Origin of the sequence: Duganella sp. OV510, assembly GCF_900100205.1 — a bacterium.
Classification (GTDB): domain Bacteria; phylum Pseudomonadota; class Gammaproteobacteria; order Burkholderiales; family Burkholderiaceae_D; genus Rugamonas.
The window spans coordinates 115344-173014 of record NZ_FNEQ01000005.1; the positions used below are offsets into that span (position 1 = coordinate 115344).

General features: G+C 62.8%; 51 protein-coding genes and 1 pseudogene (2 of these 52 cut by a window edge). 25 read left to right on the plus strand and 27 right to left on the minus strand.

The genetic code is table 11. The features are described 5' to 3' along the window. The 6 genes from BLS51_RS14960 to cphA form a co-directional block, all read left to right on the plus strand. On the plus strand, window positions 1-2615 hold the 3' portion of the coding sequence (locus BLS51_RS14960; RefSeq protein WP_090184390.1) for an NAD(P)-binding protein. 1168 nt of this gene lie to the left of the window's left edge; the window shows 2615 of its 3783 coding nt (coding positions 1169-3783); the start codon falls outside the window, past its left edge; its stop codon occupies window positions 2613-2615. A 19-nt stretch (window positions 2616-2634) separates the two neighbouring features. After that, window positions 2635-3705, plus strand: coding sequence for a UDP-glucose 4-epimerase GalE (gene galE / locus BLS51_RS14965; protein WP_090184388.1), 1071 nt, complete (start codon window positions 2635-2637; stop codon window positions 3703-3705). 149 nt (window positions 3706-3854) lie between these two features. Further along, window positions 3855-4754, plus strand: a complete 900-nt coding sequence (locus BLS51_RS14970) for a manganese catalase family protein (protein ID WP_090184385.1) — start codon at window positions 3855-3857, stop codon at window positions 4752-4754. Between the two features lie 116 nt (window positions 4755-4870). Next, window positions 4871-6274, plus strand: coding sequence for an iron-containing redox enzyme family protein (locus BLS51_RS14975; RefSeq protein WP_090184382.1), 1404 nt, complete (start codon window positions 4871-4873; stop codon window positions 6272-6274). A 25-nt stretch (window positions 6275-6299) separates the two neighbouring features. Then, window positions 6300-7124, plus strand: a complete 825-nt coding sequence (locus BLS51_RS14980) for a cyanophycinase (protein ID WP_090184379.1) — start codon at window positions 6300-6302, stop codon at window positions 7122-7124. After that, entirely contained in the window at window positions 7111-9762 is a 2652-nt protein-coding gene (cphA, locus tag BLS51_RS14985; protein WP_090184376.1) for a cyanophycin synthetase, read from the plus strand. Before BLS51_RS14980 ends, cphA begins: the two co-directional genes overlap by 14 nt. 147 nt (window positions 9763-9909) lie before the next feature. On the opposite strand, the gene BLS51_RS14990 is transcribed toward cphA, so the two are convergent. From BLS51_RS14990 to BLS51_RS15010, 5 genes are all read right to left on the minus strand, one after another. Next, entirely contained in the window at window positions 9910-11976 is a 2067-nt protein-coding gene (locus tag BLS51_RS14990) for a Mur ligase family protein (protein ID WP_090184373.1), read from the minus strand. After that, window positions 11973-12935 (minus strand): N5-glutamine methyltransferase family protein, encoded by a 963-nt coding sequence (locus BLS51_RS14995; protein WP_229207591.1) that lies wholly within the window; start codon window positions 12933-12935, stop codon window positions 11973-11975. The genes BLS51_RS14990 and BLS51_RS14995 overlap by 4 nt, the downstream gene beginning before the upstream one ends. 113 nt (window positions 12936-13048) lie before the next feature. Next, the gene (locus BLS51_RS15000) at window positions 13049-14563 is read right to left on the minus strand and encodes a PAS domain-containing sensor histidine kinase (protein ID WP_090184368.1); all 1515 of its coding nucleotides are present in this window, start codon (window positions 14561-14563) and stop codon (window positions 13049-13051) included. A 117-nt stretch (window positions 14564-14680) separates the two neighbouring features. After that, window positions 14681-16999, minus strand: a complete 2319-nt coding sequence (locus BLS51_RS15005) for a glycoside hydrolase family 31 protein (protein WP_090184365.1) — start codon at window positions 16997-16999, stop codon at window positions 14681-14683. Between the two features lie 86 nt (window positions 17000-17085). Next, a complete protein-coding gene (locus BLS51_RS15010) occupies window positions 17086-17694 on the minus strand; it encodes a cation efflux transmembrane domain-containing protein (protein ID WP_090184362.1) in 609 nt (202 codons plus the stop codon). 59 nt (window positions 17695-17753) lie between these two features. Here BLS51_RS15010 and cadR point away from each other — a divergent pair, with 59 nt between their 5' ends. Continuing rightward, on the plus strand, window positions 17754-18161 hold the full coding sequence (gene cadR, locus BLS51_RS15015) for a Cd(II)/Pb(II)-responsive transcriptional regulator (RefSeq protein ID WP_090184360.1): 408 nt from the start codon (window positions 17754-17756) through the stop codon (window positions 18159-18161). Window positions 18162-18250: 89 nt separating this feature from the next. Continuing rightward, entirely contained in the window at window positions 18251-19366 is a 1116-nt protein-coding gene (locus BLS51_RS15020) for a mechanosensitive ion channel family protein (RefSeq protein WP_229207590.1), read from the plus strand. On the opposite strand, the gene BLS51_RS15025 is transcribed toward BLS51_RS15020, so the two are convergent. Both BLS51_RS15025 and BLS51_RS15030 read right to left on the minus strand, forming a co-directional pair. After that, window positions 19363-19869: a hypothetical protein gene (locus BLS51_RS15025; protein ID WP_090184358.1), complete on the minus strand. Its 507-nt coding sequence runs from the start codon at window positions 19867-19869 to the stop codon at window positions 19363-19365. The two genes, BLS51_RS15020 and BLS51_RS15025, sit on opposite strands and share 4 nt — an antisense overlap. A gap of 143 nt (window positions 19870-20012) precedes the next feature. After that, complete coding sequence (locus BLS51_RS15030; protein WP_090184355.1) at window positions 20013-21197, minus strand: NnrS family protein; 1185 nt, start codon at window positions 21195-21197, stop codon at window positions 20013-20015. A 170-nt stretch (window positions 21198-21367) separates the two neighbouring features. Between BLS51_RS15030 and BLS51_RS15035 the strand changes: the two genes are divergently transcribed. After that, window positions 21368-21631: a heavy-metal-associated domain-containing protein gene (locus BLS51_RS15035; protein WP_090184352.1), complete on the plus strand. Its 264-nt coding sequence runs from the start codon at window positions 21368-21370 to the stop codon at window positions 21629-21631. Between the two features lie 18 nt (window positions 21632-21649). Here the strand turns inward: BLS51_RS15035 and narL are convergent, their stop codons facing one another. From narL to BLS51_RS15080, 9 genes are all read right to left on the minus strand, one after another. After that, window positions 21650-22306 carry a two-component system response regulator NarL gene (narL, locus tag BLS51_RS15040; protein WP_090184349.1) on the minus strand — a complete coding sequence of 219 codons (657 nt, stop codon included), beginning with the start codon at window positions 22304-22306 and terminating at the stop codon, window positions 21650-21652. A 12-nt stretch (window positions 22307-22318) separates the two neighbouring features. Further along, on the minus strand, window positions 22319-24265 hold the full coding sequence (locus BLS51_RS15045) for a type IV pili methyl-accepting chemotaxis transducer N-terminal domain-containing protein (RefSeq protein ID WP_090184346.1): 1947 nt from the start codon (window positions 24263-24265) through the stop codon (window positions 22319-22321). A 42-nt stretch (window positions 24266-24307) separates the two neighbouring features. After that, window positions 24308-25282 carry a GTP 3',8-cyclase MoaA gene (gene moaA, locus BLS51_RS15050; protein ID WP_090184343.1) on the minus strand — a complete coding sequence of 325 codons (975 nt, stop codon included), beginning with the start codon at window positions 25280-25282 and terminating at the stop codon, window positions 24308-24310. After that, window positions 25282-26028 carry a peptidylprolyl isomerase gene (locus BLS51_RS15055; RefSeq protein WP_090184342.1) on the minus strand — a complete coding sequence of 249 codons (747 nt, stop codon included), beginning with the start codon at window positions 26026-26028 and terminating at the stop codon, window positions 25282-25284. The genes moaA and BLS51_RS15055 overlap by 1 nt, the downstream gene beginning before the upstream one ends. Before the next feature lie 10 nt (window positions 26029-26038). Next, the gene (gene narI / locus BLS51_RS15060; protein ID WP_090184339.1) at window positions 26039-26722 is read right to left on the minus strand and encodes a respiratory nitrate reductase subunit gamma; all 684 of its coding nucleotides are present in this window, start codon (window positions 26720-26722) and stop codon (window positions 26039-26041) included. Between the two features lie 10 nt (window positions 26723-26732). Next, window positions 26733-27398, minus strand: coding sequence for a nitrate reductase molybdenum cofactor assembly chaperone (gene narJ, locus BLS51_RS15065; protein WP_090184336.1), 666 nt, complete (start codon window positions 27396-27398; stop codon window positions 26733-26735). After that, complete coding sequence (narH, locus tag BLS51_RS15070) at window positions 27391-28959, minus strand: nitrate reductase subunit beta (protein ID WP_090184333.1); 1569 nt, start codon at window positions 28957-28959, stop codon at window positions 27391-27393. The genes narJ and narH overlap by 8 nt, the downstream gene beginning before the upstream one ends. Beyond that, window positions 28956-32654: a nitrate reductase subunit alpha gene (locus tag BLS51_RS15075; protein WP_090184330.1), complete on the minus strand. Its 3699-nt coding sequence runs from the start codon at window positions 32652-32654 to the stop codon at window positions 28956-28958. Before BLS51_RS15075 ends, narH begins: the two co-directional genes overlap by 4 nt. 113 nt (window positions 32655-32767) lie before the next feature. Beyond that, on the minus strand, window positions 32768-33118 hold the full coding sequence (locus tag BLS51_RS15080) for a hypothetical protein (RefSeq protein WP_175472587.1): 351 nt from the start codon (window positions 33116-33118) through the stop codon (window positions 32768-32770). A gap of 198 nt (window positions 33119-33316) precedes the next feature. On the opposite strand from BLS51_RS15080, the gene BLS51_RS15085 reads away from it, so the two are divergent. Together BLS51_RS15085 and BLS51_RS15090 are read left to right on the plus strand one after the other, a co-directional pair. Then, window positions 33317-33703 (plus strand): hypothetical protein, encoded by a 387-nt coding sequence (locus BLS51_RS15085; protein WP_090184327.1) that lies wholly within the window; start codon window positions 33317-33319, stop codon window positions 33701-33703. 4 nt (window positions 33704-33707) lie between these two features. Further along, window positions 33708-33974, plus strand: a complete 267-nt coding sequence (locus tag BLS51_RS15090; protein ID WP_090184325.1) for a DUF3079 domain-containing protein — start codon at window positions 33708-33710, stop codon at window positions 33972-33974. Here BLS51_RS15090 and BLS51_RS15095 read toward each other — a convergent pair. The 6 genes from BLS51_RS15095 to BLS51_RS15120 are packed head-to-tail and all read right to left on the minus strand — an operon-like array spanning window position 33865 to window position 39733. Then, complete coding sequence (locus BLS51_RS15095; RefSeq protein ID WP_090184321.1) at window positions 33865-34521, minus strand: carbonic anhydrase; 657 nt, start codon at window positions 34519-34521, stop codon at window positions 33865-33867. The two genes, BLS51_RS15090 and BLS51_RS15095, sit on opposite strands and share 110 nt — an antisense overlap. Further along, a complete protein-coding gene (locus BLS51_RS15100; RefSeq protein ID WP_090184317.1) occupies window positions 34508-35191 on the minus strand; it encodes a Crp/Fnr family transcriptional regulator in 684 nt (227 codons plus the stop codon). The genes BLS51_RS15095 and BLS51_RS15100 overlap by 14 nt, the downstream gene beginning before the upstream one ends. 7 nt (window positions 35192-35198) lie before the next feature. After that, window positions 35199-36611, minus strand: a complete 1413-nt coding sequence (gene hemN, locus BLS51_RS15105; RefSeq protein ID WP_090184314.1) for an oxygen-independent coproporphyrinogen III oxidase — start codon at window positions 36609-36611, stop codon at window positions 35199-35201. A gap of 13 nt (window positions 36612-36624) precedes the next feature. Then, window positions 36625-38013 carry a NarK family nitrate/nitrite MFS transporter gene (locus BLS51_RS15110; protein WP_090184311.1) on the minus strand — a complete coding sequence of 463 codons (1389 nt, stop codon included), beginning with the start codon at window positions 38011-38013 and terminating at the stop codon, window positions 36625-36627. Between the two features lie 10 nt (window positions 38014-38023). Continuing rightward, complete coding sequence (locus BLS51_RS15115) at window positions 38024-39277, minus strand: MFS transporter (protein ID WP_090184308.1); 1254 nt, start codon at window positions 39275-39277, stop codon at window positions 38024-38026. A 51-nt stretch (window positions 39278-39328) separates the two neighbouring features. Beyond that, window positions 39329-39733 carry an Rrf2 family transcriptional regulator gene (locus BLS51_RS15120; RefSeq protein ID WP_090184697.1) on the minus strand — a complete coding sequence of 135 codons (405 nt, stop codon included), beginning with the start codon at window positions 39731-39733 and terminating at the stop codon, window positions 39329-39331. A gap of 141 nt (window positions 39734-39874) precedes the next feature. On the opposite strand from BLS51_RS15120, the gene BLS51_RS15125 reads away from it, so the two are divergent. The 8 genes from BLS51_RS15125 (at window position 39875) to BLS51_RS15155 (ending at window position 48513) form a co-directional block, all read left to right on the plus strand. Then, window positions 39875-42142, plus strand: a complete 2268-nt coding sequence (locus tag BLS51_RS15125; protein WP_090184304.1) for a nitric-oxide reductase large subunit — start codon at window positions 39875-39877, stop codon at window positions 42140-42142. Between the two features lie 49 nt (window positions 42143-42191). After that, the gene (locus BLS51_RS15130) at window positions 42192-42470 is read left to right on the plus strand and encodes a DUF2249 domain-containing protein (RefSeq protein WP_090184301.1); all 279 of its coding nucleotides are present in this window, start codon (window positions 42192-42194) and stop codon (window positions 42468-42470) included. A 30-nt stretch (window positions 42471-42500) separates the two neighbouring features. Next, a complete protein-coding gene (gene nirK, locus BLS51_RS15135; RefSeq protein ID WP_090184298.1) occupies window positions 42501-43898 on the plus strand; it encodes a copper-containing nitrite reductase in 1398 nt (465 codons plus the stop codon). Window positions 43899-43900: 2 nt separating this feature from the next. Further along, the gene (locus BLS51_RS15140; RefSeq protein ID WP_090184295.1) at window positions 43901-44821 is read left to right on the plus strand and encodes a formylglycine-generating enzyme family protein; all 921 of its coding nucleotides are present in this window, start codon (window positions 43901-43903) and stop codon (window positions 44819-44821) included. Continuing rightward, window positions 44818-45495 carry an SCO family protein gene (locus BLS51_RS15145; protein WP_090184292.1) on the plus strand — a complete coding sequence of 226 codons (678 nt, stop codon included), beginning with the start codon at window positions 44818-44820 and terminating at the stop codon, window positions 45493-45495. Before BLS51_RS15140 ends, BLS51_RS15145 begins: the two co-directional genes overlap by 4 nt. 93 nt (window positions 45496-45588) lie before the next feature. After that, on the plus strand, window positions 45589-47628 hold the full coding sequence (locus tag BLS51_RS15150; protein WP_090184288.1) for a ribonucleoside triphosphate reductase: 2040 nt from the start codon (window positions 45589-45591) through the stop codon (window positions 47626-47628). Then, on the plus strand, window positions 47616-47792 hold the full coding sequence (gene nrdD / locus BLS51_RS30440; RefSeq protein WP_139168708.1) for an anaerobic ribonucleoside-triphosphate reductase: 177 nt from the start codon (window positions 47616-47618) through the stop codon (window positions 47790-47792). The genes BLS51_RS15150 and nrdD overlap by 13 nt, the downstream gene beginning before the upstream one ends. Then, window positions 47773-48513 carry an anaerobic ribonucleoside-triphosphate reductase activating protein gene (locus BLS51_RS15155; protein WP_090184286.1) on the plus strand — a complete coding sequence of 247 codons (741 nt, stop codon included), beginning with the start codon at window positions 47773-47775 and terminating at the stop codon, window positions 48511-48513. The genes nrdD and BLS51_RS15155 overlap by 20 nt, the downstream gene beginning before the upstream one ends. On the opposite strand, the gene BLS51_RS15160 is transcribed toward BLS51_RS15155, so the two are convergent. Genes BLS51_RS15160 through BLS51_RS15170 form a run of 3 tightly spaced genes read right to left on the minus strand, consistent with a single transcriptional unit; the run spans window position 48479 to window position 50905 of the window. After that, window positions 48479-48973, minus strand: coding sequence for a ubiquinone anaerobic biosynthesis accessory factor UbiT (locus tag BLS51_RS15160; RefSeq protein WP_090184283.1), 495 nt, complete (start codon window positions 48971-48973; stop codon window positions 48479-48481). The genes BLS51_RS15155 and BLS51_RS15160 overlap by 35 nt on opposite strands. Continuing rightward, on the minus strand, window positions 48970-49872 hold the full coding sequence (locus BLS51_RS15165) for a ubiquinone anaerobic biosynthesis protein UbiV (protein ID WP_090184280.1): 903 nt from the start codon (window positions 49870-49872) through the stop codon (window positions 48970-48972). The genes BLS51_RS15160 and BLS51_RS15165 overlap by 4 nt, the downstream gene beginning before the upstream one ends. Before the next feature lie 13 nt (window positions 49873-49885). After that, on the minus strand, window positions 49886-50905 hold the full coding sequence (locus BLS51_RS15170) for a ubiquinone anaerobic biosynthesis protein UbiU (RefSeq protein ID WP_090184277.1): 1020 nt from the start codon (window positions 50903-50905) through the stop codon (window positions 49886-49888). A gap of 131 nt (window positions 50906-51036) precedes the next feature. Between BLS51_RS15170 and BLS51_RS15175 the strand changes: the two genes are divergently transcribed. The 5 genes from BLS51_RS15175 to BLS51_RS15195 are packed head-to-tail and all read left to right on the plus strand — an operon-like array spanning window position 51037 to window position 54207. After that, a complete protein-coding gene (locus BLS51_RS15175) occupies window positions 51037-51495 on the plus strand; it encodes a hemerythrin domain-containing protein (RefSeq protein ID WP_090184274.1) in 459 nt (152 codons plus the stop codon). Next, window positions 51492-51743 carry a DUF2249 domain-containing protein gene (locus BLS51_RS15180; protein WP_090184272.1) on the plus strand — a complete coding sequence of 84 codons (252 nt, stop codon included), beginning with the start codon at window positions 51492-51494 and terminating at the stop codon, window positions 51741-51743. Before BLS51_RS15175 ends, BLS51_RS15180 begins: the two co-directional genes overlap by 4 nt. Then, the gene (locus BLS51_RS15185; RefSeq protein ID WP_090184269.1) at window positions 51740-53044 is read left to right on the plus strand and encodes a permease; all 1305 of its coding nucleotides are present in this window, start codon (window positions 51740-51742) and stop codon (window positions 53042-53044) included. The genes BLS51_RS15180 and BLS51_RS15185 overlap by 4 nt, the downstream gene beginning before the upstream one ends. Beyond that, entirely contained in the window at window positions 53041-53964 is a 924-nt protein-coding gene (locus tag BLS51_RS15190; protein ID WP_090184265.1) for a PaaX family transcriptional regulator C-terminal domain-containing protein, read from the plus strand. Before BLS51_RS15185 ends, BLS51_RS15190 begins: the two co-directional genes overlap by 4 nt. Before the next feature lie 18 nt (window positions 53965-53982). Then, the gene (locus BLS51_RS15195) at window positions 53983-54207 is read left to right on the plus strand and encodes a hypothetical protein (protein ID WP_090184261.1); all 225 of its coding nucleotides are present in this window, start codon (window positions 53983-53985) and stop codon (window positions 54205-54207) included. Here BLS51_RS15195 and BLS51_RS15200 read toward each other — a convergent pair. After that, on the minus strand, window positions 54188-55279 hold the full coding sequence (locus BLS51_RS15200) for a methyl-accepting chemotaxis protein (protein ID WP_229207608.1): 1092 nt from the start codon (window positions 55277-55279) through the stop codon (window positions 54188-54190). The genes BLS51_RS15195 and BLS51_RS15200 overlap by 20 nt on opposite strands. 171 nt (window positions 55280-55450) lie before the next feature. Beyond that, window positions 55451-55780: pseudogene (locus tag BLS51_RS30255) on the minus strand (PAS domain-containing protein); the annotation flags it as partial. Between the two features lie 221 nt (window positions 55781-56001). Between BLS51_RS30255 and BLS51_RS15205 the strand changes: the two are divergent. Further along, window positions 56002-57671, plus strand: the 5' portion of a protein-coding gene (locus tag BLS51_RS15205) for a TonB-dependent receptor domain-containing protein (RefSeq protein WP_090184254.1). 1120 nt of this gene lie beyond the right edge of the window; the window shows 1670 of its 2790 coding nt (coding positions 1-1670); it begins with the start codon at window positions 56002-56004; its stop codon lies off the right edge, out of view.

The window sequence follows — 57671 nt, forward strand, 5'->3', positions numbered from 1 at the left end:
CAACAAGGGAGAGCGCTATGCAAACCATGATCGTCTTTTGTCACCTGCGGTGGGATTTCGTGTATCAACGCCCGCAGCACCTGCTGTCGCGCCTGGCCCAATATTACCGCGTCGTCGTGGTCGAAGAACCTGTGTACGCCGAAGGTGCGGCCTCCTGGGAAACCTTCAATCCGGCGCCCAATCTGTCGGTGTACCGCCCGCACACGCCGGTGCAGGCGCCCGGCTTCCACGACGACCAGATACCGGTATTGAAATCGCTGCTGGCCGAGCTGCCCGGCATCGACCAGCAACCGCTGGTGTGGTTCTACACGCCAATGGCGCTGCCGCTGCTGCCGCCAGGCGCAGGCCTGGTGGTCTACGATTGCATGGACGAGCTGTCGGCCTTCCGCAACGCACCCAAGCAGCTGCTGCAACGCGAGGCCGCGCTGCTGAAGCTTGCCGACCTGGTGTTCACCGGCGGCCCCAGCCTGTATGAAGCCAAGCGCCAGCGCCACGACAACGCCCACTGCTTCGCCAGCAGTGTCGACGCGGTGCACTTCCACCAGGCGCTGGACCGCAGCAACGGCCATCCGCTGCATGCCGATATTCCCCATCCGCGCCTCGGCTACTACGGCGTCATCGACGAGCGTTTCGATACCGAGCTGATCGCCGCCATCGCCGATGCGCATCCGGAATGGCAACTGGTGCTGGTCGGCCCGGTAGTGAAGATCGATCCGGCGGCGCTGCCGCAGCGCCAGAACATCCACTACTTCGGCCAGCAATCCTACCAGGTGCTGCCGCAATTCCTGGCCGGCTGGGATGTCTGCCTGCTGCCGTTCGCGCTGAACGACTCGACCAAATTCATCAGCCCGACCAAGGTGCTGGAATACATGGCGGCCGAGCTGCCGTCGGTCAGCACCGCCATCACCGACGTTGAACAACCGTACGGCGACATCGTCGCCATCGGTCACGACCACGCCGAGTTCATCGCCCATTGCGAGGCGGCGCTGGCACTGAGCGAAGCGCAACGCGCCGCGCTGGCGCAACGCATGCGTGATGTGGTGGCCGGCACGTCGTGGGAAAACACGGCCGAGCGCATGCGCGCGCTGATCGAGCAGACGCCGCCAGGAGGCCGTGCCGCCGCCGGCCTGACGCCAGCGCCGGAAGCTGCCAGCGCCGCCGTCGGTGCGGCCAATGTCAATCCGATGCGCGGCCCTGGCGCCACCAGCTGCATCATCATCGGCGGTGGGCCGACCGGACTGTCGGCCGCCTACCATCTGGGCGCCGACACCATGCTGCTGGAGCGTAACGCCAGCGTCGGCGGCTGGTGCCGCTCGATCAAGGACAACGGCTTCACCTTCGATTATGCCGGCCACATCATGTTCTCCAACGACCCGTACGTGCTGAAGCTGTACGACATCCTGTTGGGCGACAACCAGCACTGGCAGATGCGCGAGGCCTGGGTCTACAGCAAGCAGGTGTACACCCGCTACCCGTTCCAGGGCGCCTTGTACGGCCTGCCGCCGCAGGTGATCAAGGAGTGCATCGTCGGCGCCATCGAATCGCGCTACGGCCTGACCGAGACGGCGCCGAAGTGCGCGCCCGGCGAGGTGGAAGACTGCTGCGCCGACGGCACCGCCGATGTGGCCAACAGCGGGGCTGGCGCCGCTGCCGCCAAAACCGAGAACTTCGAGGACTTCATCTACCGCGTCTGGGGCAAGGGCATCGCCAGGCACTTCGCCATCCCCTACAACAAGAAGATCTGGACCGTGCCGCTGAAGGACATGGAAACCTCGTGGCTGGGAGGACGCGTACCGCTGCCGGACCTGGAGCAGATCATCGAAGGCGCGCTGGAACCGGTGGCCAAGCCGATGGGACCGAACGCCCGCTTCGGCTATCCGAAACGCGGCGGCTTCCAGGCGCTGATGAATGGCTTACTGCCGCACATCCGTGGCAAGGTGGAACTGAACGCCAATGTGGTGAAAGTGCTGCCGCAAGAGCACACGGTGGTACTGGCCGACGGCCGCCGCCTGCCGTATGCGCAACTGATCAGCACCATGCCGCTGCCGGAACTGGTGCGCCTGTGCGGCCAGGCGGCGCCGGCCGAGGTGCGTGCTGCTGCCGAAGGGCTGAACCATGTGTCGATCCGCTGCGTCAACATCGGCGTCAACCGCACTGATGTCACCGACAAGCACTGGATCTACTACCCTGAAGACAGCATCTTCCACCGCATCTTCGTGCAGGGCAACGCCAGCCCGGAATGCAACGCGCCCGGCGGCTTCGGCTTCACCTGCGAGATTTCCTATTCGCCGTGGAAACCGCTGCCGGTGGACGGCGAGGCGCTGATCCAGCGCTGCATCGCTGACTGCATCAAGGTCGGCTTCATCAGCGCAGAGGACACTATCGTCGCCGCCAACCAGGTCGACATGCCTTACGCTTACGTGGTGTACGACCACGCGCGCGCCGACAACGTCGCCACCGTGCGTGCCTGGATGGAGCAGCACGACATCATCCTGTCCGGCCGCTACAGCGAATGGGAATACTACAATTCGGATCACGCCTTCCTGGCCGGTAAAAAAGCCGCCGAACGCGTGCGCGCCAGCGGCGGCGTTGCCGCCCGCAGCGCCGAGTCCTGAACCGGCACAAGGAGACATCATGCAAAAAACTATCTTGGTGGTGGGAGGCGCCGGCTACGTCGGTTCCCACATGGTCAAGCGGTTGCGCCAGCATGGCTACCTGCCGGTGGTGCTGGACAACCTGTCGCAGGGACGGCGCGAAGCAGTCGGCGATACGCCGCTGATCGTCGCCGACCTGCACGACCAGGCCGCGCTGGACGTGCTGTTCCAGGCCTATCCGGTGCAGGCGGTGATGCACTTCGCCAGCTACATCCAGGTCGGCGAATCGGTGCAGCAACCGGCGCGCTACTACGAAAACAACGTCGCCAACACGCTCGGGCTGCTGGAAGCGATGGTGCGCCACGGCGTCGACCAGTTCATCTTTTCATCCACCGCCGCCATCTTCGGCGACCCGCAATACGTGCCGATCGACGAGCGCCACCCTGCCCTGCCGATCAACCCTTACGGCAAGTCGAAGCTGATGGTGGAGGAGATGCTGGAAGATTTCGAACGCGCCTACAAGTTGCGCAGCATCTGCCTGCGCTACTTTAACGCTGCGGGCGCCGATCCGGACAACGAACTGGGCGAGTGCCACGAGCCGGAAACCCATTTGATACCGCTGGTATTGCAGGCTGCATCGGGCCGGCGGGCCGCCATCACCATTTACGGCGAGGACTATCCGACGCCGGACGGCACCTGCCTGCGCGACTACATCCATGTGCAGGACCTGTGCGACGCTCACCTGCTGGCGCTGCAGGCGCTGGCGGCTGGCGGCCGCAGCGCGCGCTACAACCTGGGTAACGGCAATGGCTATTCGATCCGCGAGGTGATCGCCGCCGCCGAGCGGGTGACCGGGCGCCGCATCCCGGTCGCCAGCGGGCCGCGCCGTGATGGCGATCCGGCGCGGCTGGTGGCCGACGCCACGCGGGCGCGCCAGGAACTCGGCTGGCAGCCGCAGTTCAGCGAGCTGGACGCCATCATTGGCCACGCCTGGGCCTGGGAGCAGCGGCTGCATCCGGCGCCGCCGCCGCTGCGTGCCGTACCTGCGCCAGAGGCCAACGCGCAGGAACGCCGCCAGCAGGACCGGCGTGCGGCGCACCGGGCGGCCTGAGGCTTACTGTCGAGCCAGCCGGTTAAACCCGGCGATAAGTCTCGGTCGTCAATTGACAGCACCGTCCGACACGCAGGTACGCGTAGCGCTGATAGGCAGCGTACCGTGCATGGGCGAACATGGTTTTTCCACTACCCAAGGAGGAAACCATGTTCGCACATAACAAACGCCTGCAGTACACCGTCCGCGTCAGCGAGACCAACCCAGGTCTGGCCAATTTGATGCTGGAACAGTTCGGCGGGCCGCAAGGCGAGCTGGCGGCCGCGTGCCGCTACTTCACCCAGGCACTGGCAGAAGACGATCCTGGCCGCAAGGACATGCTGTTCGATATCGCCACCGAGGAATTGAGCCACCTGGAGGTGATCGGCAACATCGTTGTCATGCTCAATAAAGGCGCCAAGGGCCGGCTGGCCGAGGGCGTCGAAGAGGAAGGCGAGCTGTACCGCTCGATCACCGGTGCCGGCAACGACAGCCACCTGACCCAGGTGCTGTATGGCGGCGGCGCGCCACTGGTCAACTCGGCAGGCGTGCCGTGGACCGCTGCCTACATCGACACCATCGGCGAACCGACCGCCGACCTGCGCTCCAACATCGCCGCCGAGGCTCGCGCCAAGATCGTCTACGAACGGCTGATCAACCTGACCGAAGATCCCGGCGTCAAGGAAGCGCTGGGCTTCCTGATGACGCGCGAGATCGCCCACCAGAAGTCGTTTGAAAAAGCGCTGTATGCCATCCAGCCAAACTTCCCTCCAGGCAAGTCCCAGGGCCGGCCGGAGTTTGCCAGCGTCTACTTCAATATGTCGCAAGGCGGGCCGGAAGTGCGCGGCCCATGGAACGACGGCGAGGCCTGGCAGACCGTCAGCAACCGTGACGACCAGTGCGCCGTCGACGGCGGTGACGGCTCCGCCTCGGTGCGGCTGGCACCCGAAGAAGCGGCGATTCTGGACCAGATGGCGGCCCGCACGATGTCGGATCCGGAGTCGAACCCGCTGACCGGAGCCGAGCTCGGCCAGGGCAGCGCTGCACCAATTCCGGTCACCGGCAAGTAAAAAACTCCTTGCTGTCAGCATACTCTTACACAAACACAAGAGGTGCACCGATGTGGGGCAGGCCATGGGCAATCGATAATTCATCATTGCCGATAATTCACAATCGAGAACACATCATGCTACAGCTAGCGCTTGCCGTCCCCGCCCCTGCCGCCGTCAATAGCGCGGCGGCAATTTATCGTCTACTGAACGCTGGTCCGCCTGATGCCGAGGGACTGGGCGACGCCCGCACCTTCCTGGGGCAAAGGCTGCAGGCGGCGCGGCAGCTGCATGACGACCTGCCGGCCGATATCAACCAGCTGGCGCCATGGATGGCCAGCCGTGCCTTCACCGTCGGCGCCGAGTACCAGGCTTACCTGCAAGGCCGTCGCGAAGGTGCGCCGCGCCGATATTTCAGCAACCAGTCGCATGCGCTGTACTTCCTCAAGCATGCCGCGCCAACCAAGCTGGTCGACGGCGCCTGGCTGTACGGCCTGCTGGCGCGCTGGGACGATCCGGACTTCCGTCCGCTGATCCAGACCTACCTGGAAGAACTGGGCGACGGCGTGCCGGAAAAGAACCATGTGCTGCTGTACAAAAAACTGCTGGCCGCACACGACTGCGACAACTGGCAAGACCTGCCGGACACGTATTTTGAACAGGGCGCGATCCAGCTGGCGCTGGCCTATGACGCCGAGCGTTTCCTGCCGGAAATCATCGGCTACAACCTGGGCTACGAACAACTGCCTCTGCACCTGCTGATTACCGCCTATGAGCTGAATGAACTGGGCATCGATCCGTACTACTTCACGCTGCACATCACCGTCGACAACGGTAGCACCGGCCATGCGTACAAGGCGGTGCAGGCATTGCAGCAACTGCTGCCGCGCTTCGGCGACAGCGCCAGCGTGTGGCAACGGGTGCAGGACGGCTACCGCCTCAACGATCTGGGCGCCTGCACCACCTCGGTGATCGCCGGCTTCGACCTGGAGACGGAGCTGATCGACATCATGGCTGCCAAGGCCCACAGCGGCGCCAATATGCATTCCGACTACTGCCGCCTGGCCGGCCGCAGCATCAACGAATGGCTCAGCGATCCGGCACAGATCCCGCAGATGCTGGCGGAGCTGGAGCAAGCTGGCTGGATACAGCGTGGCCAGCCGCCGGAAAACAGCCGCTTCTGGCGTCTGATCCAGAGCGAGCGCGCTGAAATGTTCGGCGTCTTCAGCGCCTATGAGCAGCAGGTACTGCGCGACTGGATCGTTACGCCCAAGCGCGTGCCCAGCTTCCGCGCGCGCCAGCGTTCGCTGGATTCGCTTGGCCTGCATCAAACACCGCGCCAGGGCGCGCCACGCGGCATCGTGCGCCATCACGCCAATGATGACGACAGCAGCCCGCTGCGCCAGCTGGAGCAGCAAGTCGCCAATCTGGGCAGCAAGCAGGCCGCCGTGCAGCTGCTGCAAACGCTGATGACGCCCGCACAGCACCACCGTCCACTGGGCCTGATGGCCACGCGGATGTATCGCCAACTCATCAACTGACACCATGAATCCAAGCGGAAGTTTAATGATCATCGGCGGTAATGAAGACCGTACCGATAACAAAGAGATCCTGACCAGGTTTGTCGAACTGGCCGGCGGGCTGGATCAGCCCATCATGGTGATCACCGCCGCCAGCACGGTGCCGGACGATGTGTGGGAAATGTACCGCAAGGCGTTCGACGACCTCGGCGCCACCAATGTCACGCACGTGCGCATCACCGCCCGCGAGCAAGCCGAGGACGACATGCTGGCGCATCGCATGGCGGAAGCGCGCGGCATCTTCATGACCGGCGGCGACCAGAAACGGTTGATGACTTTCCTCGGCGGCACGCAGCTGGAGCGCGCCATGCGCCGCGCCTACTGCGACCACGCCGCCTGCATCGCCGGCACCAGCGCAGGTGCGTCCGGCCTGTGCACCCATATGCTGGCCGAGGGCAAGGCTGAACTGGCGCCGGAAAAAGGCGCGGTGCGCCTCGGCGCCGGCCTGGGCTTCGTCAGCCGCGTCGTCATCGACCAGCATTTTTCGCAGCGCCACCGCCTCAACCGGCTGCTCAGCGTGATTGCGCAAAGCCCGTTCCTGCTGGGCGCCGGCATTGACGAGGACACGGCGTTGATTGTCCAGGAAGGCGCGATCGAAGTCATCGGCGAAGGCACGGTGACAGTGGCCGACTGCCGCAACGCACGCACCAATATCACTGAAGTACGGGCCGGCGTCGTGCCCGAATTGCTGGATGTGCGCCTGCATTTGCTGCCGTCCGGCTCCAGTTTTAACCATGCGGACGACAAAGGACCGCTGGCTGATTTCATCCAATATTTAACTGACAGGACTTTAGAGCATGAACATCGTTAAACAGCACGTATTGCGTGGCCCGAATCTGTATTCCAACCAGCCTTGCCTGCTGACCATCATCGACCTGCAAGAGTTGCGTGACCACAGTACCACCAGCATTGAAGGCTTCAACACGCAGCTGCTGGCACTGCTGCCGTCCCTGTACGACCACCGCTGCTCGGTGGGCCAGTACGGCGGCTTCGTGCAGGCGCTGAACAACGGCGCCAACCTGGCGCATGTGGTGGAACACGTGAGCATCGCGCTGCAATGCCTGGCTGGCACGCCAACCTACACCGGCCGCACGCATGAAGTCAGCGCTGCGCCTGGCCAGTACCGCGTGGTCTGTTCGTATGAATCGGAACATGTCGCCATCGATGCCTGCGACCTGGCGATGTCGCTGGTGCGCGGCCTGGCCATCGGCGCAGCCGACCTGGCGCAGCAGCTCGAACATGGCATTGCCGCGCTGCGCGATACCGCCGAGCGGCATGCCATCGGCACCAGCACCGGCGCCATCCTGCGCGCCGCCATCCGCCAGGGCATCCCCTATCAGCGGCTGACCGAGGAAGCCAATATGTTCGTGCTGGGCTGGGGCGCGCAGCAAAAGCGCCTGCAAGCGACCATCACCGGCGACACGGGCCACATCGCGGTTGGCATCGCCTGCGACAAGCAACTGACCAAGGCGCTGCTGCAGGAAGCTGGCGTGCCGGTGCCGGAAGGCGTCAGCGTGCGCTCGCTGGAACAGGCGCAGCGCGCAGCGTGTGAGCTGGGCGGACTGGTGACCGTCAAGCCGCTGGACGGCAACCATGGCCGTGGCGTCAGCACCCGTTGCGGCACACCGGATGATGTGAAGCTGGCATTTGAACGCGCGCGCGAACATGGCCGCACCATCATTGTCGAGCGCTACATCCCTGGCGATGATTACCGCATCCTGGTGGCTGGCGAACGCGTAGTCGCTGCCGCGCTGCGCCGCCCTGCCGCCGTGGTGGGCGATGGCGCTTCGACCGTGCGCCAACTGGTCGAACTGGAAAACCGCAATCCGGCGCGTGGCGAGGGCCACACCAATATCCTGACCCGCATCCCGCTGGACGGCCATGCGGAAACCACGCTGGTCACGCAGGGCCTGGACTTCGACAGCGTGCCGGAAGCCGGCCGCCGTGTGCTCATGCGCGGCAACGCCAACCTGTCCAGCGGCGGCACGGCGGAAGACGTGACCGACCGCCTGCCGGCCGAGACGCTGTCGATGTGCGTGCGCGCGGTGCGCAAGATCGGCCTGGACGTGGCGGGCATTGACCTGGTGTGCGAGGATATCTCGGTGCCGCTGAACGGCCGCAATGGTGCCGTCATCGAGATCAACGCCGCACCAGGCATCCGAATGCACGAATACCCAAGCGCCGGCGTGCCGCGCGATGCCGGCGCCGCCATTGTCGAATCGATGTTCGGCCAGCAGGATGGCCGTATCCCGGTGATTGCGGTGACCGGCACCAATGGCAAGACTACCACCACGCTGATGATCGAGCACGTGCTGCGCCAGGCCGGCATCGGCACCGGCTGCACCACCAGCGAGGGTGTGTTCATCAACGGCCAGGAAGTGCGCAAGGGCGATTGCAGCGGCTACTGGTCGGCGCGCACCGTGCTGTCGGCGCCGGAGGTGGAATTCGCGGTGCTGGAGACGGCGCGCGGCGGCATACTCAAGCGCGGCCTGGCGTTCGACCGATGCGATGTGTCGGTGCTGTTGAATGTCAGCGAGGACCACCTGGGCATGGATGGCGTGGATACGCTGGAAGACCTGTCGGCGGTCAAGGCGGTAGTGGCGCAGGCGGCGTCGCGCGCAGTGGTGCTGAATGCCGAGGATGCTCGCTGCTGCGCCATCGGCGCGGCGCTGGATGAAAAAGTGGAGCGCATCTACTTCAGCTGCGAAGCCAATCACCCGGCGCTGCTGCAACACCTGCAAGCCGGCGGCCGTGCCACCTGGCTGGAGAATGGCGCGCTGATGGCCTGTGGCGCCGACGGCATTCCGCAACGCCTGCTGGACGCCGCCGAGATGCCCTCCACGCTGGGCGGCTGCGCGCGCCACAACATCGCCAATGGGCTGGCCGCCACTGCCGCGCTGATGGCCAGCGACCTGGGGCTGCACGCAATTGCCGCCGGCCTGCGCACCTTTGTTTCGGACGCGCGCCACAATCCGATGCGCGCCAATCTGTATGACGTGAACGGCGTGCAGGTGATTGTCGACTTTGCCCACAATCCGGCCGCCTTCGAAGCATTGGCAGCCACCGCGCGCGCCATGACGCCAGGCCGTACGGTGGCCGTGGTGACCTCGCCAGGCGACCGCCGTGAGCGCGACTTCCAGCAGATCGGGCAGATCTGCGGTGGTGGTTTTGATACGGCAGTGTTTTATGAGTGGAACAGCGAGCATCGCGGCCGTGCGCCAGGCGAACGCGCCGCCATGATGCAATCAGCCGCGCAGGCGGCACGCGGCGGCAAAGCTGGCGTGCTGCTGGAAACCGATCCGGCACAGGCGCTGCGCCTCGGCCTGTCGCAATGCCGTCCAGGCGATGTGCTGGTCTACGCCTGCGGCTCGTCCGTCTCGGAACTGGTGGAAGCATTGCGCCCTGTCGATCCGGTCAGCGCAGCGCGCATCGACGCCACACTGGTATAGGACCGGAATCTGGCGCCGCACATCGATGCGGCGCCAGGCCTCAGCCACAGCTCGGTGGCTATTCGAGCCACAGCAACTGCGCAGTGGCTATTTCAAGCCTCAGCCACTGCCAGGTGGCTATTTTAAGCCGCTGGCGCGGAGGCTATTTCAAGCTGCTGGCGCGGCCTGGGTTTCCAGCCGGTCGGCCGCCGGCGGATCGATGGCGCGGATCGCCTCGATCAGCGTCGCCACCTCCGTGCCGCAAGCGAACACCAGCACATCCCCAGGCTGGCAAGCCCGATACGCCGCCTGCACCGCCTCAGCGTCTCCCTCATAGCTACGGACTGCCGCCCCACCATCCGCACGCGCACCGGCGCTGATTAATTCAGCCGCCTCGCCATGGCGGCGATTCCGGCTTTGTGACTCATACACAAACAATTCGTCAAAGTGCGCCGCGCAGATAGCACCCGTGCGAGTCAGGTCTTCGTCACGGCGATCGCCGGGCGAAGTCACCACTGCCAGCACGCGCCCAGGCGCCTGGCCGGTTGCCTTGCTTTGTCCCTGCCCTTGCGCCAGGCCGCGCGCCAGCGTCGCCAGCGCCGCATAAGCCGCCGGGTTATGCGCATAGTCCAGCAGAATACGGATGCTCCCCAGCTCAAACACATTGGAACGCAAAGGATTGGTGGCCGCATCCGACTCGAAGCTGGACAAGCCGGCGCTGATCTGCGCCACGCTGAAGCCGCAGGCCATCAATGCCGCTGCCGCCGCCATGCTATTGGCGATGTTGTAGCGCGCCAGGCCGCCGCAGGTGGCGGGAATGTGCGTGGCCGGCATCAGGCGCTGACGTACCTGCCGCTGGCTCAGCATGATGATGTCATTGTCCAGCCATATCGCATCGCCGCCCTGCTGCAAATGCGTTTGCAGCACCGGGTTATCGGTCTTCATGGAGAAGTACACGACCCGCGCGTCCGGCGCCAGGCGCGCACGCGCCGCCACGCAATGGCCATCGTCGGCATTCAGTACCGCCACGGCAGCCGCCTGCACCACCAGCGACTTCACGCGCGCCAACTGCTCCACCGTCTCCACGCCGTCCAGTCCCAGATGATCGTCCGACACGTTCAACATAACGCCCACGCTGCAACGGTCATATGCCAGGCCGCGCTTGAGCAGCCCGCCACGCGCCGTTTCCAGCACCGCAAACTCGGTCTCCGGCGAAGCCAGCACGCTGCGGTGCGACCAGTAGCCGGTGCAATCGCCGCCGGCATACACCTCACCGTCAAGCGAAATGCCCTGCGTGCTGGCGCAGCCGGTACGGTAGCCCGCCAGCTGGACGGCATGCGCGATCATCAGCGTGGTGGTGGTCTTGCCATTGGTGCCGGTGATGCCGATGACCGGAATCCGGCCCTGCTGCGGCTCCGCATGCAACTGCCGCAACAGCATGCGCTGCTCATCGCTCGGCGGCACGGCGGCGCGTATGTCATCCACCTGCGGGCCGCGCCGGCCCGGCAGCACATCCACCTGAGCATGCGCCAGGCCCAGCGTGGCGGCGGCGCGTTCGCACATCTGGCGCACTTCCGCATCCTCATGCTGCGCCCGGCCGTCCAGCACCTGCACCCGCAGTCGTTCGCCGGGCCTGCGCTGAGGATTGTGAAAGTCTTCGGCCGGCACGCGCACCTGCGCCTCGATCAGCAAGGAACGCATCAACTGCCGCTCGCGCAGCAAGGTGGCGCTCAACAGACGATTATCGTCGTCCGCATCGGCCAGATAACGCCACTGGCGCTTGCCCCAGCCCAGCCGGATCAAGCCCCCATGCTCGCTGATGCGCTGCACCGGAATGCCGATGGCGGTAGCCTCGCGCAACACCGCCAGCGCAGCGGGCGGCAGTTGCATCGATTCCGCCAGCGTGCGCACGGTGCGCACAGCAGCGCCGATGTCGGGTTGCTCGCCACGCTCGGTAGCGGAGATCAGATCGACCGCAGCAGTCAGTGCGGCTTGCGCCACGTGTTCGACCGCATACTGCACCACCACGCGCCATTGATCGGGCTCGCCGGCCACCGGCTCGGCATGCATGAACTCCACCGGCTCACCACAGGCGTGTTGCAGGAAGCGCGTGGTGTAGGCAGCTTGTGGTCCGGCTTCCGGAAATGAAGATTCCACCACCGCCACGATGCACGGCAATGGACAATACAAATTGGCGCCGCGTAGCAGGCGCTGTTGCAGGATGCGCATGGTCATGCATCCCTGCTGGCGACCAGCCACACGGCGGCGATACGGTCCGCGCCCGCATAAGCAGGCGTCTCCAGTTCTTCGCCAAAGACATCGGGATCGATTTCCTCGTAGGTCCAGCGCAGGCCTGCCTCGTCCAGCAGCGCGGTGGCATGACGGAAGAAAGGATCGTCACCGTCTGTCACGGCGACACCGGTGTACAGCCATAGCGCGCCGCCGCTGGCCAGCCGGTTGATGGCCGCCTGCACGATCTGCAGCGACAGGCCGGCGCCCAGCTCACCGCCACCATGGCGATACGCACGCTCAGTCGCATCCAGCAGGTAGGGCGGATTGGCGACGATCAGGTCGAACACGCCATCCAGCTGGTTAAGCAGATTACTGTGGTGGACGGCGGCATTGTTCACGCCGGCCAGGCGGATATTGATGTCGGCCAGCGCCAGCGCGCGGTCGTTGATGTCCACCGCCAGCACGTCGGATTGCGGGAAGCGTCGCGCCAGCGTGATGGCGGCGACGCCGCTGCCACAGCCGATATCGACGATGCGGCGCACAGGATCGCGCGCCGGTACTGGCGTCTGCTCCATCGCACGCACGAAGCGCGCAGTGTCCGGGCCGAAGAATACCGCATCCGCCTGGGTGGTTGGATAAGCCGAATGGAACAGCCATTCACCGGCCAGCGTCGACACGCGCACCGTGCTGCGCAGCAGTCCGTCGTGTTCCGCCACCACGTCGGCAGCGCGCATGCAGGCCAGCAGTTCAGCATCCACCGCATCGGCGGTGAATGGCCTGCTCCAGCCGAAGATGTCACGCAGGCTGGCCATCTGTGGCGCGACCGGGCGTGCCAGCACGCGTGCCTGCGTGGCGGGCGTCACCGTGGTGAATTGATATTTGCGCGCGCGCAGCGCGCCGCCCAGCGCCAGCAACGCCTGTTGCTGAATTGGCTGTAGAGTGGGAATGTCATGCGTGGTCACAAAAGCTCCTGTAAAGCACCATACTGACGCACAAGCGTTATCGCCTGAGTGCGCTGGCGCACATAGCGGAGTAAAAGTCAGCGCTGCGGACAGCGACGCTGATGCTATGGCGCTCAGAGCGCCTTCAGGGTGCGGATCAGGTCACTCAGCCGGTACGGCTTGGCGATCAGTTCGAAGTTGCCGACGTCCGGCATTTGCTCGCGCAGCGCGGTCTGCACGTAACCGGAAGCCAGCACCACTTTCAGGTGCGGGAAATCCTGCAATGCCGTCTTGCCCAGCTGGACGCCACTCATGCCCGGCATGACCACATCGCTGAACAGGATGGCGACATCGGGATTCAGACGCAGCGTCTCCAGCGCCTGCGGGCCGTTGTCGGCCGCCAGCACTTCGTAACCGAGGTGGCTGAACAGGCTGATGGCGGTTTCCAGCACATCCGGCTGATCATCCACCAGCAGCACTTTCTCGGCACGCGGTGGGCCACTCTCCTCGCCGGCGCCCTGATTGCTCACCGCCGGGAAGTACAGCGACACAGTCGTGCCCTCGCCGACGCGCGAATCCAGCGTCAGCGTACCCTGGCACTGCTGCATCAGCCCATACACCTGGCTCAATCCAAGGCCGGTGCCCTTGCCGATTTCCTTGGTGGTGAAAAAGGGTTCGATAGCGCGCGCCATGGTTTCCGGCGTCATGCCGCTGCCGCTGTCCTTGACTAGCACACGCACGTAGCGGCCCGCCGGCAAGCGGTCCACTTCATTATCCGCCAGCGTGACGGCCGACAGGTCGAGCTGCACGTCGCCCTTGCCATCCATCGCATCGCGGGCGTTGACCATGAGGTTGAGCAGCGCCGATTCAAACTGGGTCGGGTCGAGCATCGCTTGCGGCAGCTCGGCGTCGAGATGCAGGTGCAAGCGCATGGCGTCCGGCAGCGCGCGCCGCAACACCGCTTCAAAGGAGCGGATCACGCGGCCAGCGTCGTGCGGCTCCTGGCGCAAGGGTTGCTGGCGGGCGAAGGCCAACAATTGCTGCGTCAGCGAGGCACCACGCTGGGCCGCGCGCGACATGGTATCGATGGACTTGGTGACGATGGCGGGATCGCGCGACATGCGCATCAGTTCCAGCCCGTTCATGATGACGTTCAGCAGATTATTGAAGTCGTGCGCGATGCCGCCGGTCAGCTTGCCGATGGCTTCCAGCTTCTGCGACTGGAACAGCTGTTCGCGCGCGCGCTCCAGCTGCTCGGCGGCGACACGGCGCTCGGTGATGTCGCGCGTGATCTTGGCGAAGCCCAGCAGCTCGCCTTCCGGATTGACGATCGGATCGATCACCACGCTGGCCCAGAAGCGGCTGCCGTCCTTGCGCACGCGCCAGCCCTCATCTTCGAACTTGCCGGTGGTGCGCGCCACCTCCAGCGCATGCGCCGGGCGGCCACCGGCGCGGTCCTCGTCCGTGTAAAACATGGAGAAGTGCTGGCCGATGATCTCGTCAGGATGATAGCCCTTGAAACGCTGGGCGCCAGCGTTCCACGTCACCACCACGCCCTGCGGCGACAACATGTAGATCGCATAGTCGGTCACGCCCATGATGAACTGGCGGAACCGCTCTGCTTCAATCGCGTCTACACTAGGCTGCATAGTAATCCTCTTGGCTCTTTTGCGTGAATTTTACTTGAGAGCAAAGGAAAACTGGTGAACTGTGCGCACCCCGCCCTCGTCCAGGACAAAACGCGCACGCTGTACGGCTTAGTTGCCTTATTTGCCGATTACCTTGACCGCTGCCGAGCCGCCGCCAGACAGCTTGCCGGCAGCATCGTCCCATTTCAGGACGGTGACGGTCGACTTGCCTTTTTCGTAGTCGTAGCTGACGCCATCGTCGTCGTACAGGCGGAATTCACCGCTCTTGCCCGGATAGACGTTGATGCTGGCGATCGCCTGTCTGGTCGCGGTCGACTGGATCTCGGCGCCCACCGGCACGATCGAGCCGGCCTTGACGAACACCGGAATCTGGTCGATCGGTGCGGCCACCTTGACCCAGCGGCCGCCGGACAGCTTCTCGTTGGTCCAGTAGTTATACCAGTCGGCGCCGGCGGGCAGGTAGACATCCTTCGAGGTCTGGCCCTGCTCCGTCACTGGCGCCACCAGGAAGGCCGGGCCGAACATATACTGCGTGCCGATGTTGGCCACATTCGGATCGCTGGCGAAGTCCATCCACAGCGGCCGCATGAACGGCGCGCCGGTATCGTGCGTGTACTTGGCCTGCGAGTAGATGTAAGGGATCAGTTCATAACGCAGCTTGTTAAAGCGCGCCATCACCGCCTCCGCCTGTTTGCCGAAGGACCAGATCTCACCCTCCTTGCGGTCGCCGTGCAGGCGCAAGGTCGGCAGGAAGGTGCCGTATTGGAACCAGCGCGTCATCAGTTCCGGATAGTCGCGGTAGTTGCCGACCACGTTGACCGCGTCCGACGGATCGAGCAGCGGATTTTGCACGTCCGACTGCACCTGCGTCAGCTTCTGCCAGCCGCCGATGTCATTGCCCCAGTAGGCGATGCCGGAGGCTGTCATGTTCAGGCCAGTCGGCACCTGGCGCGCAAAGGCTTCCCAGGTCGGCTTGATGTCGGAGGACCAGAACAGCGCACCGCTGCGCTGCGAACCGAGATAAGCGGCGCGCGACAGGATCAGCACGCGTTTGTTCGGCTTCCACGCGCGCAGATTCTCGGCCACGCCTTCGACGTGCAGCAGCGGGAACAGGTTGTGGTAACGGTCGCCCGAGCCGATCGAATAGAAGAAGCCACTCGGCACCAGGTCCGGCTCGGTCTCGTCCAGCCATGGGTAATCGAAGCCTTGCGACAGGATGTTGTCGCGCGCCTTCTCCCAGAACCACTTGCGCGCCGCCGGGTTGGTGGCGTCGATCAGGCCACCAGTGCGGTCGGAGCGGAACGGCAGACCGTCGACGGTCTTGCCTTCCTTGTCCTTCAGCAGATAGCCTTTGCTATCCAGTTCATTGAAATAGCGGCCCGATGTTTCATAGCGCGGCCAGATCGAGATGATGGACTCCATGCCCATGTCGTGCAGCTGCTTGTTCATGCCCTTCGGATCGGGGAACTGCGCCGGGTCGATATCCATCTGGCCCATGCGGGTCCAGTAGAACCAGTCCAGCACCATGATATCCAGCGGGTACTTCTTCTCGCGGTAGGTCTTCGCCACGCGCATCAGCTCCTGCTGGCTGTCGTAGCGGGCTTTCGACTGGATCAGGCCGAAGGCGGACTTCGGCGGGATCGGCGTCTTGCCGGTGACGCGTGCGTAGCCCGAGTAGATCTCTTCCGGTGTCGAACCGGTGATGATGAAGAAGCTGACACGTTCGCCCACATTCGACTGGAAACCGGTGCGGCCATTCACGCCGGCGACAAAGCGCGTGGCGGATGGATTATCCCAGACGATGCCATAGCCCTTGGACGACACCATGAACGGCACGCAGACGCTTTCGCCGGCCGGCGCATCGTACCAGTGCTTGCAATCGAGGACGCGGCCGCGCAGGTCCAGCGGACCAAGCGACTCCTGGTTTTGCCCCATGCCATAGTAGTGCTCATCGCGCGCCACCGAGAACGAAGCGCCGACCTGGAAAGTCTTCTCGGTGTTGACCGTCTGTGGCGACATTTCCCAGCCGGTCAGGCTGACCACCTGATCGCCTTTGGCGTTCAGCACTTGCAGGCCGACCGGCGCCAGCGACGGCGCGAAGTATTTCTGGCCCTGGGTCGGCACGCTTGGCGCCGGCGCCGGGTTCACCCGCACCGTCATGGCGCTGGACGCGAACACGTCGCCTTCCTTGCCGCCGCTGTGGCGGAAAGCCTTGTTGTCGGCGTTCTTCGGCAGGATGCCGTAGCCTGGGCCTTTCAGCACCTCGTCCTTGTCGACGGCGATGGTGACGTGGACCACGTTCGGGCCATAGGCCTCGATCGACACAAAAGCGCCGTCGCGGTCCAGCGTGGCGATGGGTGCAGCAAAAGCGGAAGTGGAAATCGCAAAAATCGATGCGAGCGCGGTACATACCGGCGTGTGTGCGAGCTGTCTCATATGCCTCTCTTGAAATGGAGATGTGCCTGCATTGTGCTTCTTCATTTTCAACAAAGCAATTATGAAAATCACCAAATTGGACTATGTTATGTCGTCATCAACTCTCTCCTGGCCTGGCCGATCACCTGCCGCGCGCCGCTGACCGCCAATCCACCCATCACCAGCGCCACCGCCAGGTCCGGCCAGGCGCTGCCGGCGCCAAACACGCCCAGCGCCGCCAGCATCACCGCCACATTGCCAATGGCGTCATTGCGGGTGCACAGCCACACCGAGCGCATATTGGCGTCGCCGTCGCGATAGGCGTACAGCAGCAGCGCGACGCCGCCGTTGACCAGCAATGCCAGGAAGCCGATCGTCCCCATCACCAGCGGCTGCGGCGTACTGCCTGTGGCCAGGTCCCACGCCACTTTGGCCAGCACGAAAGCGCCATAGGCCGCCATGGTCCAGCCCTTGATCAGCGCCACGCGGGCACGCGCCGACGCGGCGGCCGCCAGCACCATCAGCGACAGTGCGTAATTGCCGGCGTCACCAAGGAAATCGACGGCGTCGGCCAGCAGCGAGGCCGAGTCGCCACCCAGGCCGCCGGCCAGCTCGACGAAGAACATCAGCGCGTTCAATACCAGGGCGATCCACAAGATACGGCGGTAGCGGCGATCGACCGCCGGCTTGGGCGGTGCACAACAGCATCCAGACATAAGCCCTCCTTTACGATATAGTCGCATTACAAACCCTGAAGTAACTACAAGGTCAAGCGATGAAAATCGGAGAACTGGCCGGCCACACCGGCTACACCGTCGAAGCGATACGCCACTATGAACGCGCCGGCCTGCTGCCCAAGCCCGCGCGCACCGCCAGCAACTACCGGCACTACGGGCCGCCGCACCTCGAACGGCTGCAATTCATCCGCCATTGCCGCTCGCTGGACATGGCGCTGGATGAGATCCGCACCCTGCTTGCGGTGCGCGACGCCCCGGACCAAAGCTGCGGCGCGGTCAACGCCATGCTGGACCAGCATATCGCCCAGGTCGGGCAGCGCATTGCCGGGTTGCTTGCGCTGGAACAGCAACTGAAAGACATCCGCAGCCTGTGCGGCCAGGACCTGGCGGCGCGCGATTGCGCCATCCTGAATTGCCTCGGAACTATTTCCATCCGGCAAGCGTAATCCGGCAGCGGTGTGATGCAACGAACAGAATGCCAGAGGCTGGCGGCCTAGCATGGGGCACTATCCGCCACATTGAATAGGAGTACAGTTTGATTATTCAACGCTTTCTGGCGCAGTTCAACGAAGTCGACTTCGACGAGCTGCTCGTCGCCGGCGGTGTCGCCGCCCTCACCTTCTGCGCCATCTACGGCATGCTGCGGCTGCTGCGCAAGCGCCTGTGCCGCCACGACGACGTCGGCCGCACCGAACGCCCGGTCGCCCAGCTACTCAAAGAGACGCTCAACCGCACCAGCATCCTGGCCATCCTGGCCGTTTCCGTGCTGGTCGGCCTGAAGACGCTCGAACTGCCGCCGCTGTGGGAAGCACGTCTGGGCCATCTGTGGTTCATCGTGCTGGGCTTCCAGCTGGTGCTGTACTTCGACCGCGCCGCCACGCTGGGCGCGCGGCGCTACTTCCGCAACCATGCGGAGAATCCAGATTCGCCCACCACCGTGGCCAACACGCTGATGGTCTGGGCGCTGAAGACCACCATCTGGGTGATCTTTTTGCTGGCGGCCTTGTCCAACCTGGGTATCAACGTGACCGCGCTGGTGGCCAGCCTGGGGATCGGCGGTATCGCGGTGGCGCTGGCGGTGCAGAATGTGCTGGGTGACCTGTTCGCCTCGCTGTCGATCGCGGTCGACAAGCCGTTTGAAGTGGGCGATTCGATTGCGATCACCAATGTCTCCGGCACGGTGGAGCATGTGGGGCTGAAGACCACACGCATCCGTTCGGACAGTGGTGAACAGATCATCATCGGCAATTCCGAGCTGCTGAAGAACGTGGTGCGCAATTACAAGCGCATGCAGACGCGCCGTGTGCAGCTCTCGCTACGCATCAACCCCTCGACGCCGCCCGAACTGGCGGCCAAAGTGCCGGACGCGCTGAAAGCAGTGATCGAGCGTCAGCCGGATGTGCGTGCCGACCGCGTGCACCTCAAGTCAGTGACCCAGGATGCGCTGGAATTCGAGCTGGTGTTCTATGTGCTCGATTCCGCCTACGTCAAATACATGAACATCCAGCAGGCGGTGCTGCTGGGCGCACTCGAAGTGTTTGCAGAACTGGGCGTGGACGCCAATGCACCAACCCGCCGTCTGCTTTTCGAACAGGGCAGCGAAGCGGCCAACGAGGCGGCGCAACCAGAGCGCCGCCTGCGTAGCCATTAAGGCTTGAGCTTCTCGTCCTCCGCCTGGGCTTCCTGCATCGCCTGCGGTTCCAGTTCTTCGGCGGAGCGATTCAGGTGGATGAAAATCCCCCAGGCGGCCAGCAGTACACCGACGCTGCCGACCAGCGCGGCGACGTACAGCAGTTCGCTGGCGTCGTCGTGCACGGCGCGGAACGTGGCGACCAGGCCTTCAATCGCCAGCGCCACGACCACCACCACGAAGAAGCGCGACAGGAAGCGGCGCACCCGTGTTGGTGCGCTGATGTCGGCGTCGCGCACCACTTCTTCCTCGATGATGGTTTCGGCAATCTGCAAGGCCACCACGGCGGCGGCCAGGATGCCGATCGCCTCGATCACTTCCTGTGCGGCGGCCAGACCGCTATCGGCTTGCAGCGCATGCCAACCCAATTGCGCGCCAACGACGATCAGAAAGATGGCGCCGGCCGTGAATAAAAAGGCGATGGTTGCGTGTACCACGCCAAACGCCAGCATCAGTTTTTTCATTGTTGATACCCTCCTATTGATGACGGCTGATTGTAGGGCGCACGTCCGGCGCCGATTGTGCGCCAGCGAACAGTAAAAATTTTTACAATCGCGAAGTTATCAAATTATTAATGATCATCTGCTGGCGTACGCCGACATGCCGATTAGCCCGATTTGCCGTCCACGCGGACACGCGTCAGGTAAGGCACATAGACGATGGCATAGGTGATGAAGGCCGCTGCCCACAGTCCGGCGCTGGCCATCAGCACCACGCCTTGTGTGGTATCGAAGCCCAGTGCCGACGCCACGCGGGCCACGGCACTCAACTGGATCATGGTGAACATCGCGCGTTCAGCCGGACCGGCTTTCAGCGGACGGCCGGTGTGACCCAGCGTGGTGCGGGTCATCATGCCAAGGATCAGGCCAGCCATCGAGCCGACCGTCAGCGCGTGGAAGCCGGCGCTGGCGCTCACCAGTCCCCAGCGCGACAGCACCAGCAGCACAAAGCCGGCGGCGATCCATGCATACGACAGGTGCATGATCCACAGCAGCGGCACCGCGAAGGTGCGCAAGGCCTGCCAGCGATACAGCCGCACCAGCACCAGTGTCGCGGCAGCCAGCGCCACCGGCGCAAACAGCCATTTTGGCGCTTGCGCCACCCAGCATAGCGCCGACAAGGCCAGCAGGCCAAGCGAGGCCTTGTCCACCTTCGGCTGCACCAGCGGCGTGGCGCCAGGCGCGCCGTTACGCGTGAACATCGGGATGATGCGCGTGCCGATGGCCGCTTCCATCATCACGATGACCAGGATCGCCGCCTCCACCGGTGCGGCCGGCGCTACCGCCAGCCAGCCCAGCGCAATCGCATGGAATACCGCGTTGGCAATCGCCATCAGGACCAGCAGGCCGACCAGGAAGTAGTTGCGCTTGTTGTTCGCCTTCTGCATCACACGGAACAGCGGCCAGGCGGCAAACGGCAGGAACAGCCAGTCGATGGCGGCGGCGGCCAGCGGTGGCGCGACCAGCATCGCCACACGGCCGGCCAGCCACAAGGCCACCAGTGCGGCGAGGTGCCCGCGCACCGGCGTCCAGAAGCCGGTCCAGTTGTAGCCGGCGGTGTAAAGGAAGCCCACTACCACGGCCGCCGCCATGCCGAACACCATCTCGTGAATGTGCCACATATAGCCAACATTCAGACCTTGTGGAAGCCAGCCAAAATATTGCAGCATCCACAGCGGAATCGCCAGCGCGGCGAAAATGGCGGCCACCATGTAGAACGGACGGAAACCCAGGCGCCATAAAGGATGGCCGGCTTTTGCGGTCGCTGGTTCGTCGATGCGTAGCAGTGTCATGATTCGTTTCCTTTGAAAGTACACCCGTATTTTCTGCGCTGCGCGCGCACGAGTGAAGAGGCACGCCCGATATTCATAACCTGGATCAAGAAACTCGCAATTGCCTATCGTGGCGGTGCGCTGGCTGCGCTAGGCTATGACTGTTGCGACATTATTTTGAAAGGACTGTCATGCAAACCGCTGTACTGAATATCGATGGCATGAATGGCGAAGCTTGCGCCGATAAAATCACCGAACTGCTGCGCAGCATGGATGGCGTCAGCGACGTTCGCGTCTCGCTGCTGGACGGTCTGGCCAGCGTGCAGCTGGACGAATCGCGCGTTTCGCCACGCATGCTGACCATGGGCCTGGCCGCCGCCGGCTACCCTGCCGCGCCGCGCGCCGAACAAGCGGGCGGTTGCTGCGGTGGCTGCTGCGGCGGTGGTGGTAACTAAGATCTGATACGCGACGCCCTAGGCGCCGTTCTGCCTGCGGTGTTCAACCGCATACACAGCCGCTTGTACGCGGCTGCTTAGTTTCAGCTTCTTCAATACGCTCTGCACGTGGATCTTCACCGTGCTTTCCGCCAGGTCCAGGATGCGGGCGATGCCCTTGTTGCTCTCGCCACGCGCCAGGCAATCGAGGATTTCACGTTCACGCGGCGTCAGCTTGTCCAGTTCGGAGGCGGCCGGGGGCATACTGGCGCTTTGCAACTGCGCCACCAGCTTGGCCGTCATCGCTTCCGCCACCACGGTTTCGCCGGCGGCGGCGCGGCGGATGGCGCGCGTCAGGTAGTCGGTGTCGATATTTTTCAGCAGGTAGCCGCTGGCGCCAGCCTTCAGCGCTGTGCTCAGGTCTTCGGCGTCTTCCGATACGGTCAGCATCACGATCGCGCTTTCCGGGCTGTCCTGGCGCATCAGTTGCAGCGTCTCGACGCCGGACATGCCTGGCATGTTCAGGTCCAGCAGGATCACCTGCGGTTTCAGTTGCTGCGCGCGTTTCACGCCCTCGAAGCCGTCGGCAGCCTCGCCCACCACGGTAAATTCCGGATTGCGCTGCAACAGCGAGCGTATGCCGCTGCGAAACAGCGTGTGATCGTCGACCAGCAGGACGGTGATAGTGTCTTCCATATTTTTCCTTATCTATGCAGCACGGCGTTGTGCGCGCGGCAGGTGCAGCACCACCTCGGTGCCCTCGCCCTGCTGCGACTTCAGCTCCAGCTGCGCGTCGATGCGTTGTGCACGCTCGCGCATGATGTTGATGCCGACGTGTGCATCGCCCAGCGTTTGCAGCTTCTGCACGTCGAAGCCGTGGCCATTATCCTTGACGCTCAGCGTGAAATCCTGCTCGTCCGCCAGGCGTATCTGCACGCGGCTGGCCGAGGCGTGCTTGCGTACGTTCGACAGCGCTTCCTGCACGATGAACAGCAGCTGCAACTGGTGTTCGCGCGGGAATGGCGCACCGTCGCTGTCAGCGTCAAAGTCTACCGCGATGCCGCTCTGACGGCGGAACTTGTCGATCACCGTCTCCAGCGACGACACCAGCGTTCCCTCCTGCAGGCGGGTGCGGAAATTGTGCAGCAGCTCGCGCACATCCTGATAGCTTTCGTCGACACCGGCGCGCAGCATCGGCACGATGCTCTCCACCTCATCGATGCGCTGCTGCTTGAGCGACTGCTCCAGCATCTGCACCTGAAGGTTAAGGAAGTTGAGGCCTTGCGCAATACTGTCGTGCAGCCCTTGCGCCACCAGGTTGCGCTCTTCCGAGATGGCCAGTTCGCGCTCGCGTACTTGCAAGCGCTGGTTCTCGATGGCGGTGCCGAGCAGCTGGCCCAGCGTCTCAAGCAGCGCGGTTTGCGCGACGGTGAACACGGTCGTCTTGCGGAAGTGCAGATTGAAGAAGCCGAGATACTGGCGCTGCGCGAAAATGTGGAAAATCGAAATCGTCGAAAATCCTTCGCGATGGCACTTCAGGTTATGCGTGTCTGCGCGGCGGCGCAGGTCATGGATCACCGCCAGCTTGCTGACCACCGCTTCGCCGCACAGGCAATCACCGACTTTCAGGCAGCGTTCGGATTCCACCAGTTCCGCCGATATGCCGCGATGCACCAGCATGTGGATATTGTTGCGGTTCGGATCCAGCACCCGCACCGAGCCGCCATCAGCGCCGAAGTAATCGCTGATGCGTTGCAGAAAACCGTGGCACATCGCCTCCGCCGATTGCGGCTGCTGCAGGAAGGATGCGCTGTCATACAACAGCGCCAGCTCCTTGTTCTGCTGCTCCAGCTCCGAGGTCTTGGTATGTACGCGTTGCTCAAGGTTGGTATAGGAGTCCTGCAACTTGTCGGCCATCTGGTTGTAGCCGCGTGCCAGCATGCCGAATTCGTCATTGCTGTTGACCGGCAGGCGCACGCTGAAATCCTTCTCGCGCATGCGATCCAGGCCACCCTGCAAGCGCGTCACCGGCACCACGATCATGTCGAACAGCAGGTAGATGATGCTGACCGTGCCGACCAGCGCGAGGCCTAGCAGCGTCAGTTGCGAGGCGCGCAGCCAGAAAGTGCGGTTCTCGCTGTCGCGCTCGATGCGCTGCACCAGGTGGTCGACGCGCAGCACAAAGCGTTCTGCCAGCTGCTGCGCAGCGTAGGAGGCGGAAGCAGGCGTGGTGGCAGGTGCATCCGGTGCCAGCAGACTCTCCACCTGCGGCACCAGTTGCGTGCGCCATTCGCTTTGCACCTCGCTATACACATTGCGGATGGCGGAAGTCGGCGGCAGGAATAGCGGCCGCTGTGGATCGCCATGCTGTAGCAGCAGCAAAGTGCCATTGATGCGCTGTATTTGAGCACGCACGCCCTCCACCGCCCTGGTGTGATCGGAGCCATCGGACAGGCGGCCAGCCAGCATCGCCAGCTTGTAGCTCTCCATGCGCAAGCTGCCGGCAACGTTGATGGCGGCGGCACTGCCTTCCAGCTGCCATGACAGCAGCAGCGTCGAACCGATCACCAGCAGAGCGATGGCCAGAAAACCCAGCAGCAGCCCGACGATGCGTGTCGACAGCTTTTGCCAGCTCGCGAACAGGGTCTGTTTCAAGGGATCTCTCCGTGTTTGTACAGCGCTAGTATACACCGCTGCTCAGCCGCCAGTTTGCGACATGAAGCGGATAATCTTCTCCGGTTGGCGGTTAAAATCGTGTTCCTGCGGCTTGAGTTCTATCGCTGCCCTGATCGCCTGTTCCAGCTCGGCGTCGCTGGCGCCGCCGCGCAGCAAGGGGCGCAGCGGATACTGCTGTTCCTGGCCGAGACACAGGTACAACGTGCCGTCCACCGACAGCCGCACGCGGTTGCAGGTAGCGCAGAAGTGCTGCGACATCGGCGTAATGTAGCCGATGCTGGCCTTGCCATCCGCCGTGGTCCAGTAGCGCGCAGGCCCGCCACCCAGTTCCAGTGCCTGCGGTTTCAGGTTGAACTTCTCGGCCAGGCGCCGCTGCACCGGTGCCAGATTGAGGTAGGAAGTATTCTGCCCCGTCTCGCCCATCGGCATGACTTCGATCAGGCGCAGCATGAATTCCTGCTCGATGCAGAAGGCGGCCATGGCGTCGATTTCAGCGTCGTTCACACCGCGCATCGCCACCATATTGATCTTGACCGGCGCCAGGCCAGCCTCCCTGGCAGCTTGCAGGCCTTGCAGCACGACAGGCAGGCAGTCGCGCCCCGTAATGTTGGCCATGCAGTCGCGGTCCAGCGTATCAAGGCTGACGTTGACGCGGCTGACGCCGGCCGCCTTCAGTGCTTCGGCATGGCGCGCCAGCCGGGTGCCGTTGGTCGACAGCGACAAGTCGCGGATGCCGGGCAGCGACGACAGCCGCGAGGCCAGTTGCGGGATATTGCGGCGGGTCAGTGGCTCGCCGCCGGTCAGCCGCACGCGCGATGTGCCCAGCCGTGCGAAGGCGCCGACCACGCGCTCGATTTCAGCGAAGGTCAGCCAGTCCGGCGGATCTTCGTAGCCCTTGAAGTCCTTGGGCATGCAGTAGGTGCAGCGCAGATCGCAGCGATCTGTCACCGACACCCGCAGATAGTCGATTGATCGACCAAAACGGTCGCTTAACATTATTGCACCAGTGGCGTATCCGCCCCTTCAAGTTCAACGCCTTCGATGTCGGCGCGGCCGACCAGGATGTGCAGGTACTGGTGCAGCGCACGCTGCCACGACTGGCGTCGCAGCTCGTCCGCAATCTGCGCGCGGACGGTGGCAAACGGGATCACCTCCCCCGCCACGCGCCGCTGCGCCTGGACGATGTGCAGGCCGAAGCGCGTTTCCAGCAGGCGTCCGGACAATTCGCCCGGCTGCAAGCGGAACAGCAGTTCGTCGAATTCCGGTACGCACTGGCCACGCGCCAGTTGCCCCAGGCTGCCGCCGACTGCCCCGGATGGACAGTTGGAATACTGGCCGGCCAGTTCGGCGAAGCGCTCTGGCTGCGCCTGCAGCTCGGCCAGGATGGCTTCCGCTGTCTGCCGCAGCAGGTCCAGCGGCGCCGCTGGCGTCACCTGGAACAGGATGTGGCGCGCTTCCACCAGATCGCCGCTGCGGAAGCGGTCGGCCTGGGACAGGTAGTAGCGCAGGCAGGCCTCCTCGTCCGCCTCGGGCACTGTCACCTCACGGGCAAACAGTGCTTCGATGCGGTCATCGTCGCTGTTGCCGGAGATGTCCAGCCGCGCCGCCTCGTCCAGCAGCACGCGGCGCAGCACCACTTCATGCACCGCCTCGCGCAGCGGGTTCTTCGCCTGCTGGTGATGTGCGATTTCCGCTTCGATGGCGCTATCGTTGATATCCACGCCGTTGACTGCGATGCCCATGATGTTCTCCTTAGCGCGAACGCACCAGTTGATAAGCGCGGGCCAGGTAGGTGACCGCACCGAAGCCGCTCCAGATGTGCACCAGGCGGGTGAACGGGAAGATGACAAACAGCGACATGCCCATGAACAGGTGCAGCTTGAAGATCAGCGGCGCACCTTCGATGAAGCCGGCGGCGTCGCCACGGAAGGTAACGATGTGCTGGGCCCAGGTCATCAGCAGCACCATCATGTGACCGTCCATGTGACCGGCCGAGACGAAGATCGACGACAGGCCAAGCAGCAGCGTCGCCAGAATCCACAACAGCACGATCTTGTCCTTGAACGTGGTCTGGGCGCGAACGCGGTCATTGCTGAAGCGGCGCGCCAGCAACATCAGGAGGCCCAGCAGGCACATGGAACCCATGATGCCACCGGCAGTCATCGCCACCAGCTGCTTGACAGTGTGGCTGACACCCAGCGCATCCCACACCCACACAGGCGTCAGCAGGCCGGCAGCGTGGCCGAAGAACAGGCCCAGGATACCGACGTGGAACAGCGGGCTGCCAAGGCGCAGCATGCCGGTGTTAAGCGTCTGGCTGGACTCCGACTTCCAGGTGTACTGCTCGCGGTCGAAGCGTATCAGGCTACCCAGGAAGAAGATCGCCAGTGCGAGGTACGGGTAGATCCCGAACAGGAATTGATTCAGATAGTTCATGGCTCCTCCTTCAGTGATGCTGTGGCGCGGACGCCTTCGGGTAGAAATTGATCGGATGCGCACCGCCGGCCAGCGGACCAGCGCCCGGCTTGAGCAGCGGTTCGATGCCATCGGCGCCGGGGCCGAAGGTTTCCAGCGCTTCGTCCATGTCGCGCACCGGCGGGCCGCTCAGTTCCTCGGCCTGCACGGCGGTCTGCGTTTGCAGCAGGTCGAACACGCAGGCGTAAGGGCTGCCGTTGGCGCGCAGCTTGCGGCCGATATGGGCCAGCACATGGATGGCGTCGCCCAGCAGGCGTTCGGCTTTCTCTTCGTCCTGTTGCGACAGGAACTCCAGGAATAGCGGCACGTAGTCCGGCAGGTCGTCGCCGACCATTTGCAGGCCGTGGCGGCCGTATTCGGCCATCAGGTCGACCATGGCCTGGCCCCGATCACGCGATTCGCCGTGGATATGCTCGAACAGGTGCAGCGAGTGCGATGGATTGCGGTCGAAGGTCAGCACATACTCTTGCTGAAGGTCGATCAACGGCGTGCCGCCGATGTGGTCCAGCAGTCCCTGCAACGGCGCCTGCCATTGCGACGCCTCCAGCAATTCATTCATTTCCGCCAGGTCGGCCACCAGATCCGCTTCCGGATATTGCAGCAGGGCCGACAACACCAAATAGCCTGGATTAGACATCTGCGTTCTCCTCGTTGTTCGCTTTCTTCTTCCGCGACTTCGGCATCATCATGAAGATTTCCGAACCGTGTTTGCGCTTGCCGAACAGGCTGGCGTCACTGACGCCGTCCGAGCAACCGTTACCGAAGCTAAAGCCGCAACTGCCTTTCTCGTTGAAGCTGTCCTCGGCCATCTCTTTGTGGCTGCTTGGGATGACGAAGCGGTCTTCGTAGTTGGCGATGGCCATGATGTGATACATGTCCTCGACCGTCTCGGCATCCAGGCCGACCTGCTTGAGCACTTCCAGATCCGGCACGCCCTCCACACTCTTGCTGCGCATGTAGGCGCGCATCGCCAGCATGCGGTCCAGCGCCTTGATGACAGGCGGCTGATCGCCGGCAGTCAGCAAATTGGCCAGGTACTGCACCGGAATGCGCAGGCTTTGCGTGTCCGGCAGGATGCCGTTCTTGCCCATCAGGCCGGATTCGGCCGCAGCCTGGATCGGCGACAGCGGCGGGATGTACCACACCATCGGCAGCGTGCGATATTCAGGATGCAGCGGGAAGGCGACCTTCCACTCGACCGCCATCTTGTACACCGGCGAACGCTTGGCCGACTCCAGCCAGCTGTCAGGGATACCCTGGCGGCGCGCTTCCTCGATCACTTTCGGATCATGCGGATCAAGGAACAGATCCAGCTGCGACGGATACAGGTCGCGCGGATCGGCCACCGATGCAGCGGCTTCGATCTTGTCGGCGTCATACAGCAGCACGCCGAGATAACGGATGCGGCCCACGCAAGTTTCCGAGCAAACGGTAGGCTGGCCGGCTTCGATACGCGGGTAGCAGAAGGTGCACTTCTCTGCCTTGCCCGACGACCAATTGTAGTAAATCTTTTTGTACGGGCAGCCGGAGATGCACATGCGCCAGCCACGGCACTTGTCCTGGTCGATCAGCACGATGCCGTCGTCCTCACGCTTGTACACCGAGCCGGATGGGCAAGACGCCACACAAGCAGGATTCAGGCAATGCTCGCAAAGTCGCGGCAGATACATCATGAAGGTGTTCTCGAAAGTACCGTACATTTCCTTCTGCACGTTCTGGAACAGCGTGTCCTTGCTGCGCTGTGCGAACTCGCCACCCAGGTCATCCTCCCAATTCGGACCCCACTCGATCTTCTCCATCTTCTTGCCGGTGATGACCGAGATCGGGCGCGCGGTTGGCGGTGTTTGCACCAGCGGCGCGTTTTGCAGGCGCTCGTAGTCGTAGGTGAATGGTTCGTAGTATTCGTCGATGTTTGGCAGGTTCGGATTGGCGAAGATCTGCGACAGGATCTTCAGGCGGCTGCCCTGACGCGGCTCGATCTTGCCGCTGTCGGTGCGGCGCCAGCCGCCGTTCCACTTGGACTGGTCTTCCCAGTGTTTCGGGTAACCGATGCCAGGCTTGGTTTCGACGTTGTTGAACCAGGCGTATTCGACGCCGTCACGGCTGGTCCACACGTTCTTGCAGGTGACCGAGCAGGTGTGGCAACCGATACATTTGTCCAGGTTCAGCACCATGCCGATTTGCGCTCTGATCTTCATTCTTTTGCTCCTTGCAGTGGGCCTTCCAGCCAGTCGATCTTGTTCATTTTCCGCACCAGCACAAACTCATCGCGGTTAGAGCCTACCGTGCCGTAGTAGTTGAAGCCCCACGACAGCTGCGCATAACCACCGATCATGTGGGTCGGCTTGGTGACGGCGCGTGTCACCGAGTTGTGGATGCCGCCACGCTTGCCAGACTGCTCCGAACCAGGCACGTTGATGATCTTTTCCTGTGCGTGGTACATCAGCGTCATCCCTTCCGGTACGCGCTGGCTGACAATCGCGCGGGCAGTCAGCGTGCCGTTGACGTTGAAGACTTCGATCCAGTCGTTATCCACAATGCCGGCTTCCTTCGCATCGATCTCCGACAGCCACACGTGAGGACCGCCACGCGACAAGGTCAGCATGCGCAGGTTGTCCGAGTAGGTGGAGTGGATACCCCACTTCTGGTGCGGCGTGATGAAGTTCAGCGCGATTTCCTTGTTACCGTTCGGTTTCGCGCCCAGCATCGCCGTCGTGGTCTTGGTGTTGATCGCTGGTTTGTACACGCACAAGCCTTCACCGAAATCGCGCATCCAGCGGTGATCCTGGTAGAACTGCTGGCGGCCGGTGATGGTGCGCCATGGGATCAGTTCATGCACGTTGGTGTAGCAGGCGTTGTAGCTGACTTCTTCCGATTCCAGGCCAGACCAGGTAGGCGACGAGATGATCTTGCGTGGCTGCGCCTGCACGTCGCGGAAGCGGATGCTGTCATGTTCACGCGGCAGCGCCAGGTGGGTGTGGTCGCGGCCCGTGATCTTGGACAGCGCATCCCATGCTTTCACCGCCACGTGGCCATTGGTTTCCGGCGCCAGCGACAGGATCATCTCTGCCGCGTCAATCGCGGTGTCCAGGCGTGGCTGGCCTTTGGCGATGCCTTCCGCGATCACGGTGCGGTTGATGCCGCGCAGGACTTCGACTTCATGGCCGGTCTTCCAGCTGATGCCTTTGCCGCCGTTGCCGATCGACTCCAGCAGCGGGCCGATCGAGGTGAACTTCTGGTGAATCTTGGTGTAGTCACGCTCGATCACCGTGAAGTTAGGCATGGTCTTGCCTGGAATCGGTTCGCACTCGCCGGCGCGCCAGTCTTTCGGATCGAACGGCTGTCCAAGTTCTCCTGGTGTGTCGTGCATCAGCGGCGTCAGGACGATATCCTGCTGCGTGCCGAGGTAGGCGCCGCCAATCTCTTCAAATTTCTTGGCCAGGCCCTTGTAGATCTCCCAGTCCGAACGCGATTGCCACAGTGGCTGCACTGCTTCCGACAGCGGATGGATGAACGGGTGCATGTCCGAGGTATTCAGATCATCCTTCTCGTACCAGGTGGCGGTCGGCAGCACGATGTCGCCATACAGGCAGGTGGTCGACATACGGAAGTCCAGCACCACCAGCAGATCCAGCTTGCCTTCCGCTGCAGGACGCACTTTCACATCGCGTGGCTTGATGCAGTCGGATTCATCGCTCATCAGCGCGTTCTGGGTGCCCAGCAGATACTTCAGGAAGTACTCATGGCCCTTGCCAGAGCTGCCCAGGATGTTGGAGCGCCACACAAACATATTGCGCGGGAAGTTGGCTGGATTGTCCGGATCATCGCAGGAGAATTCCAGCTTGCCCTGTTTGATCTGATCGACCGCGTAGTCGACTGGCTTGACGCCGGCGGCGGCAGCGGCACGCGTCACTTCCAGCGGATTGGTTTGCAATTGCGGCGCGGATGGCAGCCAGCCCAGGCGTTCTGCCTTGGCGTTATAGTCCAGCAGCGTCATTGGTGCGACATCGTCACCGGCCAGCGGCGAAGCGATTTCCTCGGTGTGCAGCTTTTCGTGACGCCATTGGCTGGTGTGATTGTAGAAGAACGAGGTGCCGTTCATCTGGCGCATCGGACGGTTCCAGTCCTGCGCAAAGGCCAGCGGCGTCCAGCCGGTTTGTGGACGCAGCTTCTCCTGGCCCACATAGTGCGCCCAGCCGCCACCGGATTGACCGATACAGCCGCACATCATCAGCATATTGATGATGCCGCGATAGGTCATGTCCATGTGATACCAGTGGTTCAGCGCGGCACCGACGATGACCATGCTTTTGCCACGGGTCTTGTCGGCATTTTCCGCGAACTGGCGGGCCACGGTGATGACATCGGCAGCCTTGACGCCGGTGTGTTTCTCCTGCCATGCCGGGGTGTAGGGCACGTCGTCTGCATAGCTGGTGGCGACATTGCCGCCGCCAAGGCCACGATCAACACCGTAGTTGGCCATGGTCAGGTCGAACACGGTGGCGACCAGCGCGGTAGTACCATCGGCCAGCGTCAGGCGCTTGACCGGCACGTTACGCATCAGCAGATCGCTGGCGTCCTTGCCGCCGAAGTATGGGAAGCCGACCGGCAGCACGTCGTCGCTGCTGCCCAGCAGGGACAGTTGCGGATCGACCGGGGCGCCATTGCCGCCCTCTTTCATCTCCAGGTTCCACTTGCCGGACTCGCCCCAGCGGAAACCGATCGAGCCGGCTGGCGCAACGATACGGCCGCTGGCTTCGTCGATGACCAGGGTTTTCCAGTCAGGGTTGTTGGTTTCGTCCAGGTTGTTGGCCAGGTGCGAAGCGCGCAGGAAGTATTCCGGCGCCAGCACGCCGTTCTGCTCTTTCAGCAGCACCAGCATCGGGAAGTCGGTGTACTGCTTGGCGTATTCCTTGAAGTACTGCGACTGCTGCGCGCTGTGGAATTCCTTCAGGATGACGTGACCCATGGCCATCGCCAATGCGGCGTCAGTGCCTTGTTTCGGCGCCAGCCAGATATCGCCGAACTTGGCCATCTCGCCGAAGTCGGACGACACGGCGACGGTCTTGGTGCCCTTGTAGCGCACTTCGGTGTAGAAGTGCGCGTCCGGGGTACGGGTCATCGGCACGTTCGAGCCCCACACCATCAGGTAGGTGGAGTTGTACCAGTCGGCCGATTCCGGCACGTCGGTCTGCTCGCCCCACACTTGCGGGCTGGCTGGCGGCAAGTCGCAGTACCAGTCATAGAAGCTCAGCGCCACGCCGCCGATCAGCGACAGGTAACGCGTGCCGGAGGCATAGCTGACCATCGACATCGCAGGAATCGGCGAGAAGCCGACGATACGGTCCGGGCCATACTTCTTGATGGTCAGCGCATTGGCGGCGGCGATCATCTCGTTGGCCTCATCCCAGGTGGCGCGCACGAAGCCGCCCAGGCCACGCACCGACTTGTATCTGGCGGCGCGCTCAGGGTCCTGGCTCACATAATCCCAGGCGGTGACCGGGTCCATGGTTTTACGCGCGTCACGCCACATGTCCATCAGGCGGCCACGTATCATCGGGTATTTCACGCGCTGCGCCGAGTACACATACCAGGAGTAGCTGGCACCACGAGGGCAGCCGCGCGGCTCGTGGTTAGGCAGGTCCGGGCGGGTACGCGGATAATCCGTTTGCTGGGTTTCCCAGGTAATCAGGCCGTTCTTCACATACACCTTCCAGCTGCAGGAGCCGGTGCAGTTGACGCCGTGCGTCGAACGCACGATCTTGTCATGCTGCCAGCGTTGGCGGTAGGCGTTTTCCCAGGTACGGTCTTCATTGACGACGGCGCCATGGCCGTCGGAGAAAGTCGACGTGGTTTTGTTGAAGAACTTCAGGCGATCCAGAAAATGACTCATGCTACCTCCTCACTCTACGATGATTCCAGTCTACGGAGCACCGGCCCCTGTGTGAATCGGCAAGAAGGCCGCGCGGCGTAGTGAGAAGGAGTAGTCGGTCTAGTCCTTTATGACTAGTTGCACCCCGCGCGGGCGCATGTTTTCAGGGTTTGCTGGTAATCCGGCAGTTTGCGTGCATCCGACCAGCGGCCGTCCGCATCCAGCACCAGGGCGGCGCGCACCAGGCCGGGCTGCTCCTGCGCCGCCAGCTGCGAGAACATCGCATTGACGCTGCAATACACCAGCGTACGGCCGTTGTCATAGCGGATTTGGGCACGCACGCCCTCCTCGCCGCAGCGTATTTCCTGCGGTGGCACAGCGCGCGCCGGGGTGTAGCCCTCATAGAGCAGCACCCACAGCGTGGCAGCGGCCAGCCCCCAGGCCAGGCGCCGCATGCCAATACGGTGAATTTGATTCCACATCATGAAGATCCTTTCATAGCGAGGCCATTGTCCACGGCCGGGGCGCAAACAATCCTTGATGCAGGTCAGATTTTGCGAAAGCAGATCACGGCAAAAGAACTAGGCCGCCTAGGCATTCTTGAGCATGGGCAGCCGCCGGCCGGCGCGGTATACATACGCTTGGGCCGCCGCGTCGCGCGGCCAATGTGCAAGGAGCCAGAAATGAACATCGCCACTTTTGAAGAACTGCTGATCGCTGCCGCCGTGCAGCCGGAGCAACAACGCCTGCTGCTGACGTTTGCCGTCGCCGAACCGGAACCTGACGCCAAGCCGGGCCTGCGCGCACGCAGCACGCTGGTGCCGGTGATGTGCGTCGACAAACAGGTGGCGGAGCTGGATACGTTTGCCAACCTGGCCGAAGAGGCAAAGCGCATGGGGCAGGATTGGGATGTGCTGCTGGTGACCACGCTGTCCGGCACCACCAGCCAGCTACCGGACAACGAACAGACCGACGCCGCGCTGCGCAAGATGATCAAGGCGATCCGCCACGGCCAGATGGAGCGCCTGCTGGCCTTCGACCGCAGCGGCGACCTGTTACAGTACGCGTGATGCCATGGCCAAGACTTTTCCAATCCGGCCCGCACGGCCGGAGTTGATCTGCTGGGGATGCGACAAATACTGCGCGCACGACGCCATGGTCTGCGGCAATGGGTCGGATCGTACCCAGCACCCGATCGAAACCTTCGGCGAGGGCTGGGAAACGTTCGGGCTTAACGCACCGAAGTCAGGGGACACACCAGCGGCAGGAACTGCTGCTGACGTGCCGAATACGCCATCAGCGCCCCACTCTCCAGGTCGAAATACCAGCCATGAATCTTGAGCTTTCCGTCATCGACACGGCGCTTTAGCCACGGGTAGGTCAGCAGGTTATCCAGCGATTGCAGGATGCTGGCCAGTTCGCAGGCATGGTGCTGCTCGGCGCTGTCACGGTGCGCCAGTTCGCGCTTGACGCGCGCGGCCACCGGCTCCGCAATGCGCATCCACTGGCCGACAAAGTCGGTCTCCCGCTGCACCACGCGCGGCGTGGGCGACATCAGCGCGCGGATGCCGCCGCAGCGCGCATGTCCCAGCACGATGATGCGGTCCACTTCCAGGTCGCACACGGCAAACTCGATGGCCGAGCTGACGCCGGGCGGCGCGCTGGGCGTGCAAGGTGGCACCAGGTTGGCGATATTCCGCACAATGAACATATCGCCAGGATTACTGCCCGTGAGCAGCAAGGGATCGACGCGCGAGTCGCAGCAGCCGATCAGCAGTGTGTGGGGATGCTGGCCTGTGCGCAGGCTGCCGTACAGGTCCGGATTCTCATTGAAGTACTGCTGCTGGAAGCGGTTGAAACCGCTGATGAATTTTTCAATATCCTGCATGATTGCGTAAAGCCTCTGGATTGATGATATTGATCTTGCGGCCTTTGAACGTGATGAGGTTCTGCGTGGTCAGCTCCGCCAGGATGCGCGAAAAGTGCTCCGGCGTCAGGTTCAGGCGCGACGCCAGCACCGCCTTGGTAACCGGCAGCGTCACCTCCGTGGCACCGGGTTCCGGCAGTTCCTTGAGCAGGTAGCCGACCACACGCTGGGTGCCGGTGCGCAGTGCGTAGGACTCCATATCGCACATCAGCGAGTGCATGCGCTGGCTCAGGCCCGCCAGCATCTTGCAGGCGAATTCGGCATCATGATGGATTTCGCGGTAGATCACCGGCTTGGAAACGTGCAGCAGCAGCGTGTCCTCGGTCGCTGTCGCCGAGACGATGTAGGGGCTGCCCATGAACATCAGTGCCTCGCCGAAGCTGTGGCCCGGACCGATCAGTTCAATCACCTTTTCCACGCCGCTGACCGAAGTGAACGACAGCTTGACCTGGCCATACAGCACCTGATGAAAGCCGACGCACGGATCGCCGCGCTGGAAAATCTGCTCGCCACGCTCCGCCCGCACCTCGGTGGTGCCGAGCGCGATGCGGTTCAACTCCTCCGGCCCCATCGAATTAAACAGCGGCACCCGGGCCAGGAAGTCTTGCACCTTGATCTTGTTCTTGTCCATAACTGCCTCAGATGGTTTTCGAATAACGCGCTGGCTGCGGTCCTTCCTGCTTGGGCGCGTTAAGGTAGTTATCAAACGCCATGCAGATGTTCCGTATCATGAGGCGTCCGCGCATCTTCACTTTGATACCGCTGCTGTCTTCGCACAGCAGGCCCTCATCCTCCAGCGGCCGCAGGCGGGCCAGGTCCTCGGCGAAGTATTCCTGCGGCGTGACGCCTTGCGGCAGCGGCAGCCCGTCGTAATCAAGCACGAAATCGCACATCAGGCGGCCGATCACCGTGCGGCGCAGCACATCGTCTTCATTCAATGTGATGCCGCGCACGATCGGCAGTTCGCCGGCGTCCAGCCGTTCGTAGTAGGCGCTCAGCACCTTCTCGTTCTGGCTGTAGCTGTTACCGACAGCGCTGATGGCCGACACGCCCAGCGCCACCATCGGCGCATCCGCGTGGGTGGAATAACCCTGGAAGTTACGTTGCAGCTTGCCTTCGCGCTGGCTGCGCGCCAGGTCGTCCTCCGGCAGGGCGAAATGGTCCATGCCGATATAGACGTAGCCGGCTGCCGTCAGCCGCTCGATACACAGGCCGAGCATGGCCAGCTTGGCTTCCGGATCGGGCAATTCCTCGCTCTTGATCAGGCGCTGCGCCTTGAACAGTTGCGGCATGTGGGCATAGTTGTAGACGGCGATGCGGTCGGGACGCGCGGCCACCACCTTGTCCAGCGTCGGGCCGAAGCTTTCCACGCTTTGCAGCGGCAGACCATAGATCAGGTCCACGCTGATCGAACGGAAGCCGCTGGTGCGGGCGGCCTTCAGGACGTCCATCGTCTGTTCATATGACTGGATGCGATTGACGGCCTTCTGCACCGCCGGGTCGAAATCCTGGATGCCCAGGCTGATGCGGTTGAAACCCTGGCGGCGCAAGATGGCGATGCGCTCCGGCGTGACCGTGCGCGGATCGACTTCGATCGAGAACTCGCCAACCTCGTCCGGCGCGAAATCGAAGTAGGCGCGCAACTGGCCAAGCAGCCCGTCCATCTGCGCGTCGCTCAAATAGGTTGGCGTGCCGCCGCCAAAGTGCAGCTGATCGACCTTGCGGCGTTCTCCCAGCACCTCCGCCTGCAGCGCCATCTCGCGCGACAGGTAGCTCAGGTATTCGGCGGACTTGGTCTTGTCCTGCGTGATGATCTTGTTGCAGCCGCAGTAGTAGCACAGCGATTCGCAGAACGGAATGTGCACGTACAGCGAAAACGGTGCACGCTCGCCCAGCCCGTCCAGCCGCGCGACGGCGGCGCGGTACTGTTCCGCGCCAAAGTCGCCGCTGAAACGGTCGGCGGTCGGGTAAGACGTATAACGTGGCCCCATCTGGTTCAGTTTGCGCACCAGCGCGGCGTCAAATTCGACGGATGGGATCAGCGGTATCATGATATTTCTCCAGTTAGCACGGCATGGCCGCGTTTTTTCGGGCGTAGCACCACCAGGTAATGGCGATGCAGCTGGCGTAGAAGGCGATGAAGGCCCACAGTGCGGCGTCCACGCTGCCGGTCAGGGCAATCGAGGTGCCATAGCTTTTCGGGATGAAGAAGGCGCCGTACGCCGCCACCGCCGAAGTGAAGCCCAGGACTGCGGCGCTTTCCTTGTTGGCATCGACGACCGCCTGTTGTTTCACCGCTTCCGGCTGACCGGCCGCCGCGCGTTGGCGCTCGGTCATGAAGATGATCGGAATCATGCGGAAGGTCGAAGCGTTACCGATGCCGGTACCGGCAAACAGCGCCATGAACATCCAGAAGAAGCCGTTAAAATTGCCGGCAGCTTCGCCATGCGGCAGGAACATGATGACGCCGTACACGGCAGCGATCATGCCGAAAAAGGTCCACAAGGTCACGCGCGCGCCACCCAGCTTGTCGGCGATGACGCCGCCCGCGACGCGGAACAAGGCGCCCACCAGCGGGCCAAGGAAGGCAAACTTCAGCGCGTTCACATCAGGGAACTGGGTCTTGATCAGCAGCGGGAACGCGGCCGAATAACCGATGAAGGAACCGAAAGTGCCGGTGTACAGCCAGCACATCAGCCAATTATGCTTGCGCTTGAAGATCACTGCCTGATCGGCAAAGGAAGCCTTGGCCGAGGCCAGGTCATTCATGCCAAACCATGCCAGCAGGCTGCTGACCACAATGAACGGCACCCAGATAAAACCGGCGTTCTGCAGCCACAGCGTGCTGCTGGCGCCCGCCTTGACGGCGATTTGTGGTTCGCCACCGACAGCGCCGAACACGCCGGCGGTAATCACCAGCGGCACCACGAACTGCACCACCGACACACCCAGGTTGCCCAGACCAGCATTCATGCCGAGCGCGTAACCCTTCTGCGCTTTCGGGAAGAAAAAGCTGATGTTGGCCATCGATGAAGCGAAGTTACCGCCACCAAAGCCGCACAGCAGCGCCAGGACCAGCATGGTCGGATAGCCGGTGTTGATGTCCTGTACGGCGAAGCCGATGCCAATTGCGGGAATCAGCAGCGAAGCGGTCGAAATCGTCGTCCATTTGCGGCCGCCGAAGATTGGCACCATGAACGAGTAGAAGATGCGCAGCGTGGCGCCGGACAGGCCGGGCAACGCGGTCAGCCAGAACAGCTGGTTGGTGCTGTATTTAAAGCCGATGGCCGGCAGGTTGACCACCACCACGCTCCACACCATCCAGATCGCGAAGGCCAGCGCCAGCGCGGGAATCGAGATCCACAGGTTGCGGTTGGCGGTGGACTTGCCGCCGCTGCCCCAGAACGCGGAGCTTTCTGGCTCCCACGTGTTAATCATGTACTTGCTGCTCATAGGATTCTCCTTATTTGGTCGATTGTGGGCGGAACGAGTAGTGCATCCACACCAGCGATACGCATACGGTGCCGTACAACAGCATGAAGGCGCTGGAGCGGATGCCGGTCAGGTCGAGCAAGGCGCCGAACATGATCGGCAGCACGAAGCCACCCAGGCCGCCCGCCAGGCCAACCACACCCGATACGGCGCCGATGTTGTCGCTGAAATCGTCGGCGATGAATTTGAACACCGAGGCCTTGCCGACCGCCATGGCGGTACCGACGACGAACAACAAGCCGGTGAACATCCACGGCGACAGCGCCAGGTCCAGGTGCAGCGGGCCGCTCGTGGTCTGGATAATCATCGAGGTCTGTGGGTAGGACAGCAGGAAAAAGCACACCCAGCACACCCACATCACCCACCAGGTGACCTTGTAGGCGCCGTGGCGATCGGAGATCCAGCCACCGACCGCGCGCAGCACGCCACCCGGCAGCGAGAAGCAGGCAGCCAGCAGGGCGGCCAGGCGGAGGTCAAAGCCGTATTCGCCGACATAGTATTTGGTCATCCACAGCGCCAGGCCGACATAGCCGCCGAACACCACCGAGTAATACTGGCAGTAGCGCCATACGCGGCGGTCCTTCAGCACCTTCAGCTGCTCGCTGAACGACACGGCGGAACTGGTCTGGTGTGATGGGTCGGTGGCCGAGAACACCCAGAACAGCAGCGCTGTCACCAGCATGGCGACCGCATACACGGTAGGCAGTGCTTGCCAGCCCCAGGCCGCAATGATGGCCGGCGCAACGAACTTGGTCAGCGCCGAACCGGAATTACCGGCGCCGAAGATACCCATGGCAAGGCCGCGGCGCTCCTTGGCGAACCAGCGCGCCACATACGGCGTACCGACCGAGAACGAACCGCCAGCCAGTCCGACGAACAGGCCGAGCACCAGGAACTGCCAGTATTCGGTGGCATGGCCGATCAGCGCAATCGCCGGTACTGTCGCCAGCATCAGCAGGAAGAAGACGATGCGGCCACCATATTTGTCGCACCAGATGCCCAGCGGGACACGCACCAGCGACCCGCTCAGCACCGGCATCGCGGCCAGCAGCCCGAATTCGGTTTCGTTCAGCCCCAGCATCTTCTTGATCGGGATGCCCAGCACGGCGAACATCATCCAGATCGCGAAGCAGATCGTGAACGCGAAAGTACTACTCACCAGCACCGCAGTTGCCTTGTTATTGTTTGACACTTTGCCTCTCCTGATTACACATGGGGATGACATCAGGGTACGCTGCGGCGCACCAATCGACTATCGGCATGACGTATATCCCGCCTAGGTCGAAAGGACTAGGTCCGCCAGGGTGACCGCGTCCAGCGTGGCTAAAAATGCATCGGTGGCCTTGCCTAGCACGTCTTCCACGCGGCAGTGGCCCGCATAGCGGCAGGTGGCGTGCTCGGTATCGAAGCAGTCGGCCATGTAGAAATCCGGCTCGCTGTCACGCACTACCTGACCGACGCAGATTTCGCAAGCGGGCCGCGCCAGCGCAATGCCGCCATTCCGTCCACGCACTGTGCGGATCACGCCACTAAGGCCCAGCCGGTACACCACCTTGGTCAGATGGTGTTGCGAGATGCCGTGCGCCGCCGCGATTTCCGCCACGGTGGACAGGCGTGCCTGCTGGCCCGCCAGATAAATCAGCGTGCGCAATGTGTAGTCGGTGAAGGTGGTTAAACGCATGACAGCCATTATTCACGGCGCTCCGTACGACTGGCATAACCCAGATCAAGAAATAACAACTATTTTCTATACCGCTTTAAAACACACGCCTAGAATTCGGGCTGTCGATCCTGACAAGCTCAAATAAAAAGGAACCATGCCATGCACGCCACACGCAAGCTCTGGACCTGGCTAGCCGTTATCTGTGTACTCTCCTTCGCCGTTCTGGGTTGGGTGGGCGCGCAGATCTACCAGACCGCGCCCCCAATCCCCAAACAAGTCATCAGCGCCGATAACCAGGTACTCTTCAGCGAAGGCCAGGTCGATCGCGGCCAGCAGGCCTGGCTCTCGGCCGGCGGCCAGCAGCTCGGTTCCGTCTGGGGCCACGGCAGCTACCTGGCGCCCGACTGGTCGGCCGACTGGCTGCACCGCGAAGCGCTGGAACTGCGCCAGATCTGGGCCCAGCGCGATCATGGCGCCAACTTCGATGATCTGAACAAGTCGCAGCAGGCCGCGCTGAACGCACGCCTGAAGGAAGAAATGCGCCGCAATACCTATGACGCCAGCACTGGCGCCATTACGTTGTCGGCCGACCGCGCTGCCGCAGTGCGCGCCGTCGCCAAGCACTACACCGATTTGTTCGGCGACGCAAAAAGCCTGGACCAACTGCGTGAACAATATGCGATGACCGCCAACTCCGTGCCGGATGCGGACGACCTGCGCGCACTGCCTGCGTTTATCTTCTGGTCGTCGTGGGCCGCAGTTGCCGACCGTCCAGGTGAAACGGACTTGAGCTACACCAGCAACTGGCCACATGAGCCGCTGATCGACAACCGCCCAACTGCGGAAGCCGGCATCTGGTCGATCGCCAGCGTGATCCTGATGATCGGCGCCATCGCCGCCATGGTCATGGCCCACTCGGCCGCCAAGGAGGAAGAAGATCCTGAACCACCAAAGGCTGATCCGCTGTTCAGCCTCAAAGCCACGCCATCGATGCGGGCGACCAAGAAGTACTTCTTCGTGGTGATCGGCCTGATCCTGGCGCAAGTCGGCATGGGCGTCATCACCGCGCACTACGCGGTGGAGGGCAACAGCTTCTTCGGCTACCCGCTGGCGGAAATCCTGCCGTTCGTGGTCAGCCGCACCATCCACACCCAGTTCGCCGTGCTGTGGATCGCCACCGCCTGGCTGGCCACCGGCCTGTATATCGCGCCAGCCATCTCGGGCCATGAGCCACGCTTCCAGAAACTGGGCGTGAATGTGCTGTTCTACGCGCTGCTGTTTATCGTGGTCGGTTCGACCGCCATGGGCTGGCTCGGTACCCTGCAACACAAAGGCACCGCCTTCGCCTTCTGGCTGGGTAACCAGGGCCTGGAGTTCACCAGCATGGGGCGCATCTGGCAAATCCTGCTGTTCGTCGGCCTGCTGTTCTGGGTCACGCTGCTGGGCCGCGCACTGTGGCCTGCGCTGAAAAACCCATCGTCCAGCCGTGGCCTGATCGTCATGGTGTTCCTGTCGGCGCTGTGCATCGGCGGCTTCTACGCCACCTCGCTGACCTGGGGCCGTCATAGCCACTACTCGATGATCGAATACTGGCGCTGGTGGCTGGTCCACCTGTGGGTGGAAGGCTTCTTCGAGGTGTTTGCCACCGCCGTCATCGCGCTGCTGTTCACCCGTCTGGGCCTGATCCGCGCCGCTACCGCCAACAACGCCATCGTGCTGGAGACCATTGTGTTCCTGTTCGGCGGCATCCTGGGCACGCTGCACCACCTGTACTTCACTGGTACGCCTACCTTCGTCATCGCCATTGGCGCCATGTTCTCGGCGCTGGAAGTGGTGCCGCTGTCGCTGATCGGCATCGAGGCATGGCGCAATTACCAGCGCTCGAAGGCTGCACCGTGGGTCAGCAGCTACCGCTGGTCGATCCTGTGCTTCATCGCCGTCGGCTTCTGGAACACCGTGGGCGCCGGCCTGCTGGGCTTCTCGATCAACACCCCGATCGCGCTGTACTACATGCAGGGCCTGAACATGACCGCAGCCCACGGCCACGCCGCGCTGTTTGGTGTGTACGGCATGCTGGGCATCGGCCTGCTGCTGTTCTGCCTGCGCGGTCTCTCCAGCCGCCTGGCCTGGTCCGACGCCCTGCTGCGCCCGATGTTCTGGTGCCTGAACATCGGCCTGGCGATGATGGTGTTCATCTCGCTGGTCCCTGCCGGCATCTACCAGGCCTGGGGCAGCATCACCCACGGCATGTGGTTCGCCCGCTCGCCTGAACTGATCCACTCCAAGTTCATGGAAACGCTGGTCTGGATGCGCGTTCCTGGCGACGTGGTATTCGCGGTCGGCACACTGTTCCTGGCGCTGTTTGCCTGGCGCCTGATGGTGGCGCGCAAGGAAAGCAGTCCTGCCACGGTTGCAGATCACGCTTGATTTTCAAGGCGGCCTCGGGGCCGCCTTTTTTCTGATGAGGAGTTCTGAAATGCCCCACGATTGTTCAACGCCCACCGCCCAGGCAGGCGTCTATCCATTCGACGCGCGTGGTGTCGCCAAGCGCTTCCGCCATGCCGCCATCTTCGGCGCGCTGGAAGCCCTGCATCCCGGTGAAACCATGCGCTTCTGTAACGACCATGATCCGCTGCCTTTACTTGCGCAGATCCAGCATCGCTATGGCCCCTACTTCCGCGCTACCTATATTTCACGCACGGTCGGACAGGTCATTATCGATTTCCTCGCAGTTGAGGAAGACACACCGCAGTAAAACACCAACAACAACCAGAAGGTGATTGAGATGAAAACGCAATTCAAGCTTGCCGCCGCCAGCCTTACCGCTGCGCTGCTCGTCGTATCCCAAAGCTACGCCGCTCCAGAACTTCCCGTCATCACACAGGAATTGGTAGCACCTCCGCTGATGCCGCCTCAGATAACCCGCAAGATGCCTGCCAAGGTGGTAGTCAATTTGACTGTGGAGGAGGTCGAGCGCGAAATTGCGCCGGGGACGAAATACACCTTCTGGACTTTTGGCGGCACGGTGCCGGGCAAGATGATCCGCGTGCGCGAAGGCGACACGGTTGAGCTGAACCTGCAGAACCTGCCAGACAACAAACTGCCGCACAATATCGACCTGCACGCGGTGACAGGTCCCGGCGGCGGCGCCGCACAGACGCTGATCGCACCGGGCAATGAGGCCAGCTTCACGTTCAAGGCCTTGAATCCTGGCCTGTATGTGTACCACTGCGCCACAGCGCCGGTCGGCATGCACGTGGCGAACGGCATGTACGGCATGATCCTGGTCGAGCCGAAGGAAGGCATGTCCAAGGTCGACAAGGAATACTACGTGATGCAGGGTGACTTCTACACCACTGGCGCCTACCGCGCGCCTGGCCTGCAAGCCTTCGATCAGCAAAAGGCCATCGATGAGAAGCCGACCTATGTGCTGTTCAACGGTAAGGACGGCGCGCTGACCGGTGCCAATGCGCTGACCGCCAAGACCAACGAGAAAGTGCGCATGTTCTTCGGCGTGGGCGGACCGAACATCACGTCAAGCTTCCACATCATCGGCGCGATCTTCGACAAGGTGTATTTCGAGGGCGGCACCAGGTTCCAGGAACAGGTGCAGACCACGATGGTGCCGGCCGGCGGTTCGGCCATCGTCGAGTTCACGCCTAAAGTACCGGGCAACCTGACGCTGGTGGACCACTCGCTGACCCGTGCCTTCAACAAGGGCGCAATCGGCCTGCTGTCGGTCAGCGGACCTGACAACTACAGCATCTACGGCAAAGGCATCAAGAAACCGCTGGCTGGCGCCAAAGCTGCCGCTGCACCGGCCAAAGCACCTGCGCCGATGGTGCCGGTGGTCGCCGGTGAACAGGTGCGTGGCAAGGCGGTCTACGACAACACCTGCGCGGTCTGCCATCAGGACAAGGGACAGGGTGTGGCCGGCGTCTTCCCGCCGCTGGCGAAGTCGGACTTCTTCAAGGAGCGTCCTTATGAAATGGCGCACATCGTGCTGCATGGCCGCACTGGCGAAATCGTCGTCAACGGCGAGCATTACAACGGCGTGATGCCGCCGCAGGAGCTCAATGACGAAGACGTGGCCGCAGTCATCAACTATGTCAGCGTTGCCATGAACGATGGCAAGCCGGTGGTCACGCCTACCCAGGTGGCGGAAATGCGTAAAGCGAGGTAATCATGAAAGCGCCGATATTTGCGCTGTCCATTGCAGTCGCGTGCAGCGTGACTGCCAGTGGGGCCGCCAGCAGCAGCATCAGCATCAGCAGCAGCGGTCCTGTCCAGCAGCTTGATGTCGGCGCCAGCCTCGATGCCGCCCTCGCCGATGTTTGCATCGCTCCCCGGCCAGCCGCCGGGACCGATGCAGGCGGCGGGGGCGACGCCAGCGTCGCTGCGGAATATCGCAGCATCGCCGGCGGTCCGTTGCGCAGCGTGCTGCCAGCGGACGGCGTGGCGGCCGACGCGCAGGTTAAACCCTACCAACTGCGCAGCCGCCTCGTTACCAACCGTGAATTCAAGGCCTTCCTGCAAGCGTCGCCGATGTGGCAACGCGAACAGGCGCCGGCCCTGTTCACGGCCCCAGGCTATTTGTCCGCCATCGACGACGCCAACGACGAAGCCCCGGTCATCCAGGTCAGCTGGTATGCCGCGCAAGCCTACTGCGCGTCAGAACACGCCAGACTCCCCCGCTGGTATGAATGGGAATTCGCCGGCAAGGCCGACGCAACGCAAGCTGATGCGCGCGACGATGACGCCTGGCTTTCCAATATCCTGCGCTGGTACGCCGACGCCGGAAAAACCCCTCCCGGCCGCGTAGCCGCCACTCCAGCCAACTACTACGGCGTGCACGACATGCACGGCCTGGTATGGGAATGGGTGGAAGACTACAGCGGCCTTTTCGTCAATGCGGACAGCCGCTCCAGCGTAGAAAAGAAACAGCTCGATTACTGCGGCGGCGCCGCCGTCTCGCTGCAAGACCGCCGCAATTACGCAGTCCTGATGCGCCTTGCCCTGCTCTCCGCCATGGAAGCACGCCAGGGTGGCGCCAACCTCGGATTCCGCTGCGCGCGAGACTCCACCGATCAAGGAGCTACAAAATGAAAAGTACCGCCATCACCATCGTGACACTTGCCCTCGCCGCGCTGCTGCCATTCGCCCCCGCGAGCGCGCAGCAACAACAGCAGCACGATCACGGTGACCACGCCGCACACGCTCATGTCGCGCCAGCGGCCGCAGGCACCGGCGCCTGGGCGCCCGCAGCAGCCGGCATCACCATTCCCACCAACTCGATCTACCAGGTGCCCGCCCCGCTGACCGACGCTGCTGGCCAGCGCTTCGTGTTGAAAGACGTCGCCGGCGCCCCGCTGCTGGTCACCATGTTCTACGGCGACTGCCACTCGGCCTGCCCGATCGTCATTGAAACGCTGAAGCGCACCATCGGCGCCGTCGGCCCTGACGGCAAGCGCCTGCGCGTTCTGCTGATCAGCCTCGATCCCAAGCGCGATACGCCCAAGTCGCTCGGCATGATGGCCGACATGCAGAAGCTCGACCCGGCGCAATACCGGCTGGCGGTCGCCAGCAGCGACACCGACACCCGCATGCTGGCCTCCGCGCTGGACATCCGCTACCGGCCGCTGGACAACGGCGAAATCAGCCACACGACCCGCATCGCCCTGCTCAACGCCGACGGCAGCGTGCGCGCCGACAGCACCAGGCTGACCGTGGATCCGGACCCGGAGTTCGTCAAGCAAATCGCCGCCGCATTAAAAAGATAAGCCAGATCAAGAAATCTACACATAGGGCTAACCGTCGCCACAGACACCATATATAGTGATTAAACGATCAAATCAACTAGATATGGGGCCAGCATGGAAGGACTATTTCACAGCACTATCTCTAAACGCGACGGCAGCGCGCAGCCATTCAACCTGGTGAAGATTGAAAGCGCCCTGCTCCGCGCCGGCCGGGCCACAGGCGAATTCGATACCCTCAAGGCCAACCAGCTGACGGAAGCCGTGCTGCTTCAACTGTCAACGCTGCCGCAGCCCGACAAGCTGACCGTGGAACTGGTGCAGGACACCGTAGAAAAAGTCCTGTACGAAGCAGGCTACCGCCACACGCTGCGCGCCTATGTGGTCTACCGCGAGCAGCATGCCGCGCTGCGCCAGGATAAGCACTCGCTGGTCGACGTGGCCTCCTCCATCAACGAATACCTGGAACGCCAGGACTGGCGCGTCAACGCCAACGCCAACCAGGGCTACTCGCTGGGCGGCCTGATACTCAACGTCTCCGGCAAGGTCATCGCCAACTACTGGCTGAACCACGTCTACCCGCCGGAAGTGGGCCGCGCCCACCGCGACGCCGACATCCACATCCACGATCTCGACATGCTGGCCGGGTACTGCGCCGGCTGGTCATTGCGCACGCTGCTCAACGAAGGCTTGAACGGCGTACCGGGCAAGGTGGAATCCAGTCCGCCGCGCCACATGTCCAGCGCCATCGGCCAGATTGTCAACTTCCTCGGCACGCTGCAAAACGAATGGGCCGGCGCCCAGGCTTTCAGCTCCTTCGATACGTATATGGCGCCCTTCATCCGCAAGGACAAGCTGCGCTACGACGAAGTGAAGCAGTACATGCAGGAACTGATCTACAACCTCAACGTGCCATCGCGCTGGGGCACGCAAACGCCGTTCACCAACCTGACCTTCGACTGGGTGTGCCCGGAAGACCTGCGCGAGCAGATTCCGTACATCGCCGGCGAAGAGCAACCGTTCTCCTACGGCGAGCTACAGGAAGAGATGGACATGATCAACCGCGCCTACATCGAAATCATGATGACCGGCGACGCCAAGGGCCGTGCCTTCACTTTCCCCATCCCGACCTACAACATCACCGAGGATTTCGCGTGGGAGAGCCCGAACGCCGAACTGCTGTTCGAGATGACGGCGCGCTACGGCCTGCCCTACTTCCAGAATTTCATCAACTCGGAACTGAAGCCCAACATGATCCGCTCCATGTGCTGCCGTTTGCAGCTGGACTTGCGCGAGCTGCTAAAACGCGGCAACGGCCTGTTTGGCTCGGCCGAGCAAACCGGCTCGCTGGGTGTGGTGACGGTCAATTGCGCACGTCTCGGCCACCTGTATCGCGGCGACGAGCCGGGCCTGATTGCCGCGCTGGACCGCCTGCTGGAACTGGGCCGCGACAGCCTGGAGATCAAGCGCAAGGTCATCCAGCGCCACATGGACAATGGCCTGTTCCCGTACACCAAGCGCTATCTGGGCACGCTGCGCAACCACTTCTCTACGCTGGGCGTCAACGGTGTCAATGAAATGATCCGCAACTTCGACCCGGAAGGCAAACAGGACATCACCACGCCATGGGGCCGCGCCTTCGCCCTGCGCCTGCTGGACCACGTGCGTGCGCGCATGGTTGAATTCCAGGAAGCCACCGGCCATATGTACAACCTTGAAGCCACGCCGGCGGAAGGCACGACCTACCGCTTCGCCAAGGAAGACAAGAAGCGCTATCCGAACATCCTGCAGGCCGGCACGCCGCAGCAGCCCTACTACACCAACTCCTCGCAACTGCCGGTCGGCTTTACCGAAGACCCGTTCGAGGCGCTGGAACAGCAGGACGCGCTGCAACGCAAATACACCGGCGGCACCGTGCTGCACTTGTACCTGACCGAAGCGCTGTCCAGCGCCGCCGCCTGCCGCACGCTGGTGCGCCGCGCGCTGGGACGTTTCGGCCTGCCGTACATCACCGTCACGCCGACCTTCTCGATTTGTCCGAAACACGGCTACCTGAATGGCAGCCACGAGTTCTGCCCGAAATGCGATGCCGACATCATCGCCCGCAAACAAGCCACTCTTCAACCACCAGCAAAGGAAACGCCATGCAAAGTGTGAACCAGCAAACCATCCAGCTCGACGACTCGGAACGCCAGCGTTGTGAAATCTGGACCCGGGTGATGGGCTACCATCGTCCGGTCTCGTCCTTCAATATCGGCAAACAGGGCGAGTTCCATGAACGTAAATTCTTCCGCGAGCCGCATGCGCAGCTGGCATCTTAAAGAGGAAGGCCGCCAGCTGCGTGTTGGCGGCTATACCCCGTTCAGCGCCAGCGAATATCCCGGCCTGCTGTCGGCGGTGATCTTCGTGCAGGGCTGCCCGTGGCGTTGCGGCTACTGCCAGAACACGCATTTGCAGGAGCGCACGCGCGATAGTCCGATCGCCTGGAAAGACATCGTAACCACGCTGGAACGACGCGCCGGCATGCTGGATGCGGTGGTATTCTGCGGCGGCGAACCCACCATGGACCCGGCGCTGCACAGCGCCATCTCGCAGGTGCGCGCCATGGGCTTCAAGATTGGTCTGGAAACCGCCTGCATCTATCCCGAACGCCTGAAAAGCGTACTGCCTTTAGTAGATTGGGTAGGTTTTGACGTAAAAACCACCTTCGGGCGCTATGCCGAAGTGACAGGTATTGCCGGCAGCGGCGCGCCGGTACAGGAAAGCGTGACCGCCATCCTGGCCAGCGGCGTCGATTACGAATGCCGCACCACTGTGCATCCGGCGCACCTGTCGCCGGCACAGTTGATGGAGCTGGCGCAGGCACTGGCGGCGATGGGCGTGAACAACTACGTGCTACAGGAATTCCGCGCCACCGGATGTGCCGATGAAGGCCTGGTGTCAGGCGCGATGCCCGGCTATCCGGCCGAGAATCTGCTGACCGGGATAGCACCGCTGTTCAACAGCTTTAACGTGCGCCGCGCCGGCCAGGCAGCGCGTTAAACAAGCGTGTCAGGGCCTGGCGGCCCAGTTCCGTCACTGGCAACTCAATCGCATCCAGCGTGTTCTTCACCAGCAGGCCCAGCTCCGTATCCCCTTCCATCGACAAGCGACGCGAGAAGAACAGCGTATCCGGGTCCTGCTCGCGCCTGGCCAGCGCGATGAAGTCGCGCGTGCAGGCGCCGATTTCCAGGTCTGGCATGCCACTGCGCGGCGCAGCAGCAAAGGCACCGTCGCGCCAGATAAAATCGAAGGCCACGCCGGCATCGGTGACGCGCACGCGTACATGACGGCCCGCCAAGCCGGCGCGCACATCGTCCGGCAGGTGCGGCTTCAGCACCAGATTCAGCGCCGCCACACACAGCAGCGAGCCCGGATAGGCCGGCAGACGCTGCCCCAGGGAGGCCAGCAGGGCCGGCAGCGGCTGCGCCGCTCCATAGGTGTTTTGGACTACTGGATTCATGCTGCGTTCTCCATGCGATATTCGAGGCCAGGCCTGCCGTACCAGTAGCCGTTGCAGGCTTCGGACGGCAGCAATGGCGAGATTGTCTCGGCGGCGGCGCGCGGCATCAATGCACCGGTGCGCGCGGCGTCGAAGGCGGCGATGATCTCTTTCATATTGGCCGATTGCGGGCTGAGTCGCGCCACGTCCACGCCCAGCTCATACATTTGTTCCAGTTCCGCCACCAGGTTGTACACCAGCGCCGACTGGCTCTGGATGCCGTTCAGGACCAGGAACTCCTGCTTCTCCTTGGTCTGCATCAGCATGCCGTCAGGATAATCGATGCAGCTGAAGCGGCAATCGTCCTTCGGCAGGTTGCGGTTGCGTGCGGTGAAGCAGCGCGCGGAAAACGCCAGCGGCATGCGGCCAAAAGCGAAAACTTCCGTCTGCATGCCCTCCGGCCGGCTGCTTTGCATATGACGCAGACCGTCGCGGCTCATCTCCAGCGGCATCACCCAGCGGCTGGCGCCCAGTTCATGCATCAACTGCAGCGTCGGCGGGTTGTAGACATTCAGGTGCGGACCTGCGACAAAGCGCGACTGGCCGGACAGCATATGCACCGCCCCGATATCATTGGCTTCCACATGGAAGCGGCCATTCGATGCGATCTTGCGCTGGGCGCCGAGATCCGCACTGGATTCGATCAGCGTCAGCGTCGATACCACCACCTCTTTGCCGCGTCCTTGCAGCAGCTCAGCGACAGCCAGCCAATCAGCAGAGCGCAGCTCGTGGCGGCGCGAGCACACGGTCTCGCCGAGGTAGACGATATCCACCGGGCTCTCCGCGATTTGTTCGTAAAATTCCATGACCTTGGCGCGCGGCCAGTAATACAGCAGCGGCCCGAGGGCGAGTTTCAACATGACTTCTCCGTTCTTATTTCCACGAGCGGTGATACGCGCCCAGTGTGTGCTGCTGGCCTTCGGCCAGTGTATTCAGTTCCGACATCCAGGCCGGCTTGACCGAGTAGCGCGCCGCATTGCGCAGACAGTCATCGAGCGCCGCGCGCCATACGCGCGTCACCTGCGAGACATAGGCGGGGCTGCGCTGGCGGCCTTCGATCTTCACCGCGCGCACGCCCATTTCCAGCAGCTGCGGCAGCAGTTCCAGCGTATTCAGGCTGGTCGGTTCCTCAATGGCGTAATAGGTTTCATCCTCGACCTCGAAGCGGCCCTTGCACAGCGTTGGATAGCTGGCGTTTTCCTGCGGCGTATAGCGGTCGATCATCACGCCATTCAGGCGCGACTCCAGGCCACGCGGATTCTGCTGCCAGCGGACCGCCTTGGCCGGCGAGCAGACACCGTGGGTGTTCGGCGATTCACCGGTGACGTAGGACGACAGCTGGCAGCGGCCCTCCACCATCACGCATAGGCTGCCGAAGCCGAAGACTTCGATTTCCACGCTGGTGTTCTTGACCACGTGCTCCACCTGCGCCAGCGACAGCACGCGCGGCAGCACCGCGCGCTGCACGCCAAACTGCTTGTGATAGAAGTTGATCGCCTCGGCATTGGTGGCCGAGCCCTGCACCGACAGGTGCAGACGCAGATTCGGGTAATTGTCGGCGGCGTAGCGCATCAGGCCAGGGTCGGCCAGGATGACGGCATCCACGCCGGCCTTGGCGGCACGGTCGATGGCGGCTTGCCACAGCGCGGTGTTATCCGGCTGTGGATACGTATTCAACGCCAGCAGCACCTTGCGACCGTGGTCATGGGCATAGGCGATGCCGGTGTTGATGGCGGCATCGTCGAAATTCAGGCCGGCGAAATTGCGGGCGTTGGTGGCGTCGCGAAAACCAAGATAGACGCAGTCGGCGCCCAGGTCGATGGCGGCCTTCAGGGCCGGCAGGCTACCCGCCGGGCATACCAGCTCGATGGGTGGGGAGACAGGTTGATTCATGTGTTCTTCATAGCTAAATAGGGCGAACGAACTGTATCGCTCCATGAACCCGGAAATCCTTGATATGAATCAAAGAAATTAAGCTTTGTCGGGTGGGACAATGTACACAGATTTAATCAAGGACAAAGAAAATGCAGAAGATCGCCACCTATCTCGATCAGGATCACCGCCGCTGCGACGATCAATATGCCATGGCGGAATCGGATGTCATCCTGCGCCACTGGGACGATGCTGGCAGCCATTTCGGCACTTTCCTGCAGATGTTCGAGCGGCACCTGGAGAAGGAGGAACGCATACTGTTTCCCCGCCTCGACCACGCGCTGGGCAACGGTTACGGCCCAACGGTGGTCATGCGCAGCGAACACCGTCAGATGCGCGACATGCTGGCCGAGATGAAAACCGCCATCGCCAGCCAGGACAGCGACGCCTTCTTCGACCAGGCCGACACGCTGCGCATCCTGATGCGCCAGCATAACCTGAAGGAGGAAGGCATCCTCTACCCGCAGGCCGACTACGTGCTGGCCATGCAGGCCGACGCGGTGGTCGCCAGCATGGAAAACATGGATCAGCTGGAAGGGAGCGCCGCATGAACGTCATGCGTGAACATGGAGAAAGCGCCCGCCTGCTGGACGTCGGCGGTCTGGAACCACCGGAGCCGATGGTGCGCATCCTTGAAGCGCTGGACACGCTGGCCGACGACGAGCGCCTGCGCGTGCTGATCGACCGCGAACCGGTGCCGCTGTACCGCATCCTGCTGCGCAACGGCTATCAATACCGCACCAGCGTACAGGAAGATCAACGCTACGAAGTCCTCATCTGGCTGGCGCCCATCGCATGAAACCCCTCGACGCACCGCAGCGCGCTTTATCCTTCGGCAGCAACCCGCCGTTGTCGCTGCCGCTGCGCTACTTTCTGACCGCACCGCTGTTTGCCGCACTGGCCGCCGCCTTCCTCGCCTGGCAAGGCGATGCGGCGCTGCTTAGCCGCTGGTCGCCGCTGACGCTGGCCATCACCCACCTGATGGTGCTCGGCTGCCTGAGCATGACCATGATCGGCGCCATGCTGCAAATGCTGCCGGTGGTGGCCGGAATCGAAGTGCCTCGCGCCTATCCGGTCGGCGCGGTGGTGCATATCTGCCTGTGCGCGGGCACGCTGGCCCTGGCCGGCGGCTTCTGGCTGGGCAGCCCGGTGCTGTTCCGCATCGCCATGGCGCTGCTGCTGGCGGGGCTGATGCTGTTTGCCGGCGCCTGCACGGTCGCCATGTGGCAGTACCACCTGCCCGGTTCCGGCGCGGTGGTGGCGGGCATCCGCCTGGCGCTGGCGGCGCTGGTGCTGACCATGATCCTGGGCGGCATGCTGGCCAGCGCGTTTGCCTGGCCGGGCATGTTGCAGATGCCGCTCCAGCGCATCACCAACCTGCACGCCATGTGGGGCATGCTGGGCTGGGTAGGATTGCTGGTAGTCGGCATCGCCTTCCAGGTGGTGCCGATGTTCATGCTCACCGAACCCTATCCAAAATTCCTGACCGGTGCCTATTCCACCTGGATGTTCATGCTGCTGGGCGCTGCCTCGCTGTCGAGCGGCTGGAGCGGCCCGGGCGAACTGCTGCACACGGCCTTCCTGATACTGCTGGCCAGCGGCTACGCGCTGTTCGGCGCCGCCACGCTGTACCTGCTGGCACGCCGCAAACGTCCACGCGCCGATCCGACCACCTTGTTCTGGCGTACCGCCATGGCCTGCCTGCTGGCGGCGCTGGGCGTCTGGCTCTGGCCGGCAACCGCGCCATCCAGCGCCACACCGCTGGCCGCCGGCGTGCTGCTGATCGGCGGCTTCGCACTGTCGGCTGTCAGCGGCATGCTGTACAAGATCGTTCCATTCCTGACCTGGTATCACCTGCAAGACATGCGCGGCGCCAGCAACCGCAGGCCGCCGAACATCAACCAGATCATCCCCGAGCGCCACGCACAGTGGCAGTACGGCGCCCATGTCGCCGGCCTGCTCTTGCTGCTGGGCGCTTGCTATCAACCGGCGCTGGTGCGCCCTGGCGCGGTGCTGATGTGCGTCGCCTGCCTGGGCCTGTGGCTCAATCTGGGCCGCGCCGTGTCCCACCACATTCTCTTCGTTCCCGCACAATCATGAATAGCGAATTCTATATCGACGCCGTACTGCGCCAGGCCAAGCCCCGCCTGAGCACCCTGTTGAAACTGATGTTCAGCGAAGCGCAGGCTTTTGGTCAAAAGACCCAATGGCTGGGCAGCGTGATCGCCCTGCTGGAACCGCTGGGCTTCCAGGAGCGCACTGTGCGCACCGCCCTGTTCCGCCTGGCCGAGCATAAAGTCATCAAGATCGAGCGTCATGGCCGCCGCAGCCTGTGCATGCTGACGCCGCAAGCCGCCGCCTCGATCCAGTCGGTGCGCCAGCGCCTCAACATCCCGGCAGGCCGCAGCTTCGCCGAGGACTGGAGCATGCTGGTCAACTCCGGCGGCATCAGCGCCACCAGCTACGCGGCCGCGCGCAAGCAGCTGCTGGACCTGGACTACTGCGTTCTGGCGCCGAATGTGCTGGCCCGTCCCGCTTCCTACACTCGCGGCGTGCAGGCTGGCGAAGACCACGGCCTGGCGCTGTTTGAAGTCAGCGGCGCGCAACTGGCGGCCGCCGTGCGCCAACCACTGTTCGGCAAAATGGATTGGGACCTGGAGACGCCAGCTGCGATGTATGAACAGTTCCGGCAGCGCTTCGAGCCGCTGCGCCAGATGCTGGGCAAGCGCGGCGCCTTCACCGATGTGCAGGCTTACATGTTGCGGCTGCTGGTCAGCCACGGCTACCAGCACTGCCGCCGCGCCGATCCGCTGCTGCCGCAGGAACTGCTGCCGGATAGCTGGGCGGCGATGCAAGCCTACCAGACCTATGCGGCCCTATACGCGGGATGCGCGACGCAGGCGCGCCGCCACATCCTGAAGATTACCGAGGCGCCAGCGCAAGAGCAGCAGGCCAGCCTCTCCACCACACCAGTACGTCGCCACATCGCGCGCCGCACCGGCGTCTACATGACCGCTTGATACCACCGAAAGAGAATCATGAAACAAATCGCTAATGACTGCTACGACGGACCAACCCTGAGCGTTACCATCAACCGCGAAGGCGCGCGTGTGCATCGGCTGATCGATGACACCATCTATCCTACCCGTGCCAAGAAGATGAATATCCGGCGCGACCCGATGGTGGAGGCGCTGTTCGGCGCAGCCGCCGAACATCCGCCACGCGCCACGCCGGCGCGCAAGATCAAGGCCGCACGGCGCTGATCTGTTCCGCCACGCAGGCCTCTACGGAGGCCTGCCGCTTCACTGTCGCCGCAGCGGGTTTGCGGCGCGCATCCAGCACCACCACCGGGGATGACGGGCCGGCGCCCGCCACCAGCTTGAACTGGCCAATCAGCCTACCCAATTGCATTGCCTGCTGCTGCATGCTGCGGGCTGCCAGCGCCGCTTCTTCCACCACCACCGCATTTTGCTGATTGATGGCGTCGATATGCGCCACGGCAGTATTGATCTGTTCTATGCCACTGCTTTGCTCCTTGCTGGCATTGCTGATCTCTCCCATGTACTGCTCCACCTTGCCCACCGACTGCACGATCTCCGCCATGATGCGGCCGGCGTCGGTGGCCTGGCGGCTGCCGCTTTCAATTTTGTCGACCGAGCTGGTAATCAGGTTCTTGATCTCGTGGGCGGCGGTGGCCGAGCGCTGCGCAAGGTTGCGCACCTCGGTGGCGACCACCGCAAAGCCGCGCCCCTGTTCGCCGGCGCGCGCTGCCTCCACGGCGGCATTCAGCGCCAGGATATTGGTCTGGAAGGCGATGCTGTCGATCACGCCGATGATGTCGGCAATCCGGGTGGAGCTGGCGTGGATGGATTCCATGGTCTTGACCACCGCGCTGACGGCGGCGCCGCCCTCGCCGGCCACACGCGCTGCGGCCAGCGCCAGGTCGTTGGCGTCATGCGCGTTGTCGGCGTTCTGGCGCACGGTGCCGGTCATCTGCCGCATCGAGGCGGCGGTTTCTTCGAGCGAGCTGGATTGGCCTTCGGTGCGCGCCGACAAATCCGCGTTGCCGTGGGCGATATCGTCGGCGTCGCTGTTGACGACGGTGCTGGCTTCCTTGATCTGGCCGACCAGCGACTTGAGATTGATCTGCAGGATGCGCAGCGCCTGCAGCATCTCGTTGGCCTCGGTGCAGCCCCTGGCCTCGATGCGGCCGGTCAGGTCGCCGCCGCTCATCTGGCACAGGTAGGCGCGCATGTCATGCAGCGGTGTCAGCGCGGCTTTGCGCAATATAAACAGCCCCGCCGCCACGACCGCCAGATTAACTGCCGCCAGCATGGGGAATATCCACGCAGCGATTATCATCACCATAATCAGAAAGAATATGATATTCAATTGGAGCGATAAAGATAGACTGCGTTTTTTAGGGAATTTTAAATTTTCCGTTTTATAAAGACGCTGTGCCGCATCGATCTGCTGGCGGGATGGTTTTACCCTTACCGATGTATAACCTGCAATCTTGCCGTTTTCGATATAAGGTGCGGCATTTGCCTCCACCCAGTAATAATTCCCGTTCTTGCAGCGGTTCTTTACCAGTCCGGTCCAGGCCCGGCCGGCCTTCAGCTCGCGCCACAGGTCATCGAACGCGGCGGCAGGCATATCAGGATGGCGCACGATGTTCTGCGGTGCACCGATTAACTCTGCTTCCGAAAAACCGCTTATCTTAATAAAATCACTATTAACATAGTTAATGTTTCCTTTAAGATCAGTTTTTGAAACAATCGTCTCTGCTTCATCGAGCACATATTCAGTGTTGTTTATAGGCAAGTTCAAACGCATAATCTCATCCGATAATAAATCTAGTCGGAAATTATATAGTCACCGCAACAACAAAATTATCCAAAATAAAATAAATATTTATTCAAAGGCAATTTGACCTGGATCAAAGAAGCGCGTCGCAAAGATGCAAGTAAATCGCTTTTTCGTCCAAAGCCAAGCGCCGTATGTTTCGTTACGCTCCTGCATCAGAGTGAATCAATCACCATCAACAGGAGATAACCATGAAGACCCCACAGCACATGCTGGTCTGCGGCGTGAGCATGTTCACGCTATGTCACAGCGCTACCGCACAAACCGACGAAGCACCGCTCACCTCTGTCACCGTGACCGGTTCGCGCGTCATCAAGAACGGCGACAGCAATCCATCGCCCACCACGGTCATGACGTCCGATGACCTGCTCACCGCAAAACCTGGCGCCACGCTGGCCGACGCGCTCAACACGCTGCCGGTGTTTGCCGGCTCGCGCGGCGCCGCCAGCAACCCGACCACCGCCGGCAGCGCCGCCGGCGGCAGCGGCTCCGCCAACCAGCTCAATCTGCGCAATATCGGCGCCACGCGCACGCTGGTGCTGATGGATGGCAAACGCATTCCGCCCACGCTGTACAACGGCGCAGTGGATGTCGACCTGATACCGCAGCTGTTCGTGGAACGCGTTGACGTCGTCACCGGTGGTGTCTCGGCCGTTTACGGCTCGGATGCAATGACCGGTGTGGTCAACTACATCCTCGATCACAAATTCAACGGCATCAAGGCTGACGCCAGCTACGGCGTGTCGGAACGCGGCGACGCCAACAAGGCCAACGTGGGCTTCGCATGGGGCACGAAACTGGATCGCGGCGTGCACGTCGAAGCCGGCGTTGAATACCGCAAGGAGGATGGCATCGACCGCCGTTCGGACCGCGACTGGCTGAACCAGGTTGGCGTCACCGGTGCCGGCACCACCGCCAATCCCTACGTCCTGCAATCCAGGCTGCGGCAGAAGACCTTCCCCTTCGGCGGCCTGATTACCAGCGGCGCATTGGCCGGCAAGACCTTCAAGCAGAACGGTGTGCTGAGTCCCTTCATCGCCGGCACGCCGACCGGCACCGCCGCGATTGAAGCCGGCGGTGATGGCGGCTACTGGGATTCCGGCCTGCTGGCGCAACTGGAGGCCAAGCAGTTGTTCGGCCGCGTCGACTACGACCTCTCCAGCGATATGCGCCTCTACGCACAAGTCTCCGGCAACCTGAAGACCAATACCAGCTTCGCCGAAACCAATCAGCTGAACAACGTCTCGCTGCGCAGCACCAACGCCTTCCTGCCGGCCGAATACGCGGCGCTGCTTCCTGCCTCGCAGCCAACCTTCGGCTACAGCAAATTCATGGGCGACGTGCCGCGCCTGACGGCGGTGTCGGATTCGAAGCAATGGGTGTTCACCACCGGCGTTGAAGGCAAAAGCAATGGCATGAAGTGGAACGTCGATTACGTGTATGGACGCGCAAAGCTGAATACCGCGATGGCCAACGTGTTGAACCGCCAGAAGCTGTCGGCGGCGCTGGACGCTGTCACCAGCGGCGGCAAAACCGTCTGCGGCATCACCGTCACCAATCCGGGCCTGGCCGACGACTGCGTGCCGATGAATGTCTTCGGTCCCAACGCCGCCTCGGCGCAAGCGATCGACTACGTCACCGACACCGTGCTGTTCGACTCCACCACGGTGATGAACGACATCTCGGGCCAGCTCTCCGGCAAACTGTTTGACAACTGGGCCGGTGCAGTCAACGGCGCCGTCTCCGCCGAATGGCGCGACATGAAATTCAACTCGCACAGCAGCGCGCGCCCGACAGACCTGGTCAACTGCACCGGCCTGTCCCTGAACTGCACCGCCGGCGCCACCCGCACCGAATTCGT

Excerpts from the sequence above, each read along its gene's own strand:
- narJ (WP_090184336.1), bottom strand. The coding sequence starts at position 27,398 with ATGTCTAATCCAGGCTATTTGGTGTTGTCGGCCCTGCTGCAATATCCG.
- BLS51_RS15125 (WP_090184304.1), top strand. The coding sequence starts at position 39,875 with ATGCACGCCACACGCAAGCTCTGGACCTGGCTAGCCGTTATCTGTGTA.
- moaA (WP_090184343.1), bottom strand. The coding sequence starts at position 25,282 with ATGTTAAGCGACCGTTTTGGTCGATCAATCGACTATCTGCGGGTGTCG.
- BLS51_RS15090 (WP_090184325.1), top strand. The coding sequence starts at position 33,708 with ATGGCCAAGACTTTTCCAATCCGGCCCGCACGGCCGGAGTTGATCTGC.
- BLS51_RS15200 (WP_229207608.1), bottom strand. The coding sequence starts at position 55,279 with ATGCTGGCGGCAGTTAATCTGGCGGTCGTGGCGGCGGGGCTGTTTATA.
- BLS51_RS15165 (WP_090184280.1), bottom strand. The coding sequence starts at position 49,872 with ATGTTGAAACTCGCCCTCGGGCCGCTGCTGTATTACTGGCCGCGCGCC.
- BLS51_RS15055 (WP_090184342.1), bottom strand. The coding sequence starts at position 26,028 with ATGGGCATCGCAGTCAACGGCGTGGATATCAACGATAGCGCCATCGAA.
- BLS51_RS15120 (WP_090184697.1), bottom strand. The coding sequence starts at position 39,733 with ATGCGTTTAACCACCTTCACCGACTACACATTGCGCACGCTGATTTAT.
- BLS51_RS14975 (WP_090184382.1), top strand. The coding sequence starts at position 4,871 with ATGCTACAGCTAGCGCTTGCCGTCCCCGCCCCTGCCGCCGTCAATAGC.
- BLS51_RS15005 (WP_090184365.1), bottom strand. The coding sequence starts at position 16,999 with ATGAGACAGCTCGCACACACGCCGGTATGTACCGCGCTCGCATCGATT.
- BLS51_RS15000 (WP_090184368.1), bottom strand. The coding sequence starts at position 14,563 with ATGCAGCCTAGTGTAGACGCGATTGAAGCAGAGCGGTTCCGCCAGTTC.
- BLS51_RS15080 (WP_175472587.1), bottom strand. The coding sequence starts at position 33,118 with ATGATGTGGAATCAAATTCACCGTATTGGCATGCGGCGCCTGGCCTGG.
- BLS51_RS15095 (WP_090184321.1), bottom strand. The coding sequence starts at position 34,521 with ATGCAGGATATTGAAAAATTCATCAGCGGTTTCAACCGCTTCCAGCAG.
- nrdD (WP_139168708.1), top strand. The coding sequence starts at position 47,616 with ATGCAAAGTGTGAACCAGCAAACCATCCAGCTCGACGACTCGGAACGC.
- galE (WP_090184388.1), top strand. The coding sequence starts at position 2,635 with ATGCAAAAAACTATCTTGGTGGTGGGAGGCGCCGGCTACGTCGGTTCC.
- hemN (WP_090184314.1), bottom strand. The coding sequence starts at position 36,611 with ATGATACCGCTGATCCCATCCGTCGAATTTGACGCCGCGCTGGTGCGC.
- BLS51_RS14980 (WP_090184379.1), top strand. The coding sequence starts at position 6,300 with ATGATCATCGGCGGTAATGAAGACCGTACCGATAACAAAGAGATCCTG.
- BLS51_RS15025 (WP_090184358.1), bottom strand. The coding sequence starts at position 19,869 with ATGAAAAAACTGATGCTGGCGTTTGGCGTGGTACACGCAACCATCGCC.
- BLS51_RS15085 (WP_090184327.1), top strand. The coding sequence starts at position 33,317 with ATGAACATCGCCACTTTTGAAGAACTGCTGATCGCTGCCGCCGTGCAG.
- BLS51_RS15140 (WP_090184295.1), top strand. The coding sequence starts at position 43,901 with ATGAAAGCGCCGATATTTGCGCTGTCCATTGCAGTCGCGTGCAGCGTG.
- cadR (WP_090184360.1), top strand. The coding sequence starts at position 17,754 with ATGAAAATCGGAGAACTGGCCGGCCACACCGGCTACACCGTCGAAGCG.
- narI (WP_090184339.1), bottom strand. The coding sequence starts at position 26,722 with ATGAACTATCTGAATCAATTCCTGTTCGGGATCTACCCGTACCTCGCA.
- BLS51_RS14990 (WP_090184373.1), bottom strand. The coding sequence starts at position 11,976 with ATGACCATGCGCATCCTGCAACAGCGCCTGCTACGCGGCGCCAATTTG.
- BLS51_RS15145 (WP_090184292.1), top strand. The coding sequence starts at position 44,818 with ATGAAAAGTACCGCCATCACCATCGTGACACTTGCCCTCGCCGCGCTG.
- BLS51_RS15185 (WP_090184269.1), top strand. The coding sequence starts at position 51,740 with ATGAAACCCCTCGACGCACCGCAGCGCGCTTTATCCTTCGGCAGCAAC.
- BLS51_RS15180 (WP_090184272.1), top strand. The coding sequence starts at position 51,492 with ATGAACGTCATGCGTGAACATGGAGAAAGCGCCCGCCTGCTGGACGTC.
- BLS51_RS15115 (WP_090184308.1), bottom strand. The coding sequence starts at position 39,277 with ATGTCATCCCCATGTGTAATCAGGAGAGGCAAAGTGTCAAACAATAAC.
- BLS51_RS15155 (WP_090184286.1), top strand. The coding sequence starts at position 47,773 with ATGCGCAGCTGGCATCTTAAAGAGGAAGGCCGCCAGCTGCGTGTTGGC.
- BLS51_RS15030 (WP_090184355.1), bottom strand. The coding sequence starts at position 21,197 with ATGACACTGCTACGCATCGACGAACCAGCGACCGCAAAAGCCGGCCAT.
- narH (WP_090184333.1), bottom strand. The coding sequence starts at position 28,959 with ATGAAGATCAGAGCGCAAATCGGCATGGTGCTGAACCTGGACAAATGT.
- BLS51_RS15035 (WP_090184352.1), top strand. The coding sequence starts at position 21,368 with ATGCAAACCGCTGTACTGAATATCGATGGCATGAATGGCGAAGCTTGC.
- BLS51_RS14970 (WP_090184385.1), top strand. The coding sequence starts at position 3,855 with ATGTTCGCACATAACAAACGCCTGCAGTACACCGTCCGCGTCAGCGAG.
- BLS51_RS15100 (WP_090184317.1), bottom strand. The coding sequence starts at position 35,191 with ATGGACAAGAACAAGATCAAGGTGCAAGACTTCCTGGCCCGGGTGCCG.
- BLS51_RS15160 (WP_090184283.1), bottom strand. The coding sequence starts at position 48,973 with ATGAATCCAGTAGTCCAAAACACCTATGGAGCGGCGCAGCCGCTGCCG.
- BLS51_RS15010 (WP_090184362.1), bottom strand. The coding sequence starts at position 17,694 with ATGTCTGGATGCTGTTGTGCACCGCCCAAGCCGGCGGTCGATCGCCGC.
- nirK (WP_090184298.1), top strand. The coding sequence starts at position 42,501 with ATGAAAACGCAATTCAAGCTTGCCGCCGCCAGCCTTACCGCTGCGCTG.
- BLS51_RS15190 (WP_090184265.1), top strand. The coding sequence starts at position 53,041 with ATGAATAGCGAATTCTATATCGACGCCGTACTGCGCCAGGCCAAGCCC.
- BLS51_RS15150 (WP_090184288.1), top strand. The coding sequence starts at position 45,589 with ATGGAAGGACTATTTCACAGCACTATCTCTAAACGCGACGGCAGCGCG.
- BLS51_RS15195 (WP_090184261.1), top strand. The coding sequence starts at position 53,983 with ATGAAACAAATCGCTAATGACTGCTACGACGGACCAACCCTGAGCGTT.
- BLS51_RS15130 (WP_090184301.1), top strand. The coding sequence starts at position 42,192 with ATGCCCCACGATTGTTCAACGCCCACCGCCCAGGCAGGCGTCTATCCA.
- BLS51_RS15170 (WP_090184277.1), bottom strand. The coding sequence starts at position 50,905 with ATGAATCAACCTGTCTCCCCACCCATCGAGCTGGTATGCCCGGCGGGT.
- BLS51_RS15075 (WP_090184330.1), bottom strand. The coding sequence starts at position 32,654 with ATGAGTCATTTTCTGGATCGCCTGAAGTTCTTCAACAAAACCACGTCG.
- cphA (WP_090184376.1), top strand. The coding sequence starts at position 7,111 with ATGAACATCGTTAAACAGCACGTATTGCGTGGCCCGAATCTGTATTCC.
- BLS51_RS15110 (WP_090184311.1), bottom strand. The coding sequence starts at position 38,013 with ATGAGCAGCAAGTACATGATTAACACGTGGGAGCCAGAAAGCTCCGCG.
- narL (WP_090184349.1), bottom strand. The coding sequence starts at position 22,306 with ATGGAAGACACTATCACCGTCCTGCTGGTCGACGATCACACGCTGTTT.
- BLS51_RS15175 (WP_090184274.1), top strand. The coding sequence starts at position 51,037 with ATGCAGAAGATCGCCACCTATCTCGATCAGGATCACCGCCGCTGCGAC.